This window comes from Streptosporangium carneum (assembly GCF_027922005.1).
In the GTDB taxonomy this organism is placed as follows: Bacteria; Actinomycetota; Actinomycetes; order Streptosporangiales; family Streptosporangiaceae; genus Streptosporangium; species Streptosporangium carneum.
This window is the reverse complement of the sequence record NZ_BSEV01000017.1, coordinates 1-55,874: the sequence shown is the minus strand read 5'-3', so window position 1 is coordinate 55,874 and position 55,874 is coordinate 1. Positions and strand designations below refer to the sequence as shown.

At 71.5% G+C, this 55,874-nt stretch carries 56 protein-coding genes and 1 pseudogene (1 of these 57 running past the window's edge); 25 read left to right on the top strand and 32 right to left on the bottom strand.

What is annotated here, in order from left to right; all coding sequences use genetic code 11:
- The 6 genes from PKF00_RS29215 to PKF00_RS29190 all read right to left on the bottom strand — a co-directional run.
- On the bottom strand, nt 1–4 hold the 5' end (the start) of the coding sequence (locus PKF00_RS29215) for an FAD-binding oxidoreductase (protein WP_271220880.1). The gene continues 1,559 nt to the left of window position 1, outside the view; 4 of the gene's 1,563 nt are visible here — the first part of the coding sequence; it begins with the start codon at nt 2–4; its stop codon lies beyond the left edge, outside the window.
- 205 nt (nt 5–209) lie between these two features.
- Nucleotides 210–884 carry a response regulator transcription factor gene (locus PKF00_RS29210; protein WP_271220879.1) on the bottom strand — a complete coding sequence of 225 codons (675 nt, stop codon included), beginning with the start codon at nt 882–884 and terminating at the stop codon, nt 210–212.
- Complete coding sequence (locus tag PKF00_RS29205) at nt 881–2,077, bottom strand: sensor histidine kinase (RefSeq protein ID WP_271220878.1); 1,197 nt, start codon at nt 2,075–2,077, stop codon at nt 881–883. The genes PKF00_RS29210 and PKF00_RS29205 overlap by 4 nt, the downstream gene beginning before the upstream one ends.
- Nucleotides 2,074–3,666 (bottom strand): carboxylesterase/lipase family protein, encoded by a 1,593-nt coding sequence (locus PKF00_RS29200; protein WP_271220877.1) that lies wholly within the window; start codon nt 3,664–3,666, stop codon nt 2,074–2,076. Before PKF00_RS29200 ends, PKF00_RS29205 begins: the two co-directional genes overlap by 4 nt.
- A 221-nt stretch (nt 3,667–3,887) precedes the next feature.
- Nucleotides 3,888–4,499 (bottom strand): TetR/AcrR family transcriptional regulator, encoded by a 612-nt coding sequence (locus tag PKF00_RS29195; RefSeq protein WP_271220876.1) that lies wholly within the window; start codon nt 4,497–4,499, stop codon nt 3,888–3,890.
- Nucleotides 4,500–4,529: 30 nt separating this feature from the next.
- Complete coding sequence (locus PKF00_RS29190) at nt 4,530–5,132, bottom strand: TetR/AcrR family transcriptional regulator (protein WP_271220875.1); 603 nt, start codon at nt 5,130–5,132, stop codon at nt 4,530–4,532.
- 95 nt (nt 5,133–5,227) lie between these two features.
- On the opposite strand from PKF00_RS29190, the gene PKF00_RS29185 reads away from it, so the two are divergent.
- Together PKF00_RS29185 and PKF00_RS29180 are read left to right on the top strand one after the other, a co-directional pair.
- Nucleotides 5,228–6,049: a class I SAM-dependent methyltransferase gene (locus PKF00_RS29185; protein ID WP_271220874.1), complete on the top strand. Its 822-nt coding sequence runs from the start codon at nt 5,228–5,230 to the stop codon at nt 6,047–6,049.
- A 258-nt stretch (nt 6,050–6,307) separates the two neighbouring features.
- Nucleotides 6,308–7,150 carry an NAD(P)H-binding protein gene (locus PKF00_RS29180; protein ID WP_271220873.1) on the top strand — a complete coding sequence of 281 codons (843 nt, stop codon included), beginning with the start codon at nt 6,308–6,310 and terminating at the stop codon, nt 7,148–7,150.
- Between the two features lie 174 nt (nt 7,151–7,324).
- Here the strand turns inward: PKF00_RS29180 and PKF00_RS29175 are convergent, their stop codons facing one another.
- Nucleotides 7,325–7,747 (bottom strand): DUF6010 family protein, encoded by a 423-nt coding sequence (locus tag PKF00_RS29175; RefSeq protein WP_271220872.1) that lies wholly within the window; start codon nt 7,745–7,747, stop codon nt 7,325–7,327.
- A gap of 266 nt (nt 7,748–8,013) precedes the next feature.
- Here PKF00_RS29175 and PKF00_RS29170 point away from each other — a divergent pair, with 266 nt between their 5' ends.
- The gene (locus PKF00_RS29170) at nt 8,014–9,015 is read left to right on the top strand and encodes a GlxA family transcriptional regulator (protein ID WP_271220871.1); all 1,002 of its coding nucleotides are present in this window, start codon (nt 8,014–8,016) and stop codon (nt 9,013–9,015) included.
- Between the two features lie 59 nt (nt 9,016–9,074).
- Here PKF00_RS29170 and PKF00_RS29165 read toward each other — a convergent pair whose 3' ends face one another.
- Together PKF00_RS29165 and PKF00_RS29160 are read right to left on the bottom strand one after the other, a co-directional pair.
- Entirely contained in the window at nt 9,075–9,443 is a 369-nt protein-coding gene (locus tag PKF00_RS29165; RefSeq protein WP_271220870.1) for a peptidase inhibitor family I36 protein, read from the bottom strand.
- A gap of 132 nt (nt 9,444–9,575) precedes the next feature.
- Nucleotides 9,576–9,917 carry a hypothetical protein gene (locus PKF00_RS29160; RefSeq protein WP_271220869.1) on the bottom strand — a complete coding sequence of 114 codons (342 nt, stop codon included), beginning with the start codon at nt 9,915–9,917 and terminating at the stop codon, nt 9,576–9,578.
- A gap of 192 nt (nt 9,918–10,109) precedes the next feature.
- Here PKF00_RS29160 and PKF00_RS29155 point away from each other — a divergent pair, with 192 nt between their 5' ends.
- Nucleotides 10,110–10,448, top strand: a complete 339-nt coding sequence (locus PKF00_RS29155; protein ID WP_271220868.1) for a cupin domain-containing protein — start codon at nt 10,110–10,112, stop codon at nt 10,446–10,448.
- A gap of 142 nt (nt 10,449–10,590) precedes the next feature.
- Here PKF00_RS29155 and PKF00_RS29150 read toward each other — a convergent pair whose 3' ends face one another.
- Nucleotides 10,591–11,442 (bottom strand): TIGR02452 family protein, encoded by an 852-nt coding sequence (locus PKF00_RS29150; RefSeq protein ID WP_271220867.1) that lies wholly within the window; start codon nt 11,440–11,442, stop codon nt 10,591–10,593.
- Between the two features lie 241 nt (nt 11,443–11,683).
- Between PKF00_RS29150 and PKF00_RS29145 the strand changes: the two genes are divergently transcribed.
- The 3 genes and pseudogenes from PKF00_RS29145 to PKF00_RS29135 form a co-directional block, all read left to right on the top strand.
- Nucleotides 11,684–12,673, top strand: coding sequence for an NADPH:quinone reductase (locus PKF00_RS29145; RefSeq protein ID WP_271220866.1), 990 nt, complete (start codon nt 11,684–11,686; stop codon nt 12,671–12,673).
- Between the two features lie 249 nt (nt 12,674–12,922).
- Nucleotides 12,923–13,294, top strand: a complete 372-nt coding sequence (locus tag PKF00_RS29140) for a DUF4267 domain-containing protein (RefSeq protein WP_271220865.1) — start codon at nt 12,923–12,925, stop codon at nt 13,292–13,294.
- A gap of 13 nt (nt 13,295–13,307) precedes the next feature.
- A pseudogene (locus PKF00_RS29135) lies at nt 13,308–13,508 on the top strand (acetylxylan esterase); the annotation flags it as partial.
- Between the two features lie 147 nt (nt 13,509–13,655).
- Here the strand turns inward: PKF00_RS29135 and PKF00_RS29130 are convergent.
- Complete coding sequence (locus tag PKF00_RS29130; protein ID WP_271220864.1) at nt 13,656–14,108, bottom strand: hypothetical protein; 453 nt, start codon at nt 14,106–14,108, stop codon at nt 13,656–13,658.
- Between the two features lie 305 nt (nt 14,109–14,413).
- On the opposite strand from PKF00_RS29130, the gene PKF00_RS29125 reads away from it, so the two are divergent.
- From PKF00_RS29125 to PKF00_RS29085, 9 genes are all read left to right on the top strand, one after another.
- A complete protein-coding gene (locus PKF00_RS29125; protein WP_271220863.1) occupies nt 14,414–15,043 on the top strand; it encodes an acyl-CoA-like ligand-binding transcription factor in 630 nt (209 codons plus the stop codon).
- Nucleotides 15,044–15,144: 101 nt separating this feature from the next.
- Entirely contained in the window at nt 15,145–16,743 is a 1,599-nt protein-coding gene (locus PKF00_RS29120) for an FAD-dependent oxidoreductase (protein ID WP_271220862.1), read from the top strand.
- Nucleotides 16,744–16,876: 133 nt separating this feature from the next.
- The gene (locus PKF00_RS29115; protein WP_271220861.1) at nt 16,877–18,262 is read left to right on the top strand and encodes a serine hydrolase domain-containing protein; all 1,386 of its coding nucleotides are present in this window, start codon (nt 16,877–16,879) and stop codon (nt 18,260–18,262) included.
- Nucleotides 18,263–18,842: 580 nt separating this feature from the next.
- Nucleotides 18,843–20,867 (top strand): dipeptide ABC transporter ATP-binding protein, encoded by a 2,025-nt coding sequence (locus PKF00_RS29110; RefSeq protein ID WP_271220860.1) that lies wholly within the window; start codon nt 18,843–18,845, stop codon nt 20,865–20,867.
- Between the two features lie 64 nt (nt 20,868–20,931).
- The gene (locus PKF00_RS29105; RefSeq protein WP_271220859.1) at nt 20,932–21,882 is read left to right on the top strand and encodes an ABC transporter permease; all 951 of its coding nucleotides are present in this window, start codon (nt 20,932–20,934) and stop codon (nt 21,880–21,882) included.
- Entirely contained in the window at nt 21,879–22,826 is a 948-nt protein-coding gene (locus PKF00_RS29100; RefSeq protein ID WP_271220858.1) for an ABC transporter permease, read from the top strand. Before PKF00_RS29105 ends, PKF00_RS29100 begins: the two co-directional genes overlap by 4 nt.
- 192 nt (nt 22,827–23,018) lie before the next feature.
- A complete protein-coding gene (locus PKF00_RS29095; RefSeq protein WP_271220857.1) occupies nt 23,019–24,881 on the top strand; it encodes an ABC transporter substrate-binding protein in 1,863 nt (620 codons plus the stop codon).
- A 63-nt stretch (nt 24,882–24,944) separates the two neighbouring features.
- Entirely contained in the window at nt 24,945–26,183 is a 1,239-nt protein-coding gene (locus tag PKF00_RS29090; RefSeq protein WP_271220856.1) for an erythromycin esterase family protein, read from the top strand.
- Nucleotides 26,180–28,264: a prolyl oligopeptidase family serine peptidase gene (locus PKF00_RS29085; RefSeq protein WP_271220855.1), complete on the top strand. Its 2,085-nt coding sequence runs from the start codon at nt 26,180–26,182 to the stop codon at nt 28,262–28,264. Before PKF00_RS29090 ends, PKF00_RS29085 begins: the two co-directional genes overlap by 4 nt.
- Here PKF00_RS29085 and PKF00_RS29080 read toward each other — a convergent pair.
- The 9 genes from PKF00_RS29080 to PKF00_RS29040 form a co-directional block, all read right to left on the bottom strand.
- A complete protein-coding gene (locus PKF00_RS29080; RefSeq protein WP_271220854.1) occupies nt 28,242–29,906 on the bottom strand; it encodes a PucR family transcriptional regulator in 1,665 nt (554 codons plus the stop codon). The genes PKF00_RS29085 and PKF00_RS29080 overlap by 23 nt on opposite strands.
- An 87-nt stretch (nt 29,907–29,993) precedes the next feature.
- Nucleotides 29,994–31,106, bottom strand: a complete 1,113-nt coding sequence (menC, locus tag PKF00_RS29075) for an o-succinylbenzoate synthase (protein WP_271220853.1) — start codon at nt 31,104–31,106, stop codon at nt 29,994–29,996.
- On the bottom strand, nt 31,103–31,990 hold the full coding sequence (locus PKF00_RS29070) for a GNAT family N-acetyltransferase (RefSeq protein WP_271220852.1): 888 nt from the start codon (nt 31,988–31,990) through the stop codon (nt 31,103–31,105). Before PKF00_RS29070 ends, menC begins: the two co-directional genes overlap by 4 nt.
- Before the next feature lie 13 nt (nt 31,991–32,003).
- Complete coding sequence (locus PKF00_RS29065; RefSeq protein WP_271220851.1) at nt 32,004–33,152, bottom strand: M20 family metallopeptidase; 1,149 nt, start codon at nt 33,150–33,152, stop codon at nt 32,004–32,006.
- Between the two features lie 492 nt (nt 33,153–33,644).
- On the bottom strand, nt 33,645–34,493 hold the full coding sequence (locus PKF00_RS29060; protein WP_271220850.1) for an AAC(3) family N-acetyltransferase: 849 nt from the start codon (nt 34,491–34,493) through the stop codon (nt 33,645–33,647).
- Nucleotides 34,486–36,600: a tetratricopeptide repeat protein gene (locus tag PKF00_RS29055; protein WP_271220849.1), complete on the bottom strand. Its 2,115-nt coding sequence runs from the start codon at nt 36,598–36,600 to the stop codon at nt 34,486–34,488. The genes PKF00_RS29060 and PKF00_RS29055 overlap by 8 nt, the downstream gene beginning before the upstream one ends.
- A complete protein-coding gene (locus PKF00_RS29050; protein WP_271220848.1) occupies nt 36,597–37,175 on the bottom strand; it encodes an RNA polymerase sigma factor in 579 nt (192 codons plus the stop codon). Before PKF00_RS29050 ends, PKF00_RS29055 begins: the two co-directional genes overlap by 4 nt.
- 1 nt (nt 37,176) lies before the next feature.
- The gene (locus tag PKF00_RS29045) at nt 37,177–37,458 is read right to left on the bottom strand and encodes a hypothetical protein (protein WP_271220847.1); all 282 of its coding nucleotides are present in this window, start codon (nt 37,456–37,458) and stop codon (nt 37,177–37,179) included.
- A gap of 159 nt (nt 37,459–37,617) precedes the next feature.
- A complete protein-coding gene (locus PKF00_RS29040) occupies nt 37,618–38,226 on the bottom strand; it encodes a helix-turn-helix domain-containing protein (protein ID WP_271220846.1) in 609 nt (202 codons plus the stop codon).
- Nucleotides 38,227–38,338: 112 nt separating this feature from the next.
- On the opposite strand from PKF00_RS29040, the gene PKF00_RS29035 reads away from it, so the two are divergent.
- The gene (locus tag PKF00_RS29035; protein ID WP_271220845.1) at nt 38,339–39,157 is read left to right on the top strand and encodes an MBL fold metallo-hydrolase; all 819 of its coding nucleotides are present in this window, start codon (nt 38,339–38,341) and stop codon (nt 39,155–39,157) included.
- Between the two features lie 60 nt (nt 39,158–39,217).
- Here the strand turns inward: PKF00_RS29035 and PKF00_RS29030 are convergent, their stop codons facing one another.
- The 3 genes from PKF00_RS29030 to PKF00_RS29020 all read right to left on the bottom strand — a co-directional run bounded on the left by PKF00_RS29030 (nt 39,218) and on the right by PKF00_RS29020 (nt 42,189).
- Nucleotides 39,218–41,116 carry a hypothetical protein gene (locus PKF00_RS29030; RefSeq protein ID WP_271220844.1) on the bottom strand — a complete coding sequence of 633 codons (1,899 nt, stop codon included), beginning with the start codon at nt 41,114–41,116 and terminating at the stop codon, nt 39,218–39,220.
- Nucleotides 41,117–41,321: 205 nt separating this feature from the next.
- Entirely contained in the window at nt 41,322–41,912 is a 591-nt protein-coding gene (locus PKF00_RS29025) for an HD domain-containing protein (RefSeq protein ID WP_271220843.1), read from the bottom strand.
- 121 nt (nt 41,913–42,033) lie between these two features.
- A complete protein-coding gene (locus PKF00_RS29020) occupies nt 42,034–42,189 on the bottom strand; it encodes a cupin domain-containing protein (RefSeq protein WP_271220842.1) in 156 nt (51 codons plus the stop codon).
- A 41-nt stretch (nt 42,190–42,230) separates the two neighbouring features.
- Between PKF00_RS29020 and PKF00_RS29015 the strand changes: the two genes are divergently transcribed.
- Complete coding sequence (locus PKF00_RS29015) at nt 42,231–42,581, top strand: YceI family protein (RefSeq protein WP_271220841.1); 351 nt, start codon at nt 42,231–42,233, stop codon at nt 42,579–42,581.
- 21 nt (nt 42,582–42,602) lie between these two features.
- Here the strand turns inward: PKF00_RS29015 and PKF00_RS29010 are convergent, their stop codons facing one another.
- The 5 genes from PKF00_RS29010 to PKF00_RS28990 form a co-directional block, all read right to left on the bottom strand.
- A complete protein-coding gene (locus PKF00_RS29010; RefSeq protein ID WP_271220840.1) occupies nt 42,603–42,953 on the bottom strand; it encodes a DUF4158 domain-containing protein in 351 nt (116 codons plus the stop codon).
- An 84-nt stretch (nt 42,954–43,037) separates the two neighbouring features.
- Nucleotides 43,038–43,499 (bottom strand): VOC family protein, encoded by a 462-nt coding sequence (locus PKF00_RS29005; protein ID WP_271220839.1) that lies wholly within the window; start codon nt 43,497–43,499, stop codon nt 43,038–43,040.
- Nucleotides 43,496–43,780 carry a hypothetical protein gene (locus PKF00_RS29000; RefSeq protein WP_271220838.1) on the bottom strand — a complete coding sequence of 95 codons (285 nt, stop codon included), beginning with the start codon at nt 43,778–43,780 and terminating at the stop codon, nt 43,496–43,498. Before PKF00_RS29000 ends, PKF00_RS29005 begins: the two co-directional genes overlap by 4 nt.
- Before the next feature lie 253 nt (nt 43,781–44,033).
- Nucleotides 44,034–44,849 carry an NmrA/HSCARG family protein gene (locus tag PKF00_RS28995; RefSeq protein WP_271220837.1) on the bottom strand — a complete coding sequence of 272 codons (816 nt, stop codon included), beginning with the start codon at nt 44,847–44,849 and terminating at the stop codon, nt 44,034–44,036.
- The gene (locus PKF00_RS28990; protein WP_271220836.1) at nt 44,846–45,211 is read right to left on the bottom strand and encodes an SgcJ/EcaC family oxidoreductase; all 366 of its coding nucleotides are present in this window, start codon (nt 45,209–45,211) and stop codon (nt 44,846–44,848) included. The genes PKF00_RS28995 and PKF00_RS28990 overlap by 4 nt, the downstream gene beginning before the upstream one ends.
- A gap of 88 nt (nt 45,212–45,299) precedes the next feature.
- Between PKF00_RS28990 and PKF00_RS28985 the strand changes: the two genes are divergently transcribed.
- Nucleotides 45,300–45,941, top strand: coding sequence for a TetR/AcrR family transcriptional regulator (locus PKF00_RS28985; RefSeq protein WP_271220835.1), 642 nt, complete (start codon nt 45,300–45,302; stop codon nt 45,939–45,941).
- Between the two features lie 310 nt (nt 45,942–46,251).
- Here the strand turns inward: PKF00_RS28985 and PKF00_RS28980 are convergent, their stop codons facing one another.
- On the bottom strand, nt 46,252–46,587 hold the full coding sequence (locus tag PKF00_RS28980) for a hypothetical protein (RefSeq protein WP_271220834.1): 336 nt from the start codon (nt 46,585–46,587) through the stop codon (nt 46,252–46,254).
- A gap of 429 nt (nt 46,588–47,016) precedes the next feature.
- Here PKF00_RS28980 and PKF00_RS28975 point away from each other — a divergent pair, with 429 nt between their 5' ends.
- Together PKF00_RS28975 and PKF00_RS28970 are read left to right on the top strand one after the other, a co-directional pair.
- On the top strand, nt 47,017–47,322 hold the full coding sequence (locus PKF00_RS28975; protein WP_271220833.1) for a hypothetical protein: 306 nt from the start codon (nt 47,017–47,019) through the stop codon (nt 47,320–47,322).
- A complete protein-coding gene (locus PKF00_RS28970) occupies nt 47,319–47,921 on the top strand; it encodes a class I SAM-dependent methyltransferase (RefSeq protein ID WP_271220832.1) in 603 nt (200 codons plus the stop codon). Before PKF00_RS28975 ends, PKF00_RS28970 begins: the two co-directional genes overlap by 4 nt.
- 94 nt (nt 47,922–48,015) lie before the next feature.
- Here PKF00_RS28970 and PKF00_RS28965 read toward each other — a convergent pair whose 3' ends face one another.
- Together PKF00_RS28965 and PKF00_RS28960 are read right to left on the bottom strand one after the other, a co-directional pair.
- Nucleotides 48,016–48,768 carry an SDR family oxidoreductase gene (locus PKF00_RS28965; RefSeq protein WP_271220831.1) on the bottom strand — a complete coding sequence of 251 codons (753 nt, stop codon included), beginning with the start codon at nt 48,766–48,768 and terminating at the stop codon, nt 48,016–48,018.
- Nucleotides 48,752–49,696 (bottom strand): helix-turn-helix transcriptional regulator, encoded by a 945-nt coding sequence (locus tag PKF00_RS28960; RefSeq protein ID WP_271220830.1) that lies wholly within the window; start codon nt 49,694–49,696, stop codon nt 48,752–48,754. The genes PKF00_RS28965 and PKF00_RS28960 overlap by 17 nt, the downstream gene beginning before the upstream one ends.
- 172 nt (nt 49,697–49,868) lie before the next feature.
- Between PKF00_RS28960 and PKF00_RS28955 the strand changes: the two genes are divergently transcribed.
- Nucleotides 49,869–50,303 (top strand): ArsR/SmtB family transcription factor, encoded by a 435-nt coding sequence (locus tag PKF00_RS28955; RefSeq protein ID WP_271220829.1) that lies wholly within the window; start codon nt 49,869–49,871, stop codon nt 50,301–50,303.
- Nucleotides 50,300–50,650: a DUF3703 domain-containing protein gene (locus PKF00_RS28950; RefSeq protein ID WP_271220828.1), complete on the top strand. Its 351-nt coding sequence runs from the start codon at nt 50,300–50,302 to the stop codon at nt 50,648–50,650. Before PKF00_RS28955 ends, PKF00_RS28950 begins: the two co-directional genes overlap by 4 nt.
- A gap of 37 nt (nt 50,651–50,687) precedes the next feature.
- Here the strand turns inward: PKF00_RS28950 and PKF00_RS28945 are convergent, their stop codons facing one another.
- Complete coding sequence (locus tag PKF00_RS28945) at nt 50,688–51,473, bottom strand: sulfite exporter TauE/SafE family protein (RefSeq protein WP_271220827.1); 786 nt, start codon at nt 51,471–51,473, stop codon at nt 50,688–50,690.
- A gap of 185 nt (nt 51,474–51,658) precedes the next feature.
- Here PKF00_RS28945 and PKF00_RS28940 point away from each other — a divergent pair, with 185 nt between their 5' ends.
- Nucleotides 51,659–52,420 carry a metallophosphoesterase family protein gene (locus tag PKF00_RS28940; RefSeq protein WP_271220826.1) on the top strand — a complete coding sequence of 254 codons (762 nt, stop codon included), beginning with the start codon at nt 51,659–51,661 and terminating at the stop codon, nt 52,418–52,420.
- A gap of 72 nt (nt 52,421–52,492) precedes the next feature.
- Nucleotides 52,493–55,714, top strand: coding sequence for an AfsR/SARP family transcriptional regulator (locus PKF00_RS28935; protein ID WP_271220825.1), 3,222 nt, complete (start codon nt 52,493–52,495; stop codon nt 55,712–55,714).
- The last annotated feature ends 160 nt before the right edge of the window (nt 55,715–55,874 follow it).

The window sequence follows — 55,874 nt, the reverse complement described above, 5'->3', positions numbered from 1 at the left end:
TCACAGCTGTCACATCCTCCGCGTCGGGGTGCGGGCGGCCGGCCACGGCCGGGGCCGCGCCGCCGAGGGTGAGGGGCGGCACCCGCCGTGGGCGCACGCCGCGGGGAAGGCCTGGCGGGGCTCCGACCCGAATCAATGCTACTCGCCGTCGCCGGTCGGATTCCGAAAGTAGCCAAATGTGGCCGGCCAGCCGGCCGCCGGCGGCGGCGTCACGGGCGGCCGTCTCCCGGTCCCGGTTCCCCCGTCAGGCCCGCCTCGTGGGCCAGGAGGCCGGCCTGGGTGCGGTTGGCCAGGTCGAGCCTGGTCAGCAGGCGGGAGATGTAGCTCTTGACGGTGGCCTCCGACAAAAACAGGCTGCCGGCGATCTCGCCGTTGGTCAGGCCCTCGCCGAGGCAGCGCAGCACGTCACGCTCGCGGTCGCTCAGGGCCTCCACCCTGGCCCGTACGGCTTGGCGGCGGCTCGCGGTCTCGGCCGAGCGCGTGACCAGCCGCCGGGCCGCCACGGGGGACAGCACCGTGTGGCCGCCCGCCGCCACCTCGATGAGCCTGACCAGGTCCTCCGGCGACGTCGACTTGACCAGGAAGCCGCCCGCGCCCGCCTGCAGCGCCCGCAGCACGTGGGCGTCGGAGTCGAACGTGGTCAGCGCGACGACCACCGGCGGGTCGGCCATCCGGGCGATCTCGGCGGTGGCGGTGATCCCGTCGACGCCGGGCATCCGCAGATCCATGAGGACGACGTCGGGTGCGGTCCGCACGACGGCCTCCACGGCCTCCGCGCCGTCCTCGGCCTCGGCGACCACCTGGACCCGGTCGTCGGCCGTGAGGATCGTGCGCAGATGACGGCGGACCATCGGGTCGTCGTCGGCCACCAGCACCTTGATCATTCGGAGTCCCGTTCTGTGGGCACGGCCGCGGGCAGGGTCGCCGACACCGCGAAACCGCCGCCGGGGTGCGGGCCGGCGGTGAAGGAGCCGCCGAGGAGGGTGACCCGGCGGCGCAGCCCGTCGAGTCCGAGGCCGGAACCGCTGGCGGCCAGGGAGGGGTCGGCGGGCCGCGCAGGCCGGTCGTTGCGCACGGCGACGGACACGCTGTCACGGCCGTACCCTATGTCCACCTCGACCCGTGCCCCCGGGGCGTGCTTCCTGGCGTTGGTGAGCGACTCCTGCAGCACGCGGCGCGCGGCGCGCGCGACCGCGGGTGAGATCCCGGCGGGGTCCCCGCTGACGTGGAGCGCGACCGGCTCGCCCGTGGATCGCACGGCGTCGGCCAGGTCGGCGGGTTCCGCCGTCTGGCGCGGGGGAGCCTGGTCGCCCCGGCTCAGGACGCCGATGAGGTCACGCAGTTCGGTGAGGGTCCTGGCGCCCGCCTCACGGATCTGCTCGGCGGCGGACCGCACGGCGGTGTCCGGCGCCGAGATCTTCAGCGCCCCGGCGGCGAGGACGATCTCGGTGACGTGGTGGGTGACGACGTCGTGCATCTCGGCGGCCAGCCGTTCGCGCTCGGCGGCCTTGGCGTGCTCGGCCAGCAGGTGGCGCTCGCGCTCGGCGGTCTCGGCCCGCTCGCGCAGCGAGGCGACCAGGTCGGCCCTGGCCCGTACGTAGAGGCCGAGCACCGCGGGGAGCACGGTGGCCGACAGGCCGGAGCCGACCGCCTGCCAGCCGGGCGTCCACGGATGGGCGGCCAGCACGGCGAGCGCGGCCGTGCCGGCGAGCGCGTCGCGGCGGCTCAGCCGGTGGGCGAGGAACCACACGACGACCGGCGTGCACATCGGCACGGCGCCGGGCAGCGGCGGGCCCTGCGGGCTGAGAAGGCCGGGCGCCACGGCTCTGGCGAGGGCGACGGCGGCCGAGACCGCGATCGTCACCGCGGCGACCGCCCGGGGGAAGCGGTGCGCGAACGGCAGGCAGAGGTCGACGAGCAGGGCCGCGGCCAGCCCCGCCGCCGGGCCGTACGCTCCCGAGGTGCGCTGCCCGGCCCGGTACAGCGCGAGGTCGAGAGCGGCGAACACGGCCGCGGCCACGACCAGGAGGGTCACCGTCACCCTGGCCGAGACGCGGTGGGGCGGGGTGGCCGTCATCGTTCTCCGCCGCACCTCGGCGGGCCGGTCACGGCGGTGCTGCCGGCCTTCTCGGTGATCACGTGCGCCAGGCGGCGGCCCCGCTCCCAGCGCGGCCACCCCTTCCCGCCGGGGGCGCCCGTGCGCGCGAAGGTCGTCCAGGCCGCCACCATGTCGTCGGCCACGGCCCGCTGGGCGGGGGTCAGCGGCACGTGCTCGCCGTCCAGGTCGATCGGCTTGTCCTTCACCTCGAACAGGTAGGCCAGTTCGGAGGCGTGCGGGGCGCCCGCGGGGAAGCCGGGCGGCGTCGGCAGGTACGGCGGCGCGGTCCTGTCCGCGAACACGTAGGCGTACACCGGGGTGCGGCGGGCCAGCGCGTCGTCGGCCTCGGCGTGCGGGCAGGCGAAGACGGCGTCGGTGTAGGCGGCGGCCCACGCCTGGGCCGCGCTCGGATGGTCCTCGCGAGGGTAGCGCCCGGCGATCTCGTCGGCCTTGTCGCCGAACCCCTGGGCCAGGAGGCCGGGCAGGTCGGCGTCGGTGATCGGCTTACCCGCCAGCGCGAACACGTCGGCGAACATCAGCGCCTCGTCGGCGGTGTGGCCGGACAGCACCGGCACCTTGGAGAAGCGCCCCTCCTCCAGGGCGCGTGCCGGCCGGCGCGGCAGGGTGCGGCCGCCGTAGGCCGCCGCGGCGAACCTCCCCGTGAGCGTCAGCAGCCTGGCGAGCGGCTGGGCGCGCAGGCAGTCGAGGGTTTTGGCGTCGCCCTGGTCGACGGGGCAGCCGAGCTGTTTCGCCCCGGCCCGTGTCGCGGCGACGCTGTCGCGCATCGGGCGCCAGAACGGCAGGCGGGGGGAGCCAGGTCCGGCCGAGTTGGCCAGCAGGACGGTCCCGCAGGCGCCGCTCTGCATGATCGCCTTGCTGAACAGGCCTCTGCCCGCGGGTGAGGTGAGGTGGCCGCAGACGGCGACGCCGCCGCCGGACTCGCCGAACAGGGTCACGTTTCGCGGGTCCGCGCCGAACGCCCCGGCGTTGCGCCGTACCCACCGCAGGGCGGCCTGCTGGTCCTGCAGCCCGAAGCTGCCCGCGTCGGTCATGCCGGGCAGCGCCATGTAGCCCAGCACCCCCAGCCGGAACTCGACCGTGACGACGACCATGTCGCCTTCGACCGCCAGCCGCCGGGGGTCGGTCTCCGAGCCGGTTCCCGCGGTGAAGCCTCCTCCGTGGAGCCACACCATGACGGGCCGGGGAGTGGTCGCGGCCTTCTTCGGCATCGTGACGTCGAGCGTGAGGCAGTCCTCCTGTCCGCTGACCCGCGCCGGGTCCGTGCCGGGCTGCGGGCAGACGGGGCCGGAGACGGTGGCCGCCCTGACTCCGCGCCACGCGGCCGGAGGCTCGGGGGAACGCCAGCGCAGCCGTCCCACGGGTGGCGCGGCGTAGGGGACGCCGCGGAACCTGACCACGTCGCCGTCGTCCACGCCGCCGATCACGCCGCTGTCCAGTCTGACCTGCGGCTGTGCCGTACGGCCGGCGCCGGCGACCTCCTCGGCCCCTTGGGCGCACCCTGCCACCGCCGTGACCGTCACGGCCGCGCAGGCGAGTGCCACGCGCATGTCGACCATCGTTTTCTCCGATCCTCGGACACCGCCTACGGCAAGCACGCTAGGCGTCGCACCGTCTTCGCCGACACGGCCGGGAGTTGCGGTCCGCGCGCCAAAGGTTGCGAAGGGGTTCAGCCGGTGCGCCGCGAAATCTCGGCGGCGGTGGCCTTGGGGAAGGTCGAAGGCGGGTCGCGTCGATCGGGCCGGACGGGCGTTCGGGGACGCGCGGGAGATCATGGCGCCGGGGGCGCCGCCCTGGTGTCGTGGTCGGCGAGGGAGTCGAGCCAGCGGGTCAGGCGGGCGCCTTGGCGGGTCATGACGTCCGGGTCGCGCAGGGCGGCGGCCAGCAGTGACATGCCCTGGTAGGCGCCGACGAAGGTGAGCGCGAGGTCGTCGGGGTCGGGCAGGCCCAGTTCGCGGAACTGACGTTCGACCCAGTCCAGGAGCAGCCGGATGACCTTGCCCGCTTCCAGGTCGAGGCCTCCTTCGGCGCGCTTGTCGAGTTCGGCGGCCAAGGTGCCGGTGGGGCAGCCGTAGCGCGCCGCGGTGTCACGCCGGCCGACCCAGGCCTCGACCAGCGCCTTGAGGCGCTGGAGGGGGTCGGGGAGCGCGTCGAGGCCGCCGGTGAGTTCGGCGAGGTGTCCGGCGTGCTCGGCCAAGGCGGCCTGGACCAGCTCGTCCTTGGTCTTGAAGTAGTAGTAGACGTTCCCGACGGGGACGTCGGCGGCGGCGGCGACGTCGGCGATGGTGGTGCGCTCCACGCCCTGCTGGTGCAGGACCCTCGCCGCCGCGGCCGTCAGTCTCCGGCGCTTGTCGGCACCCCGCGCTCTTGTTGAGTCAGCCACCTCACTGACTATAGGTGCGCGGTCGCCGGCTCACAGCAGTCGTCTTTGCACGACATCGGCGATGACGGCGTTCACGACCTTGCCGACTTCCTCGGGCTCCGGCGCGACCCCCTCCCGGCCGGCGAACAGCATGTGCCCGGCCCCGATCAGGGAGAGCGCCAGCGCGTCCACGTCGGCGTCCGCCGCGATGCGGCCCAGCTCGCACTCCTCGTTCAGGTAGGCGGCGATCATGGCCGCCGCGTCCGTCAGGACCGGGATGCCGGGAGCCGGCCGGGACTGCCGCAGCCGGGCACGCAACTCATCCCGGAAGATGACGAGGCCAACCATCGCCACGGCGACCGGGTCGAACAGGACGATCAGCGCCTCGGTCAGGTTGCCGTCGACGCTGCCGGTCCCGGCGGAGCCGCGAAGGGCGGCGGCCTGGCCCTCGAGCCGGGCGACGCGCTCCTGCGCGAGCTCGGCGAGGAAGGCGTCGAAGTCCTCGAAGTGCCGGTGCAGGACCCCCTTGGCGACGCCCGCCTCCGCCGTGACCGCCCGGCTGGTCAGGCCGTTCGCCCCGTCCCGGAGCAGGACGCGCTCGGCGGCCTCGAACAACTGCTGCCGCACGTCCCGCAAGGCCACTCCAGTCGGCATCGCCCGTTCCTCCTTCTCGTGCCCTCGCCCGCCCTTCGCTCATCGCGAACCGCTGCCCGATTGCAGAGTGGGCACCTGCCCACTATGGTGGGCGCATGCCCACTATATCGCAGGAGCAACCGTGGCCTCCGCGGAACGAGCCCCACAAGGCCAGGCGGACGGCGGAGTCGTTCGGGGTCGACGCCGAACGCTACGACCGGGCCAGGCCCGAGTATCCCGACGCCCTGGTACGGCGGGTCATCGCAGCCAGCCCCGGCCCCGACATCGTCGACGTCGGCTGCGGTACCGGCATAGAGGCCCGCCAGTTCCTGGCGGCCGGGTGCAACGTGCTGGGCGTCGAGCCGGATGTCCGGATGGCCGAGTTCGCCCGTCGTACCGGGGTCGAGGTCGAGGTGGCGAGGTTCGAGGACTGGGACGCCGCCGGTCGCGCCTTCGACGCGGTCGTCGCCGGGCAGTCCTGGCACTGGGTGGACCCCGTCGCGGGCGTGGCCAAGGCGGCGCGGGTGCTGCGTCCCGGCGGCCTGCTGGCGGTGTTCGCGCACGTGTACGACCCGCCGCCCTCCGTCGCGGAGGCCCTCGCCGACGGGCTCCGGAAGGCGGCGCCCGGCTCGCCGTTCGGCGCCGGAGCGCCGAGGTCCGCCCAGGACGTCTACCAGGAGATGTTCGCGACGTTCGCCGACGGGATCCGGGAGGCGGCCGGGTTCGGCGAGCCGGAGCAGTGGCGATTCGACTGGGAGCGGTACTACGGCCGCGACGACTGGCTCGACCTGCTGCCCACCACCGGTGCGCTCACCCGGCTCCCGCCGGACAGGCTGGCCGAGGTGCTGGAGGGCGTCGGGGCCGCCGTCGACGCGATCGGAGGCGGCTTCACCATGGCCTACACCACGATGGCGATCACCGCGTCGCTGAAGGCCTGAGTCGTCCACCGCTGCGAGGGCGCGCCGATCGGGCGCCGCGGCGGCCCGATCGGCGCGCCCTCGGTCGTGGCCGGTGAAGCGGACGGCCGTGCGGGGCTCTTCGCGCGGCTCGCGGGCGCCGCCCTGGGGCGGCGCGGAAAACAGCGCCAGGACGCGCCCGGCGAGCCGCATGGCGGAACTTCGTCCCGATGTCCGTCGGCCCCGGGCCGTGCTATCGTGCGATTAAGTCAGTTGACTAACTAATATTCAGGGGACGACATGATCGTGGTGACCGGAGCGACCGGCAACGTCGGCCGATCGCTGGTGCGGACGCTCGCGGCGACCGGCGGGCAGGTGACGGCGACCTCCAGGGGGATCTCGCCGGCGGACGTGCCGCGGGGGGTCGGGCACCGGCGGGCGGACCTGGCCGACGCGGAGAGCCTGCGGCCCGTGCTCGACGGCGCGCGGGCGCTTTTCCTGCAGAGCGGCGCCGACGCGCACCTGCTCAGCCCGCGGGACATCCTCGACGTCGCCAGGGCCGGCGGCGTCGAGCGGGTGGTGGTGCTGTCCTCCCAGGGTGTGGCGACCCGGGCGGAGTCGCCCTCTCACGGGATCCTCATGCGCTCCGTCGAGGACGCGGCCCGGCAGTCGGGCATGGAGTGGACGATCCTGCGGCCCGGCGGCTTCAACTCCAACACCTACGCCTGGGCCGAGTCGGTGCGAACGGCGCGTGCCGTCGCCGCGCCGTTCGGGGACGTCGGCCTGCCGGTCGTCGATCCGGCCGACATCGCCGAGGTCGCCGCGGCGGCGCTGCGCGAGGACGGCCACGCCGGGCGGGTCTACGAACTGACCGGCCCCGCCCTCGTCACGCCCAGGCGGCAGGCCGAGGCGATCGGCGACGCCCTCGGCGAGCCCGTCCGGTTCGTCGAGCAGACCCGCGAGCAGGCCCGCGCGCACATGCTGCGGTTCATGCCCGAGCCGGTGGTCGAGACCACCCTCGCCATCCTCGGCGATCCCAGCCCCGCCGAACAGCGCCTCAGTCCTGACGTCGAGCACGTCCTCGGCCGGGCGCCCCGCACCTACGCCGCCTGGGCGCGACGCAACGCGGCCGCCTTCCGCTGAACCCGTGTGACGGGCCTCGCGGATTCGGCAACGACCTGTTCGGCGTCGGCTTCGAAGGCTTCCTCTTCACCGACGCCGCGACGACCCGCGGGCACCTGGAGCGCTTCTTCGCCGACGTCGTCCCGGTTGTGCGGGCCGGTGCTCTTCCTGACGTACCCGTGGGCACGGCCGGGCTCAGGCCGCGCCGCTCCGGAACCGGTTGAGCAGTCTCCACCGGGAACGGGCGAGGTCCACGAGCGAGGGGCCGCCGCGCAGGCACCACAGGGCGATGACCGGGTCGCAAATGGCGCACCCGAGGGACGAGTTGTGGGCGAAAGGGATGATCGGACTGCCCTTGAGATGGTGCAGGACGTCCCAGGCGGTGTGCAGCAGCCAGCCGACGCCGATGAACGTCCACGACTCCAGCCCGCGGTACGCGCAATAGGTGACGGCGGCGGTGAAGACGAACTCCCAGCCGCCCAGGCCGCCGCCGCTGAGGTAGGCGGCTCCCGCTCCGGCCACCATGATGGCGTTGAAACGGCGCCGGTGCGGTTCGCGGATCAGTGACGTCACCACGGCGTAGGACAGGCCGATCAGCACCGGCGGGACGACGCTCATGATCATTTGATTGCCCCCGTGCGCCACGAGCCGACGCGGACACGGCCCGGGCCGCTGCCAGGGTGAACGGACGGATGCATGTTCCCTCTCCCGTCGACGGTGAAGATCGCCACCGACGCTAGCCGGACCGCCGATCCGCCTCCCAGTGGCATTCGCGACACCTGTCAACGGGATACCGCCAAACGGCTGAGGAGCAGCCCCCGCATGGCGGCGGTCCGGCTGCCGACGGCGGCGGCGGAACACGTGCGGACGGATAGCTTGCGGGCATGCACACCGTCGCCGTCCTCGCCCTCGACCAGGTGATCCCCTTCGATCTGTCCACCCCGATCGAGGTCTTCACCCGCACGAGATCGCCCGACGGCCGTCCCGGCTACCGGGTGCGCGTCTGCGCCGAGCGTCCGGAGGTGGACGCGGGCGCGTTCACCCTGCGCGCCCCCTGGGGGCTGGACGGGCTGGAGGACGCCGGCACGATCATCGTCCCCGGCACCGCGACCCCGATGGCCCCGCTGTCACCGGCCGTCCGCCACGCCCTCAGGACCGCCGCCGACGGCGGCGTCCGTATCGCCTCCATCTGCTCGGGCGCCTTCCCTCTGGCCGCCGCCGGACTGCTCGGCGGCCTGCGTGCCACCACCCACTGGGCCGCGGCCGACCGGCTGGCCGCCGCATACCCGGACATCGAGGTGGACCCCGACGTGCTCTACGTCGACAACGGGCAGATCCTCACCTCCGCGGGCGCCGCGGCCGGGCTGGACCTGTGCCTGCACCTGATCCGCCGTGACTACGGCTCAGCCGTGGCGGCCGACGCCGCCCGGCTGTCGGTCATGCCGCTGGAGAGGGAGGGCGGGCAGGCCCAGTTCGTCGTCCAGCCGTTGCCGTCGGTGACCCGAGGGTCCGCGTTCGAGCCCCTGCTCACCTGGCTGCAGGCCTCCCTGGTCCGCGATCTGACCGTGGCCGACATCGCCGCCCAGGCCGGCCTGAGCCCCCGCACGCTGATGCGCCGCTTCCGCGAGCAGACCGGCACGACCCCGCTTCAATGGCTGCACCGCGCCCGCGTCCGCCAAGCCCAGCACCTGCTGGAAACCACCGACCACACCGTCGAACGCGTCGGCGCCCAGGTCGGCTTCGCCTCCTCCACCGCTTTTCGCGACCGCTTCAAGCGCGTCACGGGCGTCAGCCCCCACGCGTACCGGCGTACGTTCCGCCGAGTCGGCTCGGTCCCGGAGGCGGGGAACGCCGACGCGGGATCGTGTGCCGGGCCTCCGAAGTGATCGCGCCGGCTCGCCCCGGAGCGACTGCCCACCGGCCGCCGAGCGGCCGGCGGGGACCGCTAGCAGTCCACCCGGTAATTGGTGGCCCGGTCGTTGTAGTCCCAGGAGATGTTGGACTTGCTGTACGGCTCATACCATTTGAACTGGCCCTTGCCGTTGTCCAGCCAGACGCCGCGGCTGTAGGTCCGGATCGAGCTGACCCGGTCCAACCAGGCGGGCGGCAGGTACGTGTTGGCGCAGTTGTTGTAGAGCAGCGCGTAACGCTCGCCCTCGCCGCCGGCGTGCTCGTACACACACCCCCAGCTGGATCCGCACTCCCACGGCGCCGCCGCACTCACCGGACCGCTGGTCGCCAGCAGCGCGGAGGCGGCGGCGATGGCCGCTGTGCCACTGACGGTCAGTCTGCGAAACATACGGAACTTTCTCATGATGCCCCTTGAATTCTCGTTCCGTTCCAGGAAAGGACCGCGTCGTCGGCCCATAGAAGGTGGCCGGAATGCGGAGAAAGGGCCGCAGGCGTTAGCTTCCGCCGTATTCCGGCCACCCCCGAACAGAACCCGTTACCGTACTTCCACAGCGCCCGAAGAGGCGCCGCTGCCGTCCACGCAGGTGGTGTCCGACGTTTCCCAGGCCCTCACCCAGGGGCCGTAGGCCCATCCGCCGTAATAGCATCCGAGGACCACTCGATGCTGGTAGACCTGGTACGGCGTCTTGCAGTACGAGTAGCCTGCGGCCGCCCCTTCGTCGGGATCCCATGCGGACCAGACGTAACTGCAGTTCTTCAGCCATTCAGACGTGTTCGATGCTGCGGCCGCGGCCGCCGGCAGAGCCGACGTCGCCAAGGTCGCGAGGCCCACCATCGCCACGGTGGCGACGGCGTGTCTGATTCGATGCGTTCGCATCTCACTCCTTGTCGGGGATCGCCGTTCGGTTCTAGCCGGTGTCTACCAGGGAAACGTTGTTCGGCTTCGGCGGCGCGAAGTGAAAAAACAACTCCGAACAAAGCCTCCGGCGGCGGGCCGTCCGGTGCGGGCATCGGCTCACGGGCACGGGCGCGGTGAACCCGGGAGCGGCCTGACGGTAGGGTCTCCAGCATGCGGATCATCAAGGGCGCAGGGGAGTGGGCGCAGCCGGTTGCCGGGACCGCCAACGACTGGGTTGAGCACCTCAGGAGGCCCGACCTGTCCGTTGGGACGTACTGCATCCCGGCGGGCGGAGCCGACACCCAGAGTCCCCACACCGAGGACGAGATCTATGTGGTGACCGCCGGCCGGGCCCGGATCGTGACACCGGACGGCGAGGCCGAGGTCGGCCCCGGCGCGGTGATCTTCGTCCCGGCAGGCGAGGAGCACCGCTTCGTGGACGTCGCCGAGGACCTGGCGCTGCTGGTCGTGTTCGGCCCGGCCTACGGCTCGCGCGGACTCCGGGCCTGACCCGCGCTCAGCACCCCTGACCGCTGACGAGCGGGACCGGGACGACCCGGAGACCAGGACCGGCGGGAGCACCGCGAAGCGGAGCGGAAACGCGCCGGAGGGCGAGGTCGGCACTCACCCTTGGAGCCACATCGGCCTCGTGTCACGGCCTTTCGGAGGCCGGCTCCTCCGCGGAGGCGAAACGTTCGGTGAACGCGGCCCTGTTGGCGGAGTCAGGTGAGCGGTCCCAGACCGCGAAGACGACCCGTTCGAACGCGGTCGAGAACGCGCCACCCGCGGTGAGATGAACCTGGAACGCCTCGGCGACCTGGCGCGGGTCGTTGCGGAACACTCCGCATCCCCAGGCGCCGAGGACCAGCCGGCTCGCGCCGTGGTGAGCGGCCACGGCCAGGACTCGTTCCGCACGCTGGTGGAGCACACGCCGGATTCGGCTCCCCACGCTCGGGTCACGACGCAGCGCTTGTCCGGCGTTGGGGGCGGGGCAGGTCAGGAACGAGACCGGATACGGGTCGGCCAGCAATCGGCCGTCGTCGTCGCGGTGCACGGGAACGCCGGGGGACCAGATGACGCGGTGACTGTAGAGCAGGTCAGGGGAATCGCGGTGGGCGGCGTAGTAGTCGGGAGCCTGGAGGAGACAGGGATGCAGCAGAGCGTTGCGGCAGAGATCCTCCTCCTGCGCCTTGGCGCCGCCGAGGTAGCCCCCTCCGGGGTTACGGGCCGAGGCGAAGTTCAAAACGGCGATCCGTTCGGCTCCGGCGAGGTGCAGCCGTCGCGCTGCCTGAAGGCTGCTTTCAGCCGTCACCTCGAAAGACGTCCGGTGACCGGTCGCCGCGGGCGCATCGAGGGGTCCGTCGGGTGGATGGCTCACGGTGCCGGAGATCGCCGCCTTCAGCGCCGGGCCCACGACGACGACGGCTCCGTCGTCGGTCGTGTACTCGCCGTCGGCGATGATCTGGGCGTTGACAGCGGCGAACCCGCGCAAACGTCTGCTCACGCGTCCACACGGTAGGCCGTGGCCGTTTCACCGGGCGAACGGTTTTTCGTCACCCCGACGACCGGTGCCAGGGTCGCACACGGCCGGGGGCTGATCGCGCTCGAGGCCGGCCCCGGGACGGTCGCCCGGGACCGGGCAGGACGTCGGAGGAGTCGGGCGCCGTGTCCTCCGCTTCTTCGCCGCACCGCTCGGGGAACGTAGGTGAACACGTCGACAACCGCGAACACGAGGGAGTGCGCCGATGTCCCTGCCCGCCCACATGCATGCCGCCTATGTCACGGAGCCCGGTCCGGCCGAGAGCATCCGGTACGGGCAGATACCGGTGCCGGTCATCGGCCCCACCGACGTCCTGGTGCGGGTGCGGGCGGTGGCCGTCGATCCGGTGGACGTCTTCGTGCGGTCGGGCGCCTACCCCACCCCCATGCCGTCGCCGTTCGTGATCGGCCGGGATCTGGTCGGCGAGGTCGCCGCCGCGGGCCCCGGCGCGGTCGGGTTCGCGCCGGGGCAGCCGGTGTGGTGCAACAGCCTTGGGCACGCCGGGCGACAGGGCTCCTTCGCCGAGTACGCCGCGGTCGCCGCCGACCGGCTGTACCCGGTCCCGCCGGGGGTCGACCCGGTTGACCTGGTGGCGGCCGCCCACCCCGCCGCCACCGCCTGGCTCGCCCTGTTCCGGCACGGGCGGCTGCGAGCCGGGCAGAGCGTGTACGTCGGCGGCGGGGCCGGCAACGTCGGCTCCGCGGCCGTGGCCCTGGCCGCGGCGGCCGGGGCGCACGTGGTCGCCACCGCGCGTCCCGGCGACTTCGCCCGCGTCCGCGCACTGGGCGTCGCCGAGGTCCTCGACTACCACGACCCGGGCCTGGCCGACGGCCTGCGGGCGGCCGCGCCCGGCGGCTACCACCTCCACGTGGACACCTCCGGACACGGCGAACTGGCCACCGGAGTCGACCTCCTCGCCCACGGCGGGCGCCTGGTGGCAATGGTCGGCCTGCGCGCCGCGCCGGTGCTGCCGGTCGGCCGGCTCTACACCCGCGACGCCGGCGTCGTGGGGTTCGCGATCAGCAACGCCTCTACCGCCGACCTCGCCGACGCGGCCGACGGCGTCGCCCGCCTGCTGCGCACCACCCGGTGGCACCCCCGCATCGCCGACCGTCTCCCGCTGTCGCAGGCCGCCCAGGCGCATCGCAGGCTGGAGGACGGCCGCGTCAACGGCCGGCTCGTGCTGCACCCCTGACCAGGCCCGGAACACGCGGACCCCGGAGAGCCCGGGGCCTTCCCCACCCCGGGGAGCTGCGCTGTTCAGGCGGATCCGCAGGTGAAACGGCTGATCGGCAGCGCCGGACGGCCTCGCGCAGCTCGCCGCGCTCGCGCTCCCGGCGCACCTGAATCGACACACCTGCGTTTTCTAGCGCCGCTAGGATCATTGTCGACGATCTGCTAGTGTCGGCCCAATTGCTAGCAACGCTAGAAGTCGGAGTGGACCATGCTTGCCCCCCTCGCCTACGGTTTGGCCGTCGTTCTCAGCCTCTTCGTCGTCTTCATCGGCGCCCGATTCCTGCTGCAGCCCCGTGCCGCGGCCGCCGGCTACGGCGTGCCCGCCAAGCCCGACGGCGACGCCGCCTACCTGACCGTCAAAGGCCTGCGCGACCTCACCTCCGGCGTCATCGGCCTGGCCCTGCTCGCCTTCGCCGACACCGACGCCGCAGCCTGGTTCATGCTGGCGGTCGCCCTCACCCCCCTCGGGGACACCTTCATCGTCCTGCGCCACGGCGGCACCAAGGCCGCGGCTTTCGGCATCCACTTCGCCACCGCCGTCATCGTCCTCGTCAGCGCCGCTCTGCTGTTCGCCGCCTGAACCGCGTAACCCCCCTTGTTCGAAGGCCCCCGGCTTCCTGGCCCGCGGCGTGCTCGACCCCGGCGGCCACTACTACCGCCGGGTGTTCACCGACGCGGTGCGCGCCGTCGGGGTCGCCCGCGGCCACCCCGCGGTGGATCCCGGCCGGGTCGCGGTACACGGGATGAGCCAGGACGTCCGGCGGATCCGCTGGCTGCGTGAGCACTGGAGCTGACCCACGGTGTCCGGGGACGCATCCGAACCGAGGCGCGCCTCGGCACGGCGTCCCCGCCGAGGAGATCGCTCGGGCGGGTTCATCCGATCCCGAACACGCCTGTCACCGACCAGACGGCCGAGTCCAAGGGGCGGGCGCGGGAATCGGTCAGACACCACCCCGGTCGTTCAGCTCCACGGCCATCTCCCGGACGATCTGGCCGAGCCGTTCCTTGGGGTAGACACCGCACAACTCGTTCAGCAGCGCGGTCACGACGGACAGTTCCGCCCTGTCCAGCATGGCGAGCCGTTCCCCGGTGCCGTTCTTCTCGATCCAGTCGCGCAGGAAGGCCTCGTAGTGCTCCCTGGGGATCGGCTTCCCGCTGGTGTCGCGCACCACGGCGGTGACCGGCGGGGCCCCGTCGAAGTCGTACAGTCCGGCCCGGCGTCCGGCCCGCAGCCACCCGGCCGCCTCCACCGTGGACTGCTCGCGTTCCTCGTCGGTCAGCTCCTCCCACGTCGGCAGGAGCCCTTTTTCGTGGGCGAGCTGCTGGCGTGCCGCGGCGAGCTTCTCGGCGTGCTGTCGTTCGGCGTCGTCGGCGTACTTGAAGGCGATGGGCACGAGGAGCGTCCTCTCTGCCGGGCATATTCGAACATTTATCCCAGCGTATATAGCTATATAGGGGCACGTTTTCCCGTCGCTAGCATCTCAGAGGTTCTCGCCTCGTCCGCGCGCCGCAACGGTTCCGTGTCCGACTGCGCCCGGCGGGGCCGCGGGAGTTCGCGGGTCGGCGTCGGTGAACGCGGCTCGTGCTCATCCCGGGCCGAGCCGCCGGTTTCCGCCGCCGGACAGGTCGCGCACCACTCCAGTAATCTTGCCGAAACGGCATCTTTGCATTTTTTGCAAGATTTGCTACGGTGGCGGACATGACGGCTGAAGGGGATGTCGGTATCGGTCTGCGTGAGCGCAAGAAGCGGGAGACCCGCCTCGCGCTGAACCAGGCCACGATCCGCCTGTGCATCGAACGCGGGTGGGACAACGTGACCGTGGAGGACATCGCCGCGGCGGCGAACGTGTCCGTGCGCACCTTCCGCAACTATTTCTCCAGCAAGGCCGAGGCGATCGCCGCCGGCCACCTGGAGCGGGCGTTGCGGATCGCCGAGGAACTGCGGGCGAGGCCGGGCTCCGAGCCTCTGTGGGACTCGATCGTGAACGCGGTGCAGGCCCAGTTCGCCCCAGGAGGCGAAACGGGTGCCGAGTCTCCCGGCGCCCGGCGTTGGCGGGACGCGCTCCGGCTCCTGCTGGCCGAGCCTGCGCTGCAGGGCGAGGTCCTCAAGGCGAACGCGGCCGCGCAGGATGAGCTGGCCAAGGCCGTCGCCGAGCGCACCGGCACCGACGTGGCGCATGACCTCTACCCCAGACTGGTCGCCGCCGTGGTCGGGGCGGGCAGCGCCGTGGCCTTGGAGCACTGCCTGCGCGCCGATCCGCCCATCCCGCTCGCCCCACTGCTGCGAGAGGTGTTCGCCCAACTCGCCGCGGGCCTTCCGGTTCCGTAAGGACCCGGGCGCACCGACCTCGCTCTACCTTGCCCTGCCGGTGCCGGGTCGATTCGTCATGCCCTTTTTCTGGTTTTCTGCGCGAACAGGAGAACACCTCGGTGATCACAGATGTCGTCATCGTCGGAGGCGGCCCGAACGGGCTGATGCTGGCCTGCGAACTGGGCCTGGCCGGGGTCCGGCCGGTCGTGCTGGAGCGGTCGGCGGAGCCGAGCGAAGAGCCGAAGGCGAACGGGCTGCTCGGCCAGGTCGTGAGAATGGTCGACCGCCGCGGACTGCACGAACGTCTCAGCGGCAGCCCTGAGCCGCCGCGGCCGAACTCCGCGTACTTCATGTTCGCCGCGATGGGCCTGAACCTGAGCCTGCTGGAGGACAGCCCGGTCTACTCCCTGCCGGTGCCGCAGCGCCGCATCGTGCAGGTCCTGCAGGAGCGCGCCCTCGAACTCGGCGTGGAGATCCGGCGAGGACACGAGGTCGTCGGCCTGTCGCAGGACGACGACGCGGTCACCGCCGACGTCGCGGGCCCGGGCGGGGCCTACCGGCTGCGGGCCCGGTACCTCGTCGGCGCGGACGGATCCCACAGCCTCACGCGCAAGCTGCTGGGCATCGGCTTTCCCGGCCTCACCTACGACCGGATGACTGTCCGCACGGCGCATGCCACGGTCCCGAAAGAGTGGGTGGATCCCGCCACCGGCGCGCTGAACGTGCCCGGCTACGGCGCCGTCCTGCCGTTCCTGCCCCACCGCGTCGAGCATGGAGGCTTCTCCTACGCGCCGATGCCCGGCCACCCGCCGCTGGTCAGCACCACGGAGTGGGATCAGCCCGACACCGACGCCGCGATGAGCCTGGAGGAGCTGCGGGCGAGCGTCCGCCGGGTGCTCGGCGTCGAGGTGCCACTCGGTCCGCCCGACGGTGAGGGGCCGCATGTGCTGCGCCGGTTGACCGGCGGTAACACGCGAGTCGCCGAACGCTTCTCCGACGGCAGGGTGTTCCTGATCGGCGACGCCGCCCACGTGTACGCCGCCACGGGGGGCGGCCCCGGGCTCAATCTCGGCCTGCAGGACGCGATCAACCTCGGCTGGAAACTCGCCGCCGAGATCCGCGGCGGCGCCCCCTCCGGCCTGTTGGACAGCTACGAGACGGAGCGGCGGCTGGCGGCCCGCCGCATGGTGGTGAACGCGCAGGCACAGTCGGCGCTGATCGCGCCGGGCGACGACGTCACCGGACTGCGCGAACTGTTCACCGAACTGCTCGGCGACCCGGACACCGTGCGGCGCCTCGCCGAACTCGCCGCGGGCGCCGACGTCCGCTACGACATGGGCGCACCCGAGACGCATCCGCTGGTCGGCAGGTTCGCCCCGGACATGGAACTGCACACCCCGAACGGGACGGTCCGGCTGGCCGAACTGACCACGACCGCCCGCCCTCTGCTGCTGGACCTGACCGAGGACGCATCGCCGGCGAAGACGCTGTCCGAGTGGCACGACCGCGTCGACATCGTCACCGCACGCCCCCGGATCTCCGCACCCACCGCAGTCCTCCTACGACCGGACTGCTACGTGGCCTGGGCGTCCGCGTCACCCCGACCGGATTCCGCGGAGCTGGAGGCACTCAGGGCGGCCACGCTGCGGTGGTTCGGCCCCGGCCCGCGGCTCCGGCCGAATCGGTCGTCTCACAGCCGGGCGGCGCGTCCGAGCTGAAGATCGTTCTGTTCCGGGACTCCGAGGCTTGGCCGACCCTACGAACCGACGTGCCGCTCGCGGTGGGAGCGGACGAACGCCGCCGTTCCCGCCGCCCCTATGCTCGTCCGGAGTGAAGCCAGGAGGGGTGCCGGTGTCGAAGCTGGATGAGATCCGTACGTGGCTGCGGCGCCGGCTGCCGGACCTGCTCGCCGAGAACCGGGTGCCCGGGGCGGCGGTGGCGGTCTGCGCCGGCGACGAGACGATCGACGTCGCGGCCGGGACGCTGAACACGGCCACGGGCGTCGAGGCCACGGTCGACTCCCTCTTCCAGATCGGCTCGGTCACCAAGGTGCTGACCGCGACGCTGGCCATGCAGCTGGTCGACGAGGGGATGCTGGATCTCGACGCTCCGGTGCGGACCTATCTCCCCGAGTTCCGGATCGCCGACGAGCGGGCAGCCGAGCGGGTCACCGTGCGGCAGCTGATGTGTCACGTCGGAGGTTTCGAGGGCGACATCTTCACCGACACGGGCAAGGGCGACGACTGCCTCGAGAAGTACGTGGGCGTCCTGCACCAGGTGCCGCAGCTGTTCGAGCCCGGCGAGATGTTCTCGTACAACAACGCCGGCTTCTGCGTACTGGGCCGGATCGTCGAGGTCGTACGGGGGAAGCCGTTCGACGTCTGCATGAGGACGCACCTGTTCACCCCCCTGGGCCTGACCCATGCCGCGAACGATCCGTACGAGGCGATCATCCACCGCACGGCGGTGGGACACATCGAGCCGGCGCCGGGCGCCCCGCTCGAGCCGACCCGCGTCTGGGCGTTGGCACGCTCGAACGCGCCGGCCGGGTCGATGCTGGCGATGCGCCCTCGCGATCTGCTGGTCTTCGCCCGCATGCACCTTGCCGGCGGGCTTGGCCCGGACGGCGGCTCCGTGCTGAGCCCGGCGAGCGTCAGGGCCATGCAGCGGCCACAGGTCACGCTGCCCGACATCAACCAGGGCACGGCCTGGGGCCTGGGATGGGAACTCTTCGATCTCCCCGGCGGGACGGTCTTCGGCCACGACGGCAACACCATCGGCCAGTCGGCGTTCCTGCGCGCGGTGCCGGGACGTGACGTGGCGCTGGCGATCCTCACCAACGGCGGCCTGCCGCGGCCGGTGCACACCGAGATCGCGGGCCGCGTGCTCCACGAGCTCGGCGGCGTCGAGCCGCCCCGGCAGCCGACGCCCGATCCGGCCGCGCCCTCGCCGGACGCGTCCCGGTACGTCGGCACCTACGTCTCGAGCACATGTGAGACCGCGGTGAGCCAGGACGAGGAGGGGCGGCTGTGGCTGGAGCGCACTCCCATCGGAATCACCGCCGAGCTGGACGAAGTGCCGTATCGGACGGAGCTGGTCGCCTGGCGCGGTGACACGCTGCTCCCGGTCGAACCCGAGCGCGGCGCCCACGCGCCGCTCGCGTTCCTCGGTGACGACGGAGAGGGACACGCGCTGTATCTGCACACCGGCCGAGCCGACAGGCGTGTGTCGTCATGAACGACCCGGACCGGCGCCTTCACCGCTGACATGCGCGGTGACCCGCCGCGCCCACCGGCCGCCCGGCCGGGGTGAGCGCCGGGCGGAGTTCCCCGGAGTTCCCCGGAGAGCGCCGGCCGCCCCGGCGCCGTCGACGCGGCCGGTGATCCTGACGTGCTCCTGCGCGCGGACGCTCCTCTTCTGCACGCCTCTCTTTGCGTTTTTTCTCCGCGCTTTCTCTCCGTGCCTCTTCTCCGCGCCGCGAACGCACCTTCGTCGAGCGGGTACCCTCCGACGCGTACCCGCCCGGATCGAAGGGCTCGGCCGGGACGGCCGTTCACCACGGCGTCGCCTGAGCCCCCCTGTGCTTGGAGCGCACACATGAACATGCCCGGTTCAGTTGGTTCCGTGCGCGTCCCGCCGCCCTCACCATGACGATCAGTTCGTGCACGCGGACGAACGCGGGCCTGAAGATTCGATGAACGAAACAAACACCGCCAGGGGGATTGCGTCCCACTATCGTCGAGTGGATGTGGAGAGCACTGCCGTAAGCACGGCCGATGGTTCCGAGGACACGCGCGGGCCTGCGAACGGCGATCGCGTGCTGACGATTCGCGACCTGTCGGTCGAGATCCGGCGCGGCGAAAGGGTCGTCCGTCCCGTCTCGGGCGTCAACCTGGCGCTGAACCGCGGTGAGACCCTGGGAATCGTCGGTGAGACCGGGTCCGGCAAGTCCATGACCGGTTTCGCGATCATGGGCATGCTGCCCGCCGGGGGCCGGGTGACCGGCGGATCGATCGACCTGGGCGGCAAGGAACTCGTCGGGCTTCCCGCGGCGCAGTACCGGGCCATCCGCGGCAACGACGTCGCGATGGTGTTCCAGGACTCGATGACGGCGTTGAACCCGACCCGGCGGATCGGGGAGCAGGTCGCCGAACCGGTGCGCCTGCACCAGGGCGCGTCGAAGCGAGCCGCGCGCGGGCGCGCCGAGGAGATGCTCGCCCTGGTCGGGCTGCCGCGACCGGCCGAGCGGCTGGACGACTATCCGCACCAGCTCTCGGGCGGCATGCGGCAACGCGTGATGATCGCGATGGCGCTGGTGTGCGAGCCACGGGTCGTCATCGCCGACGAGCCGACCACGGCGCTCGACGTCACGATCCAGGCGGAGATCCTCGAGCTCCTCGACGACCTCAAGTCCCGGCTGGGCATGTCGATGATCCTCATCACGCACGACATGGGGGTGATCGCCCGGCACGCCGACCGCGTCGGAGTGATGTACGGCGGGCGCGTCGCCGAGACCGGCCCGACGCCCGTGCTCTTCAGCCGGACGCGGCATCGCTACACGCACGCGCTGCTGTCCTCGATCCCCTCGCTCACCCATGACCGGAGCGAGGAGCTCTTCAGCATCCCGGGCGCCCCGCCGGACCTGACCGTGGCTCACGTCGGCTGCCCCTTCGCGCCGCGCTGCGACGCCGCGACGGATCGGTGCCGTGAGGAGCAGCCGGCCCTCTCGACGGAGGAGGACGGGCACGCCCACGCGTGCTGGCATCCGGCCTCCGGCCCGACGGCCAGGGTCCGTGCGCGGTTCGCCGCCTCGACGGCGATCCTCCCCGAGCGAGAAGCGGCGCCGCGACTGCGCGTCGTCGACCTGAGGCGCGAGTATCCGGCGGGCAGTGCGGGTCTCTTCGGCCGGCGCCGTACCGTGAAGGCGGTCTCCGGCGTGAGTTTCGAGGTGGCGGCGGGCGAGACGTTCGGGCTCGTCGGAGAGTCGGGCTGCGGCAAGTCCTCCCTGGGCAGGATGCTCGTGGCCCTGGACCGGCCCACCTCCGGTGAGGTGATCTTCGACGGCGAGCCGGTCACCCGGATGAGCGCACGTGCTCTCGGGGCGCGCCGTACTCAGCTGCAGATGATGTTCCAGGACTCGAACGCCTCCCTCGACCCCCGGATGCGCATCGGCACGATCCTGCGCGAACCCCTGGCGATCCAGGGCGTCGGCACGCGCGCCCAGAGGACCGCTCGTGCCCGCGAGCTGCTGCAGGACGTGGGCCTGCCCGCCGGCGTCATGGAGCGCTACCCCCACGAGCTCTCCGGGGGGCAGCGGCAGCGGGTGGGCCTGGCCCGCGCGCTCGCCCTGGACCCGAAGGTGCTGGTCGCCGACGAGCCGGTCAGCGCGCTGGACGTCTCCATCCGCTCCCAGGTCCTCAACCTGATGCGCCGCATCCAGCTCGAGCGCGGGCTCAGCAGTGTGGTGATCTCACATGACCTCGCGGTCGTGCGGTACCTGGCCGACAGGGTCGGTGTCATGTACCTGGGCAAGCTGGTCGAGACCGGCACCACCGAGGAGGTGTACGGCGCCGCCGCGCACCCCTACACGGCGGGGCTGCTCGCGGCGGTCCCCGAGGCGGACCCGCGGACGCGGCGTCCGCGGCTGAGCGCGAGGGTGCGCGGCGAGTTGCCGAGTCCCATCGACCCGCCCAGCGGCTGCCGGTTCCGCACCCGGTGCGCGCTGGCAACCGCACTGTGCGCCGAGACGGAGCCCCCCTTGGAACCGCTCGCCGGCACACACCGGGTCGCCTGCCACCACCCGTTGCAGCAGAAGCGGTCGGCGGAGCTGACGACGCGATGACACATCTCCGGCACACCCCAGCGGGGACACGCTCGCAGATCTCATGGAAAGGGGATTCGCACAGATGACCTGGTACGTGGCCCGACGCCTGGCGATCTCCTTCCTCGTTCTGCTCGGGATCTCCGCGGTCGTGTTCTTCCTCCTGCACCTCGTCTCGGACAGCCCGGGGCGCGTCGTCCTGGGACAGCGCGCCTCGCCCGAGGCGGTGGCGGCCTTCAACCAGGAACACGGCTTCGACCGGCCGGTCGTCGCGCAGTACGTCGGCTACCTCGACCAGCTCGCGCACGGAGACCTGGGCAGGTCCTACAAACTGAACGAGGACGTGGGGACCCTGCTGTGGCAGAACGCCGGTCGCAGCGCGATGCTCTCGGCGGCAGGCCTGGTCCTGGCGCTGCTGATCGCCGTCCCGCTCGGCATCCTGCAGGCTGTCAGACGCAACAGGTTCGTCGACCGGGCCGCCACCGCGGCGTCGTACGTGCTCTACGCGACACCGTCGTTCCTGCTCGGGCTGATACTGATCGCCGTCTTCAGCCAGGCCCTGCCCATCTTCCCGGCCGAGGCGTCCCAGTCGCACTCCCCGTGGGTGGTCTTCACCGATCCGCGGGCCATGGCACTGCCCGTCATCACGCTCGCCGTCACCAGCGTCGCGATCTTCTCCCAGTATCAGCGCTCCTCCGCCCTGGACCAGCTCGGTCAGGACTACATCAGGGTCGCGCGGGCCAAGGGACTCCCGGAGCGGCTGATCTTGACACGCCACCTGTTGCGCAACGCCTGTCTGCCGCTGATCACGCTGGTCGGCACGCTCGTCCCCACGCTCCTGGCGGGCAACCTGATCGTCGAGTCGCTCTTCAACTACCCCGGCCTGGGCCTGTTGTTCCTCAACAGCCTGCAACGCGAGGACTATCCGGTGCTTCTCGCCTACACCCTCATCGGCGGCGTCCTGACCGTGGCCGGCAACTTCGTCGCCGACCTCGTGGTCGCGGTCGCCGACCGCCGAATCGAGCTGAGCAAATGACCTCACGAGACATGGACGCCATGACCACCGCGACGGATGCCGCAGCGGACACCGCGACGGATGCGGCAGCCCGGGCCGAGGCCGAGATCACGACGGCGAGGAACCCGGTCTCGGCGCGGTCGGCGCTGCGCTGGCTGCGGCGGAACCCGCTCGGCCTCACCGGCGGGCTGCTCCTGGTGCTCATCGCCGGGTTCTGCTTCCTCGGCCCGCTGCTGTACCACACCAACCAGACCGAGGTGGACCTGGTCAACGCGGCCCTGCCCCCCGGCCCCGGATATCCGCTCGGGACGGACACCAACGGGTTCGACGTGCTGGGCCGGCTGATGGAAGGCGGTCAGGTGTCCCTGCAGATCGGGCTCCTCGCCGCGCTCTTCGCGACCACGATCGGCACCGTCTACGGCGCCGTCGCCGGACTCGCCGGGGGAGTGGTCGACGGGTTCCTGATGCGACTGGTCGACATCATGCTGTCGGTGCCCTTCCTGTTCTTCGTCCTGATCCTGTCGGCGCGCTTCCACGCGAACGCCCTGTCGCTGAGTCTCGTCATCGGCGGGTTCTCCTGGCTCGTCTCCGCCCGGCTGGTCCGCGGTGAGGTCCTGACGCTGCGGGTACGGGAGTTCGTGCTGGCCGCACGGGTGATGGGCGCGTCCCGCCGGCGGCTCATCCTCACCCACCTGATCCCGAACGCGCTCGGCGTGATCATCGTCAACATCACCTTCCAGGTCGCCGACGCGGTCCTCGTCGTCGCCGCCCTGGGATTCCTGGGCTTCGGCCTGACGTACCCCACCGCGGACTGGGGCAGTCAGCTCGCCAGCGGCGTCACCTACATCTCCGCCGACTACTGGTGGCTGATCTACCCCGTCGGTGGCTGCATCATCCTCACGGTGCTGGCGCTCAACCTGCTCGCGGACGCGCTCCGGGACGCGGTCGGGCGACGGGCCGACTGAGGAACGGTGAACGTCAGTGGAGCCCGATCTGTGCGCCGCGACGGACACGGGTGCGAGGAATTGTCGGGTCCGCCCAACACGGGCGAATGCCGGTGGGGCATCTTCGACCCACGTCGCGGAGGCCTCGACCACGCACCGTTCTCGCGTCCTCACCCCTCCGCGCATCTTCACCCCACATGTAGGGAGCCATCAATGACGCACGTGTCCGGTAAGCGGCGAGGACGCCTCTCCGTGGCGCTCGCCGCCGTGGTCGCGGTGCTCGCCACCGCGTGCACCGGCGGCGGAGGCGCGACGAAGGACGTCGCCGACAGCTACAAGGCCCAGCCGAAACAGTCGGGCAACCCCAAGGACGGCGGGACGGCCACAGTCGCGTTGACCCCGGGACTCAGCCCCAACTACATCTATCCCTATCCGCCGGCGTCCGCCAACGGGACCGTCATCGCCCGTGGGCTGATGTGGCGTTCCCTCTACCGGCCCAGCGGAGAGGGCGACCAGATCGTGGACGCCGAGCTGAGCCTGGCCCAGGCCCCCGCCTACAGCCCCGACCGCAAGACCGTGACCATCAAGATGAAGGACTACAAGTGGTCCAACGGCACTCCGGTCACGGCCGGCGATGTCGTCTTCTCCCTCGCCCTGCTCAAGGCCGCACTCGCGGAGAGCCCGGCAAACTGGAGCTTCTACACCCCGGGGCAGTTCCCCGACGGAGTCACGGCGGAAGCCGCCGCGCCGGACACGCTCACCCTCAAGCTGGAGACCGCGTACAACCCGTCGTACCTGCTGTCCATGCTGACGCTGCTGTACGTGATGCCCTCCACGGAGTGGAACATCGCCCGCTCTGGGGGGCCGCACCTGGACTACGCGAAGCCGAAGAACGCGACGGCGATCTACAAGTACCTCACGAAGGAGTCCGAGTCCCAGTCCACGTTCGCCAGCAACCCGCTCTGGCAGGTGGTCAACGGCCCGTACCGCCTCAAGAGCTTCGACTCGACGACCGGTTCGTTCTCGCTGGCCCCCAACGAGTCCTACAGCGGACCGGGTGATTCGCGGCTCGACCAGATCGACTTCAAGGCCTTCACCTCCGCCGCCGCGGTGCTCAACCAGTTCAAGGCCGGCACCCTGACCGTCGGCACGCTGGACTCCAGCTTCATCACCCAGATCGACGCGCTGAAGGCCAAGGGATACAACGTCTACGGCGCCCCCGCGCCTGCCCGGTTCGACGCGCTGACCATCAACTTCAAGAACACCGTCGACAACTTCGACAAGGTCGTCTCGCAGCCGTACGTCCGGCAGGCCCTGCAGCGCCTGATCGACCAGCAGGGGTACATCGACAGCAGGGGCATCTACAACGGCGCAGGCTCCCTGAACTACAGCACGGCGGGCAGCGGCTCCCCCTACCCGCCCGGGTTCGGCGACAGGCCGCCCTACCCGCACGACCCCGCCGCCGCCGAGAAGCTGCTCACCGACAACGGCTGGAAGGTGGTGCCGGACGGCTCCACCACCTGCGTGCGCCCCGGCACCGGGCCCGGCGAGTGCGGCGCCGGCATTCCGCAGGGGCAGAAGATCAGCTTCACCCTGGCCTCCGCGAACACCCCGGCGTACGTCGGCGCCCGCGACATCGCGTTCGCGTCGGCGGCCAAGAAGCTCGGCGTCGAGGTCAAGATCGTGAGCAAGGCGCTCAACTACATGTACGCCAACTACGGAAACACCTTCGCGCCCGCCACCAAGAACGAGTGGGCGATGCAGGACTTCGGGCCCCTGTATCTGGCGGCCGGGTACCCGAGCAGCAACACGGTGTTCAACACGGAGGGCAGCTTCAACCTGGGCAGCTACCAGAACGCCGAGGTGGACAAGCTGATCAACGCCTCGACGTTCGGAGCGGACGAGAAGGTCCTCTCGACCGAGGTGACCCGCCTCGCCGAGGACCTGCCCGTGCTCTTCTTCCCGACCCCCCACACCCTGGTCGTGTGGAAGAACACCCTGTCCGGTCCGCAGTCGTCGTTCAACGCCCTGCTCAGCTTCCTGTACACCCCGGAGCTGTGGTACTTCCACAACTAGTTCGGCTGCCGGCCGGCTCGTGGCCCGCACGGCCATCGAGCCGACCGGCATCCAGGAGGACACATGCCCATCCCCGGCGTGAACACGTTCGCCCGGCCGCTCCGCCGAATCGACCCGGAGGCCGCCGACCTCGACGATCTCGAGACGGTGCGTGACCTGGTCGGCGACGCGCGGGTGGTGGCCCTCGGCGAGGGGGCGCACAACATCACCGAGTTCTACGGGCTCAAGGACCGGCTGTTCCGGATCCTCGTCAGGGAGCTCGGGTTCACAGGCTTCGTGATGGAGTCCGGTTTCGCCGAGGGACTGGCCGTCAACGAGTGGATCCATGGGGGAGCGGGGCAGGTCGAGGCGGTCGCCCGCGACGGCATCACCTACCGGTTCGGCGAGTGCGAGCCGATGCGGCGGCAGCTGCGCTGGATGCGCCGCTGGAACTCCGAGAGCCCGACGAAGGTCAACTTCTACGGGATGGACCTGCCCGGCTCGTCCACGTCACCCGGCCCTGCGGTACGCGCCTGCCTCGCCCGGATGCCGAGGCTCCCGGGCGACGAGGAGCTTCTTCGCCTGAGCGACCTGGGAGGCCGGACGGAGGCGGCGGTCCGCTACGGGGCCATGCCCGTCGCCGATCGTGCCCGGCTGCTCGAGGGGCTCCGCGAGCTGGGGGAGCGCGCGCTCCTGTTCGGCGACGAGGTCGTGCGCCGGTGCGCGGCCTCGCTCCATGCGTTCGTCGAGGAGCTGGACGCACCCCCGGCGGGGCCGTACCCGCGGGAGGCGTTCATGGCGGAGACCGTGAGCTGGATCCTCGAGCGAGAACAGCGCGTCGTCGTGAGCGCCCACAACGCGCACGTCCGACGTTCGCCGTTCCTGGACCGGCCGACGATGGGCGGCCTGCTCGCCCCCTCACTGGGAGCCGACCTCGTCGTCGTCGGGATGACCTACGGCTCCGGTCCGGAGGTCCGGTTCACGCAGCGCTCCCCGCGCCCGTTCGACTGTGACGTCTCCCTCGGAACGCGGACCCTGCCGTCGAACTGCATCGAGTCGCGGCTGGACCGCATCGGTCCGCCCGCGGCCGTCGTCGACCTCCACCGTGCGCCGAGCGAGCTCCTCGACGGCGTCGCCGGCACGCTCGCCAACGGCGGTCTCGACCCCGTCGAGGACTTCCCGGCGGCCTACGACGCGCTCGTCCACCTTCGCCAGGTCACCCGGGTCCCCGGCGCGTTCGAGCGGCTCCGCGCGGAGTTCGAGGCGGCCGCGGGGCCAGACGTGAAGCAGTCCGCACAGCTTGAGGAGCCGGAGTCACCGTGACCTTTCCCTACCCGCCCACCCGCACCGTCGAGGTCTTCGAGGACGTCGCGGGCGTCCGTGTGCCGGATCCGTACCGCTGGCTGGAGCAGGAAACCCATGAGGTGCGGCGATGGCAGCGGCGACAGGCCGAGCTCGCCACCGCCGTCATCCACGACGGACAGGACCCGGGGGCCGTTCGGGACCTGATCCGGGCCTACGACAGCGGGTCCCGTCCCGCTCTGCCGAGATTCGCAGCCGGCCGCTGGTTCCGCGCCGTGACCCCGCCGGACGGCGTGGCGCCCATGGTGGTCGTCGCCGACCAGCCGTTCGGCGACGGACGGCCGGTGATCGACCTGGCCGAGTTCGGCAGCGAGGAGAGCCCGGCGTTCCTGTCCTGGTTGGCGCCGGCGCCGGACGGCCGCGTCCTGGCCGTGGGCGTCTGCGTCGACGGCAGCGAGCACAACACCGTCCGGCTCGTCGAGGTGGCCTCGGGGCGGGTGCTCGACGGCGCGCCGACGCAGGTCCTGCACAGCGCGTGGGCCGGCGGTGTCTCGTGGCTGCCCGACAGCAGCGGTTTCTACTTCTTCGCCCTCACCGGCTCACCGCAGGAGTTCCGGCAGGAGGTGTTCCTGCACCGGCTCGGCACGTCGCCCGGGGACACCACCGTGGAACCGATCCCGGTCGGAGAAGGCTCCCGGGAGTACACGCTCGTCCAGATCTCGCCGGACGGCCGGTGGGCCGTCGCCAGCCATCGGGTGGGCAGTCCGATCCCTGTCGCGGTTCGCGACCTGTCCGAGCCCGGGACGGCGTGGCGTCCCTTCGTCACCGACTGCCCCGGAACGATCGCAGGCCACATCGTCGGCGACCGCTACATCGCCGTGACCGACGTCGCAGCCCCTCGCGGGCGAGTGGTGGCCATCCCGCTCGACGCGGCGAACCCCAACGACCCAGCGGGGTGGACCGAGCTCGTCCCGGAAGGCGACACGGTGCTGCGATCCCTCTGCCCGGTCGGTGAACACCTGTACCTCGGCGAGTTCGACCAGACGTTCGCCAGAGTCCGGATCATCGATCGCGCGGGCGCCGTCACCGGCGAGGTCCCCCTCCCAGGGCGCGGGGCGCTCGCCGCCCCCTTCTTCGCGCTGACCGCCCTGGCCGTCGGCGCTCCCGCGGACGACTTCGTCTTCGCCTTCTCCACACTGACCAGCTCCTGGGGCGTCTACCGGCACCGCCCCGGCGAGACGCAGCTCGAGACGCTGTCGGCCCCGACGGTCACCCTCGACGCCGAGTTGGAAGCGGGGTGGGCCGTCGCGCCTGACGGCGTCGCGGTTCCCTACCATGTGGTGCGCCCGTCCTGCGGCGACCCGACGCGTGCGGCGCCGACACTGATCTCCGCGTACGGCGCGGCGAACGTGCCCCTCCTGCCCCAGTACCAGCCGGACATGGCCGCCTTCGTCGCCGCCGGCGGCGTCCTCGTCCAGGCGTACCTGCGCGGAGGCGGTGAGTTCGGGCGGGACTGGTACCAGGCCGCGCATCGGGAGAGGCGGCACGTTCGCGACGCCGACCTCGTCGCGGTCGCCGAGCACCTCATCGCCAAGGGCCTCACGACCGCCGACCGGCTCGCGCTGACCGGCGGGTCCGACGGAGGCCTCATGTGCGGAGTCGCCGTCACCACACGGCCCGACCTGTGGCGTGCCGTGCTGCCGCGGGAGCCGCTGCTGGATCTCATCGGCGGCATCCGGGACCCCTACCTCGACTTCGTCATCCGCAAGGCCTGGGCGGACCCGGACGATCCGGCGGAGGTCCGCCGGCTCCTCCGGCTGTCGCCGTACCAGCTGGTCAGCCCCGGCGTCTTTCCGGCGGTCTACATCCAGGCCGGGGCGACCGACCCACGCTGCCGGCCCTGGCACGCGCGCAAGTTCGCCGCACGGATGCAGGCCGCCCAGGAGGGAGAGGAGCCGATCCTGCTGCATGTCTTCGACAACGCGGGCCACGGCGCGGCGACCCCCCATGACGTCGCGGTCGCGCAGGACACCGAATGGCTGGCGTTCCTGATCAGGACACTCGGCCTGCGGGGCTGTCTCAGTCGTCCGGGGCCGACCTGATGGACATCAGGCGCAGCTGCAGCATGGCCGACAGGCGCGCGTTCGGGTCCTTGAGGTCGATGCGGCCGACCTCGGCCGCGCGGCGCAGCCGGTAGCGGAACGTGTTGGGGTGCACGTACATCGCGGCGGAGGCCACCGCGACGTCGCCGAAGGCGTCGAGCCAGGCGCGCAGCGTCTCGATCAGACTGCTCTGGTTCTCCCTGTCGTAGGCGACGATGCGCGCGATGGAGCCGCTGGGGATGTCTCCGCGCGGAACGAGATCGGCGAGCTCGAGCAACAGGGCCTCGACGTGGACGTCGTCCAGGAGGGCCACCTGCTGCCCGGCGGCCCCGGACCGCAGGGTGCGCAGCGCTCGTTCGGCTCCCGAGCGTGATCGAGCGAGTGCCGAGCTGTCCATGGCGAGCTGTCCCACCCCGACCAGGGGACGCAGGCGGGAACCGACGCGAGCCAGGAACTCGGTGGCGATCCAGACCGCGCGTTCCTCGGCGTCCTGCCGGTTCTGCGGAAGGGGGAGGATGCCGTAGGCGACGTCGCCGATCAGCGCCGCGGCGGCGCGCGGGTGCACGGCGGACAGGTGCATGGCGAACGCGTCGGCGAGCCGCTTCCGCTCGGTGGCGAGCTGCGCCGGCAGGGGATGGTGGGTCGTCGAACCGACGACGGTGAGCGCGAGGACGACCGCGGGCTCGTCCTTCAGACCGAGGCGGCGAACCGCCTCGAGCGATCCCGGTCCGCTTTCGAGGGCGGTGCTCAGCAGCTCCGCCCGCAGCCGTCGCTCCATGTCCGTGTCGGCACGCTGCCACACCATGTGCATCGCGACGAGCTTGGACGCCTCGTAGAGCGCCTGGCTGCGTTCCTCGTTCAGGGGCTCGGGAACGACCACCCAGATCGTGCCGAGGATCTCGTCCCCGGCGCGCACCGCGATCGCCGCGCGGGGCAGCTCGGGTGGCTGCAACGTGTCGTCCGTCTCGGGCAGAGGCGCCACGAAAACGGGTCTGTCGCTGCGATAGATCGCCTGGAACACCCCGCGCTCCTCCAGGATGCGGGTGTAGTGCTCCGGGACCTGCCGGCCGAGGATCGTCTGGACCCGCGACGGGTCCACCTCCTCCTGCCGGCTGGAGAAGGCCAGCAGACGCGAGTTGCGGTCCTCGATGGTGACGGGGGCGTCGAGCAGTGCGGCGATGGCGTTGGCGACCGCGAAGAGATCACCGGACCGGATCCGGCCGAACATGGGGGCATCGGTGTCGTACAGGCCGTTCTCGGCGGTCAACGCCCTGAGCATCCCCGCCAGGTGCGTCCACGACGCGCCGCGGGCGAACGCGAGGACCGCCACACCCGAGTCGCGTGCCGCTGCGACGAGCTGTTCGTCGGGCACGACAGGCGCGCGGACCACCAGCCCGGCGGCGTCGTGCCGTCCGAGCTGGGTCACGACCCGCGCGATGTCGGCGGGGTCGTGCAGGCCGACGCCCATCACCAGCGCGTCGCTCGGCAGCTCCGGCTCGTCGAGCGGGTCGTAGATGACCACGCCGCCGATGTCGCGGGCACGCTCGACGTCGCCGCAGACCACGTCGAGCAGCGTGGTGCCGAGTTCCTCCAGGACGCGCCCGAGGCTGGCTCGCGGAAGACTGGTCACAGGGTCAAGCACGCCCCTGAAGTTAGCGCAGCGCGGGTGCGTCGCCCTTCGTTCTGCATGACGAAATGATGCCGCCCCGTTCGTCGGACGGGACATCCCTCACCGGGAAAGAACGGGTACCCATTTCGTCATGACCGTGACGGCGTCCAGGACGTCCGGGATCGGGGTGACGCCGAGCCCCGGCCCGGTCGGCACGGCGAGGTGGCCGTTCTCGAGGCGGAACGGCGGCGTGATGTCGGTCCGGTAGTAACGGTCGGACGCCGAGGTGTCGCCGGGCAGGAGGAACCCGGGCAGCGCGGCGAGCGCGACGTTGGCGGCGCGCCCCAGTCCCGTCTCGAGCATGCCGCCGCACCAGACCGGGACATCGTGCGCCGCGCAGACGTCGTGGATCCGCCTGGCTTCGAGGTAACCGCCCACGCGACCGGGCTTGATGTTCACCACCTGGCAGGCCCCGAGCGCGATCGCGTCGGCGGCGGCGCGAGCGGAGAGGATCGATTCGTCGAGACAGATCGGTGTGGTGATCCGCGTGGCGAGCTCCGCGTGTCCGACGAGGTCGTCCTCCGCCAGCGGCTGTTCCATCAGCAGGAGGTCGAACGGGTCGAGCCGGGCCAGGTGCCGGGCGTCGCCACGCCGGTAGGCGGTGTTGGCGTCGACCTGCAGCAGGATGTCGCCGAACCGTTCGCGCACGGCGCGGACCGGCTCGACGTCCCAGCCGGGCTCGATCTTCAGCTTGATCCGCAGGTAGCCCGCCTCCAGATACGCGGCGACCGCGTCGAGCAGCGCGGGGATCGACTCCGTGATCCCTACGGACACCCCGCACGGCACGGTGTCGCGAACGGCGCCGAGGGCGTGACCGAGGGCGACGCCGCGGGCGCGAAGATCCGCGTCCAGAACCGCCATCTCCAGCGCGGCCTTGGCCGTGCGGTGGCCCTTGAACGGAGCCAGGGCCGGGGCGACCTTGTGCGCGTTCAGGTCCGTCACCCCGGCCAACGCCGGGATCAGGAAACGGCTCAGGACGTCGGCGGAGGCGTGGGTGTACTCCGAGGAGTACAGGGGCGCCGTTCCCGCGCCGCATTCGCCCCATCCCTCGGCCTCGTCGGTGACGACGCGCAGCAGCAGCGCCTCTCGCACGGTCTCCGTGCCGAACGACGTCCGGAAGGGCGACACGAGCGGCATCTCGATGATGCGGATCTCGACTCCGGTGATCTTCACTCTGTCTCCTGCCTGTCCACGATGTACCAGCCCGCGCGGTCGAAGCCGCGTACCCGCGCGCCCCCTGTGAGCAGCTCGCCGAGAACCTCCCGTACCGCCTTGCGCCACTCCGCGGCGCAGGCCGGGTCGCTCTCCCGCATGGCCTCGATGTCGGCGGGGACGCCGACGAGCACGGTGCTTGAGCCGGCGCGTCCGGCGACCGGCCCGCCCACGGCGGAGACGCTCAACGCCACGGCCGCGCCCCTCGCACGAGCAGCCTCCGCGTCGGTCAGCCTGGGCCGGCCGTCGCAGGCCGCCTCGACGTCGGGCGACTCCAGTCGCCACCGGACCAGAACCCGGTCGGTGTCGTCGCTGCGGTTGATGTCGTCGTCCATCGGACCGTAGAAGTTCGGCAGGTACTCGGCCGGATCGGCGGCCAGCTTGGCGATGTTGAAGTACGCGTTGCGACGTATCAAGGGGTCGTACGTCCAGCAGATCTCGCTGATGCCGCGCGGCATCGCCCAGGCACGTTGGTGCAGCTTCAGCGCGAAACCGACGTTGCGTCCCTGCATGCGCGCCAGCACCCCGGCGATGTGACTGAACAGGGTCTCGCGCGCCGGCGGGGAGAAGAAGCCGAAGCAGGCGCCCACCAGCTCGCCCTCGTCGAAGGCGCCGCTCACGTAGCTGCCCGCCTTCGTCATCGCGCGCAGCAGGTCGGCCGTCACCGGAGGGTTGTTCTCGCCGGTGCGCCAGATGTGCTCGTACAGGCGGCGGACGGCCTCGAGCTCGCTGACGCTGTCCAGGAGGCGGATGTCGATGCCCGCGGTGTGCGCGGCGGCCTCGGCCACGGCGCACGCCGCGTCGACGGGCTGGGGCCCGCGACGGTCGCGGATGAGATCGGTCACGTCAGTCATGGTTTCAGCCAGTCCCGTCCCGTAGCTGGTCCGAGGGCACGGGACGACGAGGCCCGTTTCGTTCGGACGGACAACCCTCCGCCGCCAGCAGTTCGGCGACCAGCGCGGTGAGCAGCCGCGTCCGCTTCGGCAGCTCCGCTGTGAGCACGTGCTCGTCGTCGGCGTGCGCACCGCCGCCGACCGCCCCCAGTCCGTCGAGGGTGGGCGTGCCGGCACCCGCGGTGAAGTTCCCGTCGGAGGCTCCGCCGACGGCGATCGAGGCGAGCGGGCCGACCCCGAGGTCGTCCGCGAGCCTGCGCGCCCGTTCGAAGAGGTCCTTCGACGCCGCGGCCGGAAGTGGCGGCCGATTCGGGCCGCCCCTGACCTCCACGCCGGCGCCGGGCAGCTTCGGCCGCAGACCCCGCATCGCCGCGTGGACGCGGTGCTGCTCGGCGGCTTCCCACACCCGGACGTCGACCTCGAAGCGTGCCGATCCGGGAACGGTGTTCACCGTGGTGCCCGCTTCCAGGCGGGTCGGCGTGACGGTCGTGCCCAGCGCGGGGTCTCCCAGCTCTGCCACGGCCATGACCTGGCGGGCCGCCTCGACCGTTGCGTTCACGCCGCGCTCCGGCTCCAGGCCGGCGTGCGCGGCCCGCCCCCGCACCAGCACCTCGTAGCGCGACACGCCCTTGCGTTCGGTCTTCAAGGCCCCGCCAGGCCCGGCGGCCTCCAGGACCAGCGCGGCCGCGCACTGTCGCGCCTCGTTCTCGATGAGCTCCCGCGACGAGGGTGACCCCGGCTCCTCGTCACCGGTGATGAGGAGGGTCACGCCGTCCAGGTCGTCCAGCGCCGCCAAAGCGTGGAACGCCATCACCAGCCCCGCCTTCATGTCGAAGCATCCCGGTCCGCGCAGCACCCCGTCGCGGATCTCGAACGGGCGCCTGTCCAGCGAGCCGATCGGCCACACCGTGTCGTGGTGACCGATCAGCAGCACCCGTGGTTCGCGGCCGAAGCGCCAACGGACATGGGTGCACCCGTCGATGACGACGCGCTCCGCCTCGGCTCCCAGGCGCCGGCCGCCGACCTCGGCGACCGTCTCCGCGCTGCGGGCGACCGCGGCCAGATCGTCGGACGGGGACTCGCAGCACACGAGCCGTTCGATGTCGGCGATCATCGCAGCTTCGCGCGCTCGTCCGTGGTTCGCGGGCGGCGCGCCGGCCCGTCGCGGATCCCGGTTCGCCACGGCGCGGCGTTCTGTCACAGTGGACACCTCCAATCGGCACACCGCTCAAGCATCGTGAGCCGCACCGCGAGCGAACTTGTCCTGTCGGCCAACATCGGTGCGCGAAGTTGGGACGCGGCGATGAAAACGAGCCTCTGCCACGGTCGGCGAAGCCGTCGGCGCCTACGAAGAGACCATGCTCCCCCGTGCGACGGACGCGGCCCGGATCCTCGAGAACGGCGCCGAGGCCTTCCTCGAGCGACACGACAGCGGTGAGGTCGCAGAACTCGGCCCGCCCCGGCACTGACCGGTCGACAGACACCGCCCCTGCCCGGACACCCGACCGCTCCCGACGCCGAGCCGTCTGGGAAAGTGTCATCGCGCGCCGGTGGCGCACCGAGCCGGCGCTGTCCCCACTCACAGCGCCGGCTGGGCTTGGGCGCGTCAGGGAGCCACCGGGCCTCCGGCGATCGCGTCGCGGCAGAGCAGGCACCCGGCGTCAGGGCAGCGGGTGATGTCCTGGTCGGCGGCGATGGCGGCTGTCGCGGCGGAGAGGACCCGCCGCACCGGGTAGGCGCGCCAGCGCGAGGCGCCCACGACGGCGGTCCGGGCGAGGGGCCTGAGGACCGGTTCCAGCTGCGGGAACCCTTCGGAGCAGGAGCCGACCTCGACCATGCGGACCTCGCCGTCCTCGTCGCGCGCCCACCTGCGGAACAGGCGGCGGCCTGACCGCTGTTCGGCCAGGTGCAGCGCCGTCATGCGGTTGAGGCCCACGCCGACAAGCAGGATCGCGCCGTCGCGGTCGGCCAGCTCGCGGACGGGCCCGTACACGTCGTCGGGGCTTTGAGCGCCGACGAGCTCGGCCGCCTGCGGTCCGACGGCGGCGAAGGAGTTGAGCGGATGCCTGCCGCGTACGGCGCCGACGCGTCCGATGAGCACTGCGGGAAGCACGCCCAGATGCGGGTTGATCAGTCCGCAGTCGACACTGTAGGCGGCCCCCTCCGAAAGGGCGGTCTCGGAGGGCGGGGCGGCGTGGTCGAGGCCGTTGCGCGCCGGCCGCATGTCGACGGGGGCGGGCAGGCCGAACTGGGGCTCGGTGAAGGCGGGCGCCATCACGGTGCATCTGCGCTTCAGCAGTGCGTCCAGCAGGGTGTCGGCGCCGCCGTCGAGGGTCGTCCCGAAGGACCGCAACGAGGTGTGCAGCATGACCGGGCGGTCCGCCAGGCGCAGGTCGTCAACGGCGGCGATGAGGTGTTCGGCGAGGAGCATGTGGACCTCCAGGTGGTCAGGCAAGATGGTCGGCGTCGACGACGCGGCCCTGCAGGAGCTCGCTCAGTGCCCACCGGGTCGCCTCGGTTTCGGGGTGGTCGTCGCCCATGGTCCGGCCGCGAAGCTCCAGGACGTTCCGGTAGCCGGATTCCGCCTCGGACCAGCGGCCTTGGCGGGCGATCGTCCACGCGAGCTCGTGCCGGGCGAGCAGGACGTGGGGATGGTCGGTCTCGAGCACCTGGCGCAGACGGAGAAGGTCGCGGTACATCGCCTCGGCTTCAGCCCACTTGCCCTGCTTGGCGGTGATCCAGGCGAGGTCATGCTCGGTCTGCAGGGTTTGGGGATGATCATTGCCGAGGACGCGCCGCCGGTCCCGCAGGACGTTCCGGAAGGCGGACAGGGCCTCGGCGAGATGGCCCTGCCGGGCGATCGCCCAGGCCAGCTCGTGATGCGTGGTGAGGGTGGCGGGCTCGTCGGGGCCCAGATAGCGCAGGCTGTCGCGGAGGGTGTCCCGGTAGCGTCGCTCGGCCTCCGCCCACCTGCCCAGGCAGGTGGCGATCCACGCGAACTCGTGGCGGCTGGAGATGGTGTCGGGGTGAAACTCTCCGAGCGTGCGCAGCCGGACGTCGAGGATGTTTCGGTAGATGGCCTCTGCCCTGGCCGGATCCCCTCCGTCGGCGACCGTCCAGGCGAGGTAGTGCCACGCGCGCAGCGCCGCGGGATGCTCCTCGCCCAGCGCCGCACGGTGTGTCAGGGCGGCCTCGCACAGGATGCCGGCGGCCCTCCCGGCGCCGCTGCCGATGAAGGCTCTGGCCGTGACGCCCGCGGCGTCCACGAGCAGGGCGAGGTGCTCCCGGTCCACGTGTTCGGCGGCGTTGTCGAGCAGGGCCAGCAGGTGCTGGCTGAGCATCCGGTACCGGGGCCAGTGGTCTGGCAGGTCGAAGCGGAGCTCCCGCAACGCGCCGACCAGTCGCTCGACCGCGATGTGCCGGACCTCCGGTCCCTCGAGGTGGGCACGGTTGGTGTCGGTGACGACGGGGTGGAGTGTGATCTCGGCGGGACTCTTCTGGATCAGTCCTACGCCTCTCAGCCCGTCCAGAGCCTCCTCCATGCCGGTCATGGAGAGGATGCGCGTCGGAATCGACGTGGGGGCGTAGCAGCTGGCCAGCCGCAGCAGCTTCCGGGCCTGGGGGATGCCGTGGCGGGCCAGTCCGTCCAGGGAGATCTCCGCGGTGCGGGACACCACGGTCCCCTCGGCGCTGCCGAGCGCGTGGGCGTATTCGGCGAAGGTCGGCCACTGCGCGGCCTCGGAGCCCAGGTAGGTCCCGGCCAGGTGGAGGGTGAGCGGGAGCCCGTCGAGACGGCGTGCCAGAGCCCGGGCCTCGGCCTCGTCCCCCGCCTCCGGTGCGAGATCGCGCAGGACCTGGGCGGCGTCGGTCATGCTCAGGCGGTCGACCGTGAAGAGCCGCGCCGCTCCCCACATGCGCGGGTCGGTCTCCCGGCTGGTCACCACGACCAGGCCGCGCCGCGACGCGCGCGCCCAGCCTAGGCCGTCCTGCACCCCCGCCGGCGAGTCCGTCGCGGCGAGCACCCAGGGGTTGTCGGCGTTGTCGAGGACGAGCAGCCACTCCTGGGGCGCGTTTTCCAGCAGGCGCCAGAGCCGGTCCGGAGAGCCGGCCGCCCCCTTGGCGATCGATTCGACGTCGGTGGGGGACCCGCCTAGTTCCCGCGCCACCTCGGCCAAGCCCGCGGAGAACCCGGCCAGGTCGGCGGCGGGGACCCACCACGTCTGCCGCTCCCGGCTCCGCGCCCGCGCGGTCAGGGCCTCGGCCAGTGCGGACTTGCCCGCGCCGCCCACCCCGACGAGCACGGCGGGGCCGTCTCCGGGACGGCGCGCCAGCGTCATCAGCTCCTCCAGCAGGTCGCGGCGTCCTCGGAGCTCCACCTGTGGGCCTCGCACTGCGGCAGGGGCGAGATCCCCCGTCTCCACGATGTCGACCTCCCGGTCGATCCACGCCCTCAGGTCGTCCAGGCCGCGCTGGAGATCGAAGGGCGGAAGCGCTCCGGCGGCGCGGGCGCGCCGGTAGACCTCGGCGAACGTGAGCGGAATCGGCTCCTCCTCGTGGTTCATGGGGCAGGCTCCTGTCCTTCTTCGTCGTCGATGAACGGCACCAGATGGCCGACGGTGGCTCTCAGTTGCCTGCGTGCCTCCCGTAGGTGACCGCGGACAGTGCTCGGCGCCAGCCCGAGATGCTCGGCGACGCGCTCGGTGGTCCACGACTCGCCCCAGATCAGGGCCGCGACCCTTCGCCGTGTCGGCGGCATCGCTTCGATCACCCTCCAACAGCTCGCCAGGGCGATCGCGAGCTCGGCACGCTCGCCGGTGTCGTCGGGCCGAGAGCACGGGTGGGGGAGGTCGGCGGCCGGGTCGACCATTCTCTGCTTCCTCCCCAGGTCGATCGCCTTGTTACTGAGCACCCGGAACAGCCACCTTCTGCGCCTGGCAGGGTCGTATCGGCTGATCTCATGCCAATTGCGGATCACCTCGTGAAAGGTCGTGTGCACCAGATCCCGCGCCTCGGACGTACGGCCCGGTGAGATCGAGCAGGCGCGCTTGTACAGATTTTCGGCCTCCTGCCGGTAGAGGTCCTCCACCTGTTCGACTTGCTCCTTGGTGAGTCGCTGCCTGGGCTCGGGGGGCTCCACGTCATGTCCTTGACTGTCGTCGGCGCTGGTCCGAGTCGGCTCCCCAGACCAGCCGCAAGGTCTGCTCTCGTGAGGCGTTCCGACGGATGGTGATCAGCCCCGCGGGGGCTGTGCGGGCGAGGGCGACCAGGGTGCGTCGCGTCTGCCACTCGGCGAGCAGGCCCATCGCGGTCCGGGCCGTCATCAAGCCCGCCATCAGCGCGGTCGACTGCCAGGTCAGGGCTCCCGCAGCCAGAGCGGTCAGCGCCGCCCATGTGTCGTGCTCGGGGGAAGTCAGCGTCACACTTCACTGTCGTGCGACCGGCCCTGGGCGTTTGGTCGCCTCCGCTGGATTCGGGGTCTGAGGAACATCAGAACCGGATCGTGCGCTGAGCCGCAGGTCAGCTGAGTGCTGGGGGCGATGCCCCAGCCGGCTTTGTCCAGGCCCGCAAGCTGCGGCCGATCAGGTTCTGCGCGAGATGACCATGATGTATTCGCAGGGAGCGTTCGTTCGGTTGGCGAAGCCGTGGTCCGCGTCGGCCTGGAAGAACAGGGAGTCGCCTGTGTGCAGGGTCTCGCTGATCCCGCCGATCGCGACGGTGAGGGTGCCTTCGAGTACCACGAGTTGTTTCTCCGTACCCGGCGGATACGCGGGCAGCAGCCCGGTGGAGACCTGCGCGGGGAGGTAGTGGACGACCATCTCGGCTCCTCCCGTGCCCGGGGCCGCTGACACCATGTGCCGCTCGAAGCCGGTTTCCGGGTCACGGAAAACGGGGCGATCGTTCTTGCGCATGACAATGGCCACACCAGACGCGGCAGCGGCCGGCGCACCGATCAGGTCCGAGAGCGACGCGTCGAGCGCGTGGGCGATCCTGGACGCGACGCCGATCGTCGGGCTCTTCTCACCGCGTTCGACCTTGGACAGCATCGCCCGGCTGACCGACGACTGTGTGGACAACTGCTCCAGCGTCAGGCCCGCCTCCTCGCGACGTCGCCGCACGTTACCGCCGAACGCGCCGGCCAGGTCGTCACCGTGCTGTAGTCCGGCCGCGTTTCCGTCTTGCTCGACCACCGTGCTCCTCGATTGATGGGTACCTCGCTCGCCCACAGTGTAGGGTTTCTCCTAAAGAAGATAGAGTCTTCTATCGAAGACGCGCGATGTGCGCCAACACGACGGAGGTTCCATGCGTTTGATCTCGAGTGGCCAGCACCATGCCACGTTCGAATTCGGCGATCTGCAGGTGGTCTCGTTGCGAGACGGGTACATCGACATGCCGCCGACACGGCTCCGCGACGAGGATGGGCGCACGCTCGATGAGCTGCCGGCCGCCGTCCCGCTGGCCGGCGACAACTTGCGGCTGTCGGTCAACGCCTTTTTCGTCACCGACGGCACGCGGTCGGTTCTCATCGACACCGGCGCGTCCAACGCCTGGCACGACCCCACCATGGGATTGATCTACGACGCGCTCGACGAAGCGGGAATCGACCGCGCGCATGTCACCGATGTGGCCATCACCCACAAGCACGAAGACCACGTGAGCGGCCTGATCGCGCCGGACGGTTCAGAGGCGTTCACCAAACTCGAGCGCGTGTGGATCGGCGCGGGCGACACCTCGGTGTTCACCGGGCGGCTCGAGCCGATCCGCGACCGGGTCGTACCCGTGTCGGAGAAGGTCGCGATCAACGACTGGACCACCGCGATCCCGACACCGGGCCACACCCCCGGTCACACCGTCTACGAGGTCAGGAGCGGCACCGGCCGCCTTCTCGCCTGGGGTGACACCGTTCACGTTCCCACGCTCCAATTCGATCAGCCGAACGTGTCCTGGGAGCTCGACGGCAACCAGTCCCAGGCCCGCGCCGCGCGAGCGGCCCTCCTCGAACAACTGACCCAACCACACCACTTCGTAGCCGGCGCCCACCTCGACTCACCCGGCATCGCCCGCGTAACCCCCTCCGGCGACGGTTATGCGCTGGAATACCTCGCACCACCGATCGGCTGACCTGCGGCTCAGCGCTTATCGAAAAGCCTCGTTCGAGCTGAAGACACGCACTCCGCGAGGTCAGCCGCGCGGGCGGTAGACGACCTTGTCCGTCGAGCGGCCGGGATAGACGACGAGCAGGTGCTCCTCCAGCGGCGCATCGGGGTCGTTCTCGTCCCATGGCAGCGTGCGGGCGTGGACGCGCAGGCGGTAGGGGCCTGGACCGGCGACGGCCAGGTCAGGCAGCGGCCCGGCCGCCCCGCTGTCACCGCCCTCGGGGTAGGTCGGCACGACCAGGCGGCCGCTGCGGCTGGCGATGCCCACCTCGACCACCTGGTCCCAGCCGGTGAGCCGGAGCGGCGGAGCGCTGTCGAACGCCTTGACCGTCAGGCACATCGCCGCGTTCTCCTCGGAAGTCACGATGGCGGCGCTACTGCCTGCGGCGTCGATGAACCCGTCCTCGATAGCCTCGAAGATGTCGGCGGCCTCGCCGTCGCCGCCGTAGATGTCCCCAGGATCGCCTGCGCTGTCGTCGCGGTCGTCGAAGACGGCGTAGCCACCCCCTTCAAACAGCATGTACGCGGCCGTGCCCTGCCGCCTGGCCCGCACCTTGGGCCACGGGTCGGCGCACCGGGCGTTGGCCTCGGCCTTCCACCTGGCCTCCTGCAGGTCGCGTTCGGCCTGACGGCGGTGCGCGTCGGCGGTCTGCCGGGCGACGATGCCGGGGCACAGGTACTCCAGAGCCGCGGTCAGCTCGATGGCGTCCCCCATGCCGCCGGCCCGTTTGTGCAGCGCGTGCCGTTCCTGGTCACCGGGCAGCGCGCACAGCCGCGCGCCGTAGGCGAGGACGCGCTGGTCGGCCAGCCGTTCGGGGAACATCGTGCCCGCGGCGAAGGTCTCGCTCCTGGCCAGGCAGAGGAACGACCGCCGCCGCTCCTCAGGCCCGAGGCCGGCCGCAGGCCGGAGTCGGTCGTGGCAGCCCTCGTCCGCGGCCGTGTAGGTGAGCCGGGCGTCCTCCTCGGCGCCGACGACCGCCATCGGCAGCACGAGCACGACGGCGGCGGCGAGCAGCCGCGGCGTCCGCCCGGTTCCGGGCGCCGCGGCGCCCGGGCCGGGCGCGGCGAGCTCATGCGCGGTGCGTGCCGCCCACACGACGAGCAGCCCGTCGAGCGCGTGCACCGCGAGCGACAGGCCGTCGAACGTCACCCGTCCGATCTGGAGCAGCGGGTAGACCTGCGGGACCAGCAGGGCGGTCCAGCCGATGGCGACCGTGACGGCGCTGAACCGCCCGTCGCGTCCCTGCCCGGCGATGATCATCGCCTTGCAGCCGAGGGTCGCCATCGCCACCAGGAGTGACGCCGTCAGCAGCGGGACCTCGGCGAACGGCCGCAGCGCCGCGGCCAGAACCCCGGTCAGGCCGAGCCCGAGGGCGATGATCCGGAACCGGGCCGAGACCCCGGCCAGGGCCCGCACCAGCAGGAATACGGTGGCGGCCCACACGGCCCAGCGCACAACGTACTCCGCGATGTCGGACACGTCGTCGAGGAGTTCCCAGAGCAGCAAGTCGCCGGCCACGTCCGCGTAGAGCAGGCGCCGCAGCCACACCACATCACGCGGCAGCGCCCCGGCGCGCGGCGAGGCCGGGCCGCGCAGGATCTGCCACAGCGCCCACGCGTTGAGCACGCCGATCGCCGCGGGCAGGAGCCACGCCCCGTCGTTCCACGGCCAGAAACCCGCCGTCGCGACGACGACGAACCAGCGCCCGCCGTCGTACCCGGCGGCGACGGCGGCGGCAGTCAGGTAGAGCGCGACGGCGGCAGCGGCCGGACGCCCGAAGCGGTAGCGGGCGACGGCGGCCCGGAGTAAGGCTACGATGCAGATGATCTTATTGGACCGCCCGGGCCGGTCAGCCGGGCCCCAGTCAGAACAGGACGGCGGCCACCCGTCGGTGCGACAACGCGAGCGCTCCGAGGCCGGCAACTACCGATGACGCACCTGGTGATGCTACTGCTGCGCCACCTGACCGAATCGGAGACGCGCGAGTTGCCGACCACGCAGGTCGCCTCCGCCGACGACCTGTGCGGAATGCCGCGTTGGCACATCGGCTGACCCCTGGCGCAGCCGCGCTGCGCGTCGACTCTGTTGCACCAAGCAGGGCTGACGGCGGAGTCCGCAGGCTTGGAGGTCAGGCGGGTGGGCAGCTTTCGAGGGGGTTGGCGGCGATCCGCCCCGCGACATCGTTCCTGACCGATGCGGCGGCGGCGCTGTCCGGTTTGCGCCTCGCCTGGTCCTCGAAGCACGCCAGGAACTCCGCGCCGAATCCCCACCGAGGATAACGGGCGAGTATCTCCGCCCTGGCGTCCGGTGAGAACTCCTCCGGCCGCCGTCCGACCACCTCCCAGCTTGTGGCGACCTGCAGTAGGTGGGACTCGGGGTCGGCGGCCGGGGACACGTCGTCGCGCATGTGCAGGATGATGATCTCGGTGACCCTGGCGGCCCGCTCCGCCGGCCAGCCGGCCACCATGCCGAAGACCCAGGCCAGCTGCCCTCCCGCCTCCTCGAACGGCAGCCTATGGCTGTCGAAGGCCTCCGTCAGCCCGATGTCGTGGAGCAGCGCCGAAACGTAGTAGAGCTCGTCATCGAAGGCGATCCCGTGCGCTGTTCCGTACATCGTTCCCCACAGGTAGGAGCGGACGCAGTGGTTGAACAGCGCGGGCGAGCAGAAACGGGTGGCCACCGACAGCGCCGCCGCGGCAGCGGGAGTCTCCGGAAACATCGGTCCAGCTTTTCATCTGGTCGTCAGGTTTCGATGTCCGACCTTGGTCGCATGCCAGGGGTGGTACTTGATGCGGGGGACGCGCTGATCAAACCCGCGCTGTCGCGCCCAGCCGATAGCCTCACCTTGGCGGATCGTCGACCTTGAGCCTGTCTCCCATGGTGAGGACGAAGACGACCAGCAGCTTCGCCGGTTGCGTCCGGCTGGTGTGCTCCGTGAGCAGATGGCGGGCGCCCGGCTGCTCGACCTGGTTCTCGCCTGGGCGCTCCTGGCCCACCTGTTCGAGGAATCCCTGGCCGGGTTTGAGGCGACCGCCTGATGGCCACCCCGCCTCTGCCCTCGCCGCCGGTGCCGGAACCCGGCGAGTGGACGATCGATCCGGCCAACTCCAGTGTCGGCTTCGCCGTACGGCACATGCTGGTCAGCCGGATCACCGGACGCTTCCCCCGATTCGGCGGGCACATCGTCACCGCAGCCGATTTGGCAGCGCCTCCAGCCCTACGACCAGGTAGGGCTGGAGGTGGCCACGCCTCTGCCGCTCGGCGGGACCGTGTCGGCCCCAAAGGCCGGCGGCTGGATCGACTTCGCCGAGGTCGATCCAGCCGCCGGCCTTCTCGATCTCCCCGGTGTGGGTACGCGCGGTCCCATCACGCTGGCCGTACAGCTTGATGCGCGACGGATCGGTGATGTTCAGCTGCTCAGCGGGGTAGTCCCGACCTGGGCTGGGACCTGGCGAGTATCAGGCGGAAACCGCCGCAGGAACCGGGCCACACCGATCTGGACAGCGAATCCAAGCCGATTGTGATCTCTGCGTCTGGACTCGGTCGTCTCACGGTCGGCGTCATCGAGGAAGAAGCACTTCTCCAGCTGAGCCCGCGTTGGCGGCCCCTGAAACGAGGCGAACTCCGCCGCCTGCTCGTCGGACGAGAACTCGACCGGCACCGCGAACCTCCCATAGGTCCACGACAAGACCCTCGAAGGCTTCCGGTAGCGATCATGGACGGTCGAACCGATGTTCACCAGGACAAACGCGTGGCGCACGATCCGGTTCCAATGTTCCTCAGGCCCCGATTCCTCAGCGTCGTAAGGCGTGACAACTGCCGGGACTCCCGCGGCTGAGCCACGTCAGTCCAGGCAGAACTCGTTGCCCTCGGGGTCGGTCATCACGATGAAGCCGGCGCTCATCGGGGGAGCGGGCTCGTGGCGACGCACCCGCTTCGCTCCCAGTGCGACGAGCCGGTCGCACTCGGCCTCCAGCGCCGCCATCCTTTCCTCTCCCCGCAGTCCGGGAGCCGCGCGGACGTCGAGGTGGACGCGGTTCTTGGCGGCCTTGTCCTCCGGCACCTGCTGGAAGAACAGCCGTGGGCCGTGCCCGTCCGGGTCCTCGATGGCCGATCTCGTGTTGCGCTGCTCCAGCGGTACGCCGGCCTGCGCGAGGAAGTCGTCCCACGCGGCCAGCGGGTCGGCGTCCTCGGGCAGATCGACTCCGGGCGGCCCGGGGTGGACGTAGCCCAGCACGTCGCGCCAGAAGGACGACAGCGCCCGCGGGTCGTGGGCGTCGAAGGTGACCTGGATGTGGCGGCTCATCGGGTTGCTCCGTTCGTGGCGGGTTTCGTGTGCGGGTAGAGGCCGCGCAGCAGGCAGACCTCGGACGGACGGTGGATCAGCTCGTGCCGGATGCGCGGCACCGGATCGGCCACGGGCACCGTCGAGCCGCCGCGCGGCCGTACGCTCCAGGCGTCCGGCGCCGGTGACCGGAAGCACTCGTCGTCGGTCAGGCCGTCGAGCCAGGCTCGGAGCCGGTGGTTCCAGTGAAACTCCCACCGCTCGCCCGGCGTCCGGCTCCAGTCGAGTTCGCCTGCCTCCATGCAGCCACCCTGCCACCCCTGGCGGACAGAACCGGTCCGCCATTCTGGCCGGGGGCGACATGGACATGGCAAGCGGTGACGAGCAGGACCTGGCCACACAGCCGACCGCTCGCGCGGTGAAGCCCGACGTGGGAGGGGCGATCTGTGATCCGGCCGATCCGATGGGCGAGTTGTCGTTCACCGTGTCGGCGACGGTGGCGGAGTTCGAGGCGGACCTGGCGCGGAGTCGGCGTCCGACCCCCGGCCGGCCAGATCACACCTTGCGGACCTGCCCGCCGAGCCAGTCCTGGAAAGTGAGCAAGCCAGGGAAGTGGTCGCGCAGCTTGGCGAGGTCGGCCTGGTAGCCGCTCTCTGCGAACCACTCGAACATCCTGCCCTCGACCGGCAGGGGGACGAGGCGCGTCGGCACTCCGGTGATCTTCTCGTAGATTCCGGCCACCTGGGAGAAGGTCAGCTCATCACCGGCGATCTCGAGTTCCCTGCCCAGGTAGTCGTCCCGGTGGTCGATGACATGCGCGGCGATACGGCCGATGTCGTCGGTGGCGATCAGCTGCGTTGGCCGGTCGGGGAGCACCGGGAGCTCCATCACCCGTTCGCCCGCGGCATCGGCGTAGTGCAGCAGGTTGTCCATGAAGAACACCGGCCGCAGGATGGTCGCGGGCAACCCCAGAGCCCGGATGTAGGACTCGATTGCCGCCTTGCTCTCGAAATGCTCGATTCCGGTGCGTCGCTCGGCACCGCCGACCGAGCTGTAGACCAGGTGCCCGACTCCGGCATCCAGGGCGACGTCGGCGACGAGCATGCCCTGCCGCACCTCGGTCTTGAGGGTCTCCGGCTCGTAGGCCAGGGCCTGCATGCTGAACACGGCGTCGACGCCACGCATGGCCCGCTCCAGGGACGCGGGGTCTCCCAGGTCGCCGACCGTGAGTTCGGCGCCGGCCAGGCGGCGCGCGGCGAGGCTTTCCGGGTCGCGGACCAGGGCGCGGACCTGCCAGCCGCGGCCCAGCAGGTGACGTGCGGTGGCGCCGCCTTGCCGGCCGGTGGCGCCGATGACCAGAGCCACACTCATGGCTTCACCACCGGGGTGGTCTGGGCCAGCGCGATCCGCCAGGTGTCGCCGTCTTTGACCAGCACGAACGTCAGCGCTCCCGTGCGGCCGTCGTTGACGTGCTTGATCAGGCCGGCCAGCGCCACGTCCGGCCGCAGGAACGTGACGTCGAGCAGCTCGTTCTTGGTCAGCACGTCCTTCAGCGGGGTGCGCAGCGCCTTGGCCATGACCTCCTTGACCTGCTCGCGGCCGCGCAGTCGGGTCCCGGTGAAGTTGACCAGGGTCACCTCCTCGGTCAGCAGCCCGGTGAAACCGGCCACGTCGCTCTGCGACTCTTCGGCGTCGCGGACGACCTGCTCGATCGCCTCGATATCGGAGTTCATGTCGTATCTCCTCAAGTAGCGGAGCGTTTCGCTCCGCTTGGAGACTATGCCGGAGCGAATCACTCCGCAACCGGTAAGGTGTGTGGCGATGACCACGCGCAAAGACATCGCAGAACGCAACGACCGCGCATTGCTCCAGGCCGCCCGGGACGTGCTCGCCGAAGACGGGGCCCACGCCTCCGTCGCCGCCGTCGCCGCCCGGGCGGGCGTCGGCATCGGCAGCCTTTACCGCCGTTACAAGACGAAGGAAGAGCTGTTCCAGCGGCTCAGCGTGCTGTCCCTCGACCATTGGAACGAGGCGGCTGAGCAGGGCCTGACTGATCCCGATCCGTGGACGGGCCTGGCGGCATTCGTCTACGGTTGCGTTGAGTTCGGGCAGGGCTCACTGGGGCCCATCGCCGGCGCCGTCGAGGTGACCCAAGAGATGGGCGCCAAGTCCCGCCGCGGCGATGAGCTGCTCGATGAGCTGGCGCGGCGAGCGCACGAGGCCGGTGTCCTCCGCAGGGATGTGACCGCGGTCGACATCTCGCTGCTCATCGAGCAGCTCGGCCGTTCCCCGGTGGTCGACCAGCTTCGCAAGCAGGGCAGGGACGACCTGCTGCCCGCCGCTGCCGAGGCTCGCCGACGGCTGATCGCGATAGCGCTCGACGGGTTGCGGCCGGGACGTGACCCGTTGCCCGGTTCGCCGCCGGGCGAGGAGCTCTTCACCGGCCGCTGGTCGAGCCGGTAGGGGGCGGCCGGAATACGCCGGAAACACACGGCGTCACCACACTCCCGCAGGTCGTCGCCCCTGTGTCCGGCCGGGCCGGTCTGAGCATGCACCGGATGACGTGCCCGACTGGAGCGGCCACTGGCCGTCGCGGGCCCGCTGCTGCGCGCGATCCCGTTCCTGCGCTGTTCGGCCGCAGGCGTACGACCGTATCCCGGCCATGGCCGACCGCCCGTCATGGGGAACCACGCGGCTCCCGGGCCGCCGCCCCGCCTGGCTCCGGGAATCCCGGACCCCCTCGAGACCAGGATCGGCCGGACAGCGAAAAGGGTCAGCCGGATCGGCGTTTCCGCAACCAGATGAGAACTCCGACGATCTCCACCAAGAGCATGATCACAACTGCGACAGCCCCTCTCTGCAGGGGGACGATGTGCGACTCGCTGTCGACCACGCTCGGATCATCCGCGACATAGATGATCGGAACCTCGTCGCCCTCGGCGTACTTCCCTTCGATCTCCTCGACATGCCGATCCCCGCCCACGACAAAAGCGATCTTGGCATAATGCGCGGGAGGGTTCTTTCTCTGTGGCACGGATCTGGTGGACACCACTACCCCGGTGCTCCGAACGCCGTGAAGCTGCAGATTGAGAAGCTTTATGCTGTTCATCGTCAGGATGACATGAACGGCACCCCACAAAAGGACCAGCGAGACAACGACGAATGCCGAAACAACGCGCAAGTAAAGGTGTCTCCCACCTGACTCGCCAAACGGCGTGAAGCGCCGGCGTAACCATTCGACCATCGGCCCTGGCCTCCCACACGAACGGCGGCGGAATCGTCGACCGAAGGGGGCGTACCCGGCGCCTCCCTCCGCCCCTCCGGGCGGGCGGAGGCCGATCGGCACGCCCAACAGTCTGCATTGAAAACAATCGACGCGCCATGTTTTTGAACGCCAGAAGAAACAAGTCGTCGGCCGTGGACAGCGTGGGCGTCGAGCGTTCGTTCAGGTCGGGAAATCCCATTAAAGACCGTGTCCGGAATCAGATTCACATAACCAGTCGAACCGAAACCCCCGTGCCGCGGGACCTCGCTGTCCGTGCTGTTGCGCGAGCGCGGTCCCCGCAGGAGCGGCACGCCGACGTCACGCGCACTGCGCGACGAATTCGCGGAAGGGCCGGGGACGGTCACGTATCACTACGGGTCCTTCGCCTTCGAGAAGGGCGAGCCTGCCGGATCCGACGCTTTCCAGGTTGACGAAGGAGACGTCGGCGCCGAGATCCGCGGCACCGGTGGCGGCGCGGACTTCACCCGGATGCTCGGCGTCGACGTCCGTCGGCGATATCCGATGGATTTACGAAAGCCGGGTGCCGGATCTCTCGCGTCCGGCAGGATGATCACATGACGATGAGGAACGGCAGGCGGTGGAACCACAACATCCACTACCACCCCCGCATTCTTCGCGCGGTCCCCGACGGCGCTCGGCGCGCCCTCGACGTCGGCTGTGGAGAGGGCATGCTCGCCCGCGAACTCCGGCAGGCCGTGCCGCACGTCACCGCCATCGATCTTGACGCGCCCAGCATCGGCCAAGCCCGTGAGCACCCGGACGACGTCGACTACATCCTCGGTGACTTCCTCACCCACCCCCTCGAGCCCGCCTCGTTCGACGTCGTCGCGTCGGTGGCCACCCTGCACCACATGGACGCCGCCACCGGGCTGGCCCGCATGCGCGACCTGCTGCGCCCCGGCGGCGTCCTGGCCGTCGTCGGCCTCGCCCGCAGCACCATGCCCGGCGACCTGCCGCGCGACCTCGCCGGTGTCGCCGTCGGGACCCTCCACCGAGCCCTGAAAGGCCACTGGCAGCACCCGTCCCCCACGGTGTGGCCGCCGCCGGTGACGTATCCGCAGATGCGAGCGCTGGCCGCCGAGATCCTGCCCGGCTCCCAGTACCGTCGCCACCTGCTGCTGCGCTACAGCATCACCTGGCGCAAACCGCAGGAGTGAGAGAGGACGGGCGGCCAGGTCAGGCGCGTGGGGCGAACGGCGGCACGGGTGGTCTTCATGACGCGCCGGCGGAGGTCGTCGGCGCAGGCGGGGATCAGCCGGCGCGGAGCATCCGGCGCGGCACCGACGGGGCGATTCGCATCAGGAACGGCAACAGGCGCGCCCTGCCCACGTAGATCTCGGAGCGGCCCCCGGCGAGCCCGTCGGCGATCGTCCGCGCGGCGGACTCGGGGCTGATCTTCCGGCTGCCACGACCGCGTGTCATGTCGGTGTCGATCAGGGGCAGCACGACCTCGACGGCCCGGACGCGACTGCCGGCGTCCTGGAGCTGGTACCGCAGGGCGCGCGTGTACGTGGACAGGGCCGCTTTGGTGGCGCAGTACACCGGTGCGGCGCGTTTGGGGGCCAGTGCGAGACCGGAGCCGATGTTCACCACCGCGGCGCGGTCGGCCGCCAGCAGCATCGGCAGCGTCTGCAGGGTGAGCAGCACCGGGGCGGTCAGGTTGGTCCCGATCTCCTCGGGGACGGACTGCAGGGCCCGCCGCGTGGGACCGGCGAGGTGGTCGATCTCCTGTTGAATCGCCGCGTTGTTGACGAGGAGATCGAGGCCGCCCCATTCCCGCTGGAGTACGGCGACCAGGCGGGAACGGTCATCCGGCGCCGCGACGTCGCACCGCACCGTGAGCACGTCCGTTCCGAGGACCCGCCGGGCCCGTGCCAGCCGGTCGGGATCGCGTCCGCACAGTGCGACGCGGGTGCAGCCGCGGCGCAGGAGTTCGGCGGCGAGGGCGAGTCCCACGCCGCCGCTGCCGCCTGTCACCAGGGCACGGTCATAGGGGAAGGTCATGGTCTGTCTCCGTATGGTTGATCGCTGTCCGGTACCGGCCGGGGCTGGTGCCCGTACGCCGGGCGAACTCACGTGAGAAATGGGGGCCGTCGGCGTACCCGGCCAGGAAGCCGACCGCGGACAGCGGCATGCGGGTGTCGGCGAGCAGGAACGTGGCGCTGACGACGCGTGCGGTCGCCACCACGGCCGAGAACGAGCCGCCCTCCTCGCGTAGCCGCCGCTGCAGGGTGCGGGCGGACATGCCGGTGGCCACGGCCAGGTCACGGACCGTCCAGCGCCTGGCCGGGTCGGCGGCGACCCGGGCGAGGACCGTGCCCGTCACGGGCCCTTGGCCATGTCCGGTCAGGCGGGGGATGCCTGGTTCCGGGTCCGGCGGAGCCCCGGGCGTCCAGGCCAGGTGGAAGCGGTCGACCGGATCCGGTGGCACGGGACCGGTGAGGCGGCCGTGTTCCAGCAGCACGGCGCCGCCGGGCAGGCTCAGCCGGACGGCCTTACAGCCCTGAGACGCGAGCAGGCCGGCGAGCACGCCCGCCACCAGGAGGCTCTCGTGCCGGGTGGGCGCAGGCCCCGCCGGTGCCGTGTGATGGACGCAGGCGTCGCGGGGCCCCGCGACGGTGATGACCGTCCGGTGCCGCGAATGGACGTATCTCTCAAGCCGCCCCCACCTGGCCAGGCACTCGTGCGCGGTGGGCGCGGCGGCCAGGACGCGGCCGAACGCGTCGAACGGCGCGTCGGCCGCGGCCTGGCCGGCCAGGAGCAGCTCACCCTCGCCATGGGCGTTCGCGACGGCCGCGAGCAGTCGTCGTTTGGCGGCCAGTGACACACGCGGCCCGTCGTACGCGGCGGCGGCCGGAAGCCGAAGCCCCCGGCGACCCAGCGACATGGTGACCAGCGTCACCATCGCCGCCGAGGAGTATCCCTCATCCACTCCGATCACCTCCGCCAGCGAGCGTACGGACGGCGGCGAGCCGTGTCGTGAACGATCGCGCCAATCGCACCCAGGACGCAACGGCCTCCACCCGGGTTCGTGCGACAGGCCCAGGAGCGGCTCTGCGCGTCCTCCTTGCCAATGCATGAGTGAATCAGGATATCATCGTCATATGGCGATTGATTCTGAGGGCGGCCGGTGTGTCAGCGCCGACATCGCCGCGGGCGTCTCCCCGGCAGCGGCGCTGTTCCGCTCACTGGCCGACGAGACCCGGCTGCGCATCGTGCAGCGGCTGGCCCGAGGCGAGGCCCGCGTGGTCGACCTGACCACCCAGCTCGGGCTGGCCCAGTCCACGGTGTCCAAGCACCTGGCCTGCCTGCGCGACTGCGATCTGATCGACTACCGCGCCGAAGGCCGCCAGTCCTTCTACTTCCTGACCCGGCCTGAGCTGATGGACCTGCTGGCTTCGGCCGAGCAGCTGCTGGCCGCCACCGGCCACGCCGTGGCGCTGTGCCCCGCCCACGGCATCCAGCCGACCGGCGCGGCCGCGGACAGCGGCCTGGCGCTCAACAGCTGCGTGAGCGATCGAAAGGACATCGCCCCGTGAACCGCCGCACGATGCCCGCGACGGTGCGGGCCGCCTATTCGACCGAAATGCGCGCCGCCCGTGTCAGCGCCGACACCGAGACCCGCTGGCGGCACCTGGAGCGCGCGCACATCATCTCCCAGCCCTGGCCCTGGCCGCACACCCGCAACCACCTCGCCATGTTCGCCCTGGCCGTCCGCCGGCGCGACCGTCGTGAAGCGTTCGGCCAGTTCGTCCGGATCATCGTGGCCGCGCCCGGCAGCGCCCTGGGCCGCTATCCCGAAGGCAACACCGGCCGCGCCGCCGTGGGCCTCACCCAGCCCATGCCCATGCCCGCCGACCTGGCCGAGCTGCTGCGGGCGGCCTGACCTGGCAGGGCAAGTCCCTCTCCGGACGCGGCCGAGCTCAACTCAGCGCCTGCAGCGCGTACAGGCAGGCCAGGGCGATGGCCAGGGTTCCCAGCAGCAGCCGCAGGCCGGTCTCCGGCAGACGGGGCTGCAGATGGGCGCCGAGATAGCCGCCGATCAGGCCACCCAGGCCGCACAGCAGGCCCAGCGCCCAGTCCGGCGCGATGTCGCCGGAGGCGGTCAGCGCCAGGACGGCGTAGGTGAGCGCTCCGGCGATCGAGGTGACGAACGTCGAGGCCAGCGCGGCGGGGGCGACCGTGGCGACCGGAACACCGCGTCCGGCCAGGATCGGTCCGAGCAGCGACCCGCCGCCGATGCCGTACATCCCGCCGACGACGCCCACGGCCACCGCCAGCGCGGTGACGCCACGAGGGGAGGGGCCGTCCGGCGCGCCGGGGTGACGGGGCGGGCGCAGCGTGCGCAGCCACAGCCACAGTCCCAGTGGCAGGAGCAGGAGGGCGACCAGGAGCCGGAACACCTGCGGGCCGGGCAGGAGGAAGACCCGCACGAGCGCGCCGACGACGACGCCGGGCAGGGTGCCGAGCACCAGCAGACGGGTCAGCGGGCCGCCGAGGTGACCGCGCTCGCGGTAGCGCAGCAGCGCACCGGGGGTGGCCACGACGTTGAACAGCAGGTTGGTGGGCGTCACAGCCGGGCTCGGCACATTCAGCACGCTGAGCTGGACCGGGAGCAGGAACACCGCTCCTGACACCCCGACGGGGGCGGTCACCACCGCGATCAGCAACCCCGAGACGAACCCGAGCAGTCCCTGCCACCAGCTCATCGGCTCACCGCTCGTGCTCTCCGTCCGCTGAGGTCGTTCAGAATGATGACATGACGGATGGGCGACGTCGCGGCACCTCGTTCAGGCGCCGACCGTCCGCCGTCTCGCGGCAGGTCGGCACCCGGTAAGCGTCGCACGGCGAGGTCACATGGCGCACGAGCCGTCTTCGCCTCACAGTGGTGACCATGCTGAACCGAGTAGCCGTCCTGTCCGACGTTCACGGAGTCCTGCCGGCCCTGGAGGCAGTGCTCGCCGAACCAGACATCAGCACCGCCGATCGCATCGTGCTCACCGGCGACATCACCGCGGGTCCGCAACCGACCCAGGTTCTCGACCTGCTGACCGGTCTCGGTGACCGCGTCGTCTGGATCAGCGGCAACGCCGACCGTGAACTCCTCGAATACCGCCGGGGGCAGCGCGACACGATCCCCGACCCGATCGCCCCCTGGGCGGCCGAACAGCTCCGCGACGACCACCTCGAGCTTCTCGGCTCGCTGCCGCGATCGCTCTCCCTGTCCGTGCACGGCCTGGGGAAGGTGCTGTTCTGCCACGCCACCCCCCGGGACGACGAGGAGGTCGTCCTGGTCGACTCCCGCCTCGACCGCTGGAAGGAGGTCTTCGACGGACTCGACGCCGACATCCGCACCGTGGTCTGCGGCCACACCCACATGCCGTTCGTCCGCCTCGCCCACGGCAGGCTCGTCGTCAACCCCGGCAGCATCGGCATGCCCTACGGCAGAACCGGAGCGCACTGGGCCCTCCTGGGCCCCGGTGTCGAACTGCGAACCACGAGCTTCGACATCGCGGCCGCCGTCACCCGGATCAGCCAGGAATCGTCCTACCCCGAAGTCGCCGAGTGGGCCGACTACTTCCTGCACGCTCGCGCGACCGACACGGACGCCCTCGAAGCCTTCGCCCCGCGGGACGGACGCGACCACGCACCGTGAGGCGTGGGTGTCGCGGTGCGGCCGGGCTCGGACCGGGCCGTTGACACGTCGTTGTCTGCCAGACTGCTGGCCATGACAGAGGTGGTCGAGGCGCGCGGCGACAGGGGACAGGTGCGCGTCGGCATCCTCGGTCCCCTGGTGCTGGACACCGCCACCGGCCCGACGCGGGTCGGGGGCGCGCGGCTGCGGGCGTTGCTGGCCCGGCTGGTGCTGGACGCCGGGCGTGCCGTCCGGCCGTCGACCTTGGTCGAGGCGCTGTGGGGCGAGGCGGCGCCGGCCGACCACCTGCACGCGCTGCAATCGCTGGTGTCCCGGTCGCGGCGCGTCCTGGGCGACCCCGGGCTGCTCACCTCGGGCCCGGCCGGGTACCGGCTGGCCGTCGAGCCGGACGCGGTCGACGCCGTCCGGTTCGAGCGGCTGGCCCGCGCGGGCCGGCGCTCGCACGCGCAGTCCCGGCCCGCCGAGGCCGCCGCCACCTTGCGCGAGGCCCTGAGCCTGTGGCGCGGCCCCGCCCTGGCGGACGTGCGCGAGGCGCCGTTCGCCGCCGCCGAGGCCGAACGGCTCGAGCGGGCCCGGCTGGCCGTCCTGGAGGACCGGGTCGAGGCCGACCTCGCGCTGGGCGCCGACCTCGACCTGGTCGCCGAACTCGAATCGCTGACCGCCGCGCACCCGTTCCGCGAACGGCTGCACGCCCAGCTGATCCGGGCCCTGGCGCTGAACGGCCGCGGCGCCGAGGCGCTGGCCGCCTACCAGCGGATCCGCGGCCTGCTGGCGGACAGCTTCGGCAGTGATCCCGGAGCGCAGCTCCAGGAGGCCCACCTGGCGGTGCTGCGCGGCGAACTTCCCCGGTCCCGCCGATCGCACGGCAACCTGGACGTCCCGCTCACCAGTTTCGTGGGCCGCGACGACGACGTCCGCCGCGTGGTCGAACTGCTCGGCCGAGTTCGGCTGGTCACCCTGGTCGGTCCCGGGGGAGCGGGCAAAACCCGGCTGGCCAACACCGTCGGCCGGCGGCTCATGCCGTCCGGCGGGGTGTGGTCCGTCCCGCTGGCCCCGGTCGGCGCGGCCGACGTGCCCCGCGCGGTGCTCGACGTGCTGCGGGTGCGCGAAGAGGGCGCGCCGCCGCGGCCTGTCACCCCGCAGGCGGTTCTGGACCACCTGGTCGAGACACTCGCGGACGACGACCTGGTGCTGGTGCTGGACAACTGCGAGCACGTGATCGAGGCCGCCGCGACGCTCGCCGGGGCCCTGCTCGGCCGGTGCCCGAGGCTGCGGGTGCTGGCCACCAGTCGGGAACCCCTGTGGATCGACGGCGAGACCTTGCACCCGGTGCTCCCGCTGGAGCTGCCCGAACCGGGGGCGACGGTGGAGCGGGCCCGCGCCTGCGCGGCGGTCCGGCTGTTCCACGACCGGGCCGCCGCGGTGCGGCCGGACTTCACGCCGGAAGGCGGTGCGTTGACGGCGGCGGTCGAGATCTGCCGCCGTCTGGACGGCCTGCCGCTGGCGATCGAACTGGCCGCGGCACGGTTGCGCGCCCTGCCGGTCGAGGTGGTCGCGGCACGGCTGGACGACCGGTTCCGGCTGCTCACCGGGGGCAGCCGCACCGCACTGCCGCGACACCGGACCCTGAGCGCCGCGGTGGCCTGGAGCTGGGACCTGCTCGACGCCGACGAGCGGGCGCTGCTGGAGCGGCTGTCGGTCGTGCCCGGCACCTTCACCGAGGACGCGGCGGAGGCGATCGGCCGGTTGGGCGACGTCCGGGAGCTGCTGGCGGCGCTGGTCGACAAGTCCCTGCTGCACCCGGCGGAGTCCGCCGACCCGGTCGAGCCGCGCTACCGCGTGCTGGAGACCATCCGGGAGTACGGCCTGGAGCAACTGGCCCGGCGCGACGAGGTCGACGTCGCACGCGGGCGGCACGCCGGGTTCTTCCTTTGGCTGGCCGAGACCGCTGACCCGTGCCTGCGCACCTCCGACCAACTGCGCTGGCTGGTCCGCCTGTCCGCGGAACGGGACAACCTGTCGGCCGCGATCCGCTGGGCGGCAGAGTCCGGCGACGCCGACCTGGCCGTCCGGTTCGGCGTCGCGCTGTGCTGGTTCTGGTTCCTGCGGAACCACCCGCCGGAGTCGCTGGACCTGCTCGGCCGGGTGCTCCACGCCCGCGGCTCGGCCGAGCCGCAGGCACGCGCGCTGGTGGTCGCCGCGCACGCGTTCGCCAGCATCGAGGTCATCAGCAGGCCGGAGGAGGCGGAGGCGGTCTTCGACCGGATCAGGAAGGCGCTGGAGTGCGCCGCCCCCGGCACCCACCCCATTCTGGAGATGGCCCGTCTGGCGCTCGCCATAGGCTCGGGACGCGATCGAGCCGCACTGGACATGTCCGGCTCCCCGGACGAGCGGACGGATCCGTGGAGCCGGTCGTTGGCTCTGCTGGCCCAAGGCGTGCTGGCCATGAACACCGGGCACGCCGCCGAGGCGACGCACCTGCTGTCGCACGCGTTGACCGGCTTCGAGGAACTCGGCGAGCGGTGGGGCCTGGCGATCACGCTGAGCACCCTGAATTCTGCGTTGCAGCGGGCCGGCGAACCGGCCGGTGCGCCCGAGCTGGCCGAGCGGGCCACCCGGTACTTCCAGGAACTCGGCATGCCCGAGCACACGGTGGAGAACGAGGTGGCGGCCGCGCTGCACCGAGCTCACGCCGGCGACGTGGACGGCGGGCGGCGGCAGCTGACGGACTTGCTCGGCCAGATCGAGCCGACCGGGTCTGCGGAGTCGCGAGCTCGGGTGTGCCTGGGCTTGGCGCGACTTGAGTGGCGGGCCGGACGGCCGGGCCCTGCCCGCGAACACGCCCTGGGCGGCTTGGCCGAGGCGCCGTCCGGCCGGTCGACCCCGCATCTGGTCGCGTTGCTGCTGGGCGTGCTCGCCCAGGTGGACGTCGCGGAGGGCCTGCCTGACGAGGCGGCACGCAGGCTCGACCACCCGGCGGTGCACCTGACGCTGACCTGGCACACGCCGGTCGCGGCCTCGACCGCGATCGCGGTCGCCGCGATCGAGCTGTGCCGCGATCGGCCTGAGGGGGCGGGACGGTTGCTCGGAGCCGCCACCGTGCTGAAGGGCTGGGACGACCTCGGCGACGCCGACGTGCGGATGATCACACAGCGGGTCACGGCCGCCTTGGGCGCCGCCGGATTCACGGCCGCGCACGCCGCGGGTGCGGCGATGTCGCGGGCCGAGGCCGAAGGCCTGGTGTCCGCGATCATCACCGCGCCTGCGGCGGATCGCGCCGGTCAGCCGACGTGAGCCGCGGTCGGCACCGGCTTGCCGAACATGGTACAGGTCACGGCGGTCTGGAGCGCCTGGGCGGCCTTGGCGATCTTCGGGTCGGACCCGAACTCGGCCCAGGACTCCGTTGAGATGAGGACGATCGCCGTACGGCCGCCGGCGCGGTCGGTGAGGGTGC

Bases quoted from the DNA above. Each gene is read 5' to 3' on its own strand.
- PKF00_RS29015 (WP_271220841.1), top strand. From the start codon at position 42,231: ATGGCCACCCCGCCTCTGCCCTCGCCGCCGGTGCCGGAACCCGGCGAG.
- PKF00_RS29105 (WP_271220859.1), top strand. From the start codon at position 20,932: ATGACCTGGTACGTGGCCCGACGCCTGGCGATCTCCTTCCTCGTTCTG.
- PKF00_RS29125 (WP_271220863.1), top strand. From the start codon at position 14,414: ATGACGGCTGAAGGGGATGTCGGTATCGGTCTGCGTGAGCGCAAGAAG.
- PKF00_RS29190 (WP_271220875.1), bottom strand. From the start codon at position 5,132: ATGCCGACTGGAGTGGCCTTGCGGGACGTGCGGCAGCAGTTGTTCGAG.
- PKF00_RS29170 (WP_271220871.1), top strand. From the start codon at position 8,014: ATGCACACCGTCGCCGTCCTCGCCCTCGACCAGGTGATCCCCTTCGAT.
- PKF00_RS29055 (WP_271220849.1), bottom strand. From the start codon at position 36,600: ATGAACCACGAGGAGGAGCCGATTCCGCTCACGTTCGCCGAGGTCTAC.
- PKF00_RS28965 (WP_271220831.1), bottom strand. From the start codon at position 48,768: ATGACCTTCCCCTATGACCGTGCCCTGGTGACAGGCGGCAGCGGCGGC.
- PKF00_RS29180 (WP_271220873.1), top strand. From the start codon at position 6,308: ATGATCGTGGTGACCGGAGCGACCGGCAACGTCGGCCGATCGCTGGTG.
- PKF00_RS29100 (WP_271220858.1), top strand. From the start codon at position 21,879: ATGACCTCACGAGACATGGACGCCATGACCACCGCGACGGATGCCGCA.
- PKF00_RS28980 (WP_271220834.1), bottom strand. From the start codon at position 46,587: ATGAACAGCATAAAGCTTCTCAATCTGCAGCTTCACGGCGTTCGGAGC.
- PKF00_RS29205 (WP_271220878.1), bottom strand. From the start codon at position 2,077: ATGACGGCCACCCCGCCCCACCGCGTCTCGGCCAGGGTGACGGTGACC.
- PKF00_RS29140 (WP_271220865.1), top strand. From the start codon at position 12,923: ATGCTTGCCCCCCTCGCCTACGGTTTGGCCGTCGTTCTCAGCCTCTTC.
- PKF00_RS29175 (WP_271220872.1), bottom strand. From the start codon at position 7,747: ATGAGCGTCGTCCCGCCGGTGCTGATCGGCCTGTCCTACGCCGTGGTG.
- PKF00_RS29160 (WP_271220869.1), bottom strand. From the start codon at position 9,917: ATGCGAACGCATCGAATCAGACACGCCGTCGCCACCGTGGCGATGGTG.
- PKF00_RS29095 (WP_271220857.1), top strand. From the start codon at position 23,019: ATGACGCACGTGTCCGGTAAGCGGCGAGGACGCCTCTCCGTGGCGCTC.
- PKF00_RS29210 (WP_271220879.1), bottom strand. From the start codon at position 884: ATGATCAAGGTGCTGGTGGCCGACGACGACCCGATGGTCCGCCGTCAT.
- PKF00_RS29155 (WP_271220868.1), top strand. From the start codon at position 10,110: ATGCGGATCATCAAGGGCGCAGGGGAGTGGGCGCAGCCGGTTGCCGGG.
- PKF00_RS29090 (WP_271220856.1), top strand. From the start codon at position 24,945: ATGCCCATCCCCGGCGTGAACACGTTCGCCCGGCCGCTCCGCCGAATC.
- PKF00_RS29005 (WP_271220839.1), bottom strand. From the start codon at position 43,499: ATGAGCCGCCACATCCAGGTCACCTTCGACGCCCACGACCCGCGGGCG.
- PKF00_RS28995 (WP_271220837.1), bottom strand. From the start codon at position 44,849: ATGAGTGTGGCTCTGGTCATCGGCGCCACCGGCCGGCAAGGCGGCGCC.
- PKF00_RS28940 (WP_271220826.1), top strand. From the start codon at position 51,659: ATGCTGAACCGAGTAGCCGTCCTGTCCGACGTTCACGGAGTCCTGCCG.
- PKF00_RS28985 (WP_271220835.1), top strand. From the start codon at position 45,300: ATGACCACGCGCAAAGACATCGCAGAACGCAACGACCGCGCATTGCTC.
- PKF00_RS29065 (WP_271220851.1), bottom strand. From the start codon at position 33,152: ATGATCGCCGACATCGAACGGCTCGTGTGCTGCGAGTCCCCGTCCGAC.
- PKF00_RS28955 (WP_271220829.1), top strand. From the start codon at position 49,869: ATGGCGATTGATTCTGAGGGCGGCCGGTGTGTCAGCGCCGACATCGCC.
- PKF00_RS29200 (WP_271220877.1), bottom strand. From the start codon at position 3,666: ATGCGCGTGGCACTCGCCTGCGCGGCCGTGACGGTCACGGCGGTGGCA.
- PKF00_RS29145 (WP_271220866.1), top strand. From the start codon at position 11,684: ATGTCCCTGCCCGCCCACATGCATGCCGCCTATGTCACGGAGCCCGGT.
- PKF00_RS28945 (WP_271220827.1), bottom strand. From the start codon at position 51,473: ATGAGCTGGTGGCAGGGACTGCTCGGGTTCGTCTCGGGGTTGCTGATC.
- PKF00_RS29025 (WP_271220843.1), bottom strand. From the start codon at position 41,912: ATGTTTCCGGAGACTCCCGCTGCCGCGGCGGCGCTGTCGGTGGCCACC.
- PKF00_RS29000 (WP_271220838.1), bottom strand. From the start codon at position 43,780: ATGGAGGCAGGCGAACTCGACTGGAGCCGGACGCCGGGCGAGCGGTGG.
- PKF00_RS29165 (WP_271220870.1), bottom strand. From the start codon at position 9,443: ATGAGAAAGTTCCGTATGTTTCGCAGACTGACCGTCAGTGGCACAGCG.
- PKF00_RS28990 (WP_271220836.1), bottom strand. From the start codon at position 45,211: ATGAACTCCGATATCGAGGCGATCGAGCAGGTCGTCCGCGACGCCGAA.
- PKF00_RS28970 (WP_271220832.1), top strand. From the start codon at position 47,319: ATGACGATGAGGAACGGCAGGCGGTGGAACCACAACATCCACTACCAC.
- PKF00_RS29035 (WP_271220845.1), top strand. From the start codon at position 38,339: ATGCGTTTGATCTCGAGTGGCCAGCACCATGCCACGTTCGAATTCGGC.
- PKF00_RS29185 (WP_271220874.1), top strand. From the start codon at position 5,228: ATGCCCACTATATCGCAGGAGCAACCGTGGCCTCCGCGGAACGAGCCC.
- PKF00_RS28935 (WP_271220825.1), top strand. From the start codon at position 52,493: ATGACAGAGGTGGTCGAGGCGCGCGGCGACAGGGGACAGGTGCGCGTC.